We start from the raw sequence: 56,777 nt of genomic DNA, 5'->3' as shown, positions 1-56,777 counted from the left end.
TGACCGAATCGGTGTGACCTGCGTCCGAAGCGAACGGAGTCGCGGCCCGGCCGGACGGGTGAGTTGGTCGGCGAGGCGGTTTTCTTGGGAAACTACCGGCATCATGATCGACGAGAAGCTTAAGTCCGTATACCACGACATCGTTTCCCGCAACCCGGCGCAACAGGAGTTCCACCAGGCGACCCGGGAGGTGCTCGAGTCGCTGGGTCCGGTGGTGGCCAAGCACCCCGAGTATCTGCACGCCAAGGTCATCCAGATGTTGGCCGAGCCCGAACGTCAGATCATCTTCCGGGTGCCCTGGGCCGACGATCAGGGACAGGTCCACATCAACCGGGGCTTTCGCATCGAGTTCAACAGCGCCTTGGGGCCATTCAAGGGCGGCCTGCGCTTTCACCCGTCGGTCAACCTGGGCATCGTCAAGTTTCTCGGCTTCGAGCAGGTGTTCAAGAACGCGTTGACCGGGCTGCCGATCGGTGGCGGCAAGGGCGGTTCCGACTTCGACCCCAAGGGCCGCTCGGACGCCGAGGTGATGCGCTTTTGTCAGAGCTTCATGACCGAGCTGTATCGCCACCTGGGCGAGTACACCGACGTGCCCGCCGGCGACATCGGCGTGGGCACCCGCGAGATCGGCTACCTGTTCGGCCAGTACAAGCGGATCACGAACCGCTACGAGTCGGCGGTGATCACCGGCAAGAGCACGGAATGGGGCGGCTCCCAGGTGCGCACCGAGGCCACCGGCTACGGCGCGGTGTTCTTCGCCAAGGAGATGCTCGAAGCGCAGAACGGCTCGATCGAGGGCAAGCGCTGCATCGTCTCCGGCTCGGGCAACGTCGCCATCTACGCGATTGAAAAGCTGCATCAGCTGGGCGCGATCGTCGTCGCCTGCTCGGACTCCGACGGCTTCATTCACGACCCGGCGGGAATCGACCTCGACCTCCTCAAGCAGGTGAAGTCGGTCGAGCGCCAGCGGCTGACCACCTACGCCGAGCGGCGCGGCGGCGTCACCCACCATCCGGCGGGCAGCGTCTGGTCGATCCCGGCCGAGGTGGTGTTTCCGTGCGCCACCCAGAACGAATTGTCCGGTCGCGATGCGGCGAGCCTGGCCAAGAACGGCTGCATCGCCGTGGTCGAGGGTGCCAACATGCCTTGTACCGCAGCCGCCATCGACGTCTTCCGGGAGAACGGCATCCTCTTCGGCCCGGCCAAGGCCGCCAACGCCGGCGGCGTTGCCACCTCGGCGCTCGAGATGCAACAGAACGCCAGTCGCGACTCCTGGGAGTTCCACTACACCGAGGATCGGCTGGCCAAGATCATGTCGAACATCCACGACACCTGCCTGAGCACCGCGGATGAGTTCGGCCGCCCCGGCGACTACGTCACCGGCGCCAACGTGGCCGGGTTCAAGCGGGTGGCTGCCGCGATGATGGCATTTGGTCTGGTGTAACGCCCTTGGACCACGACGACCACGCGGCGATGTTTCGCCAGAAGGTGCTGGTCAGCGCGCTGCTGACCGTGCCGGCGGTGATCTACAGCTCGATGCTTCAGGACCTCCTCGGCTACACCGCCCCGGAGTTCCCCGGGTCCAACTGGGTGGCGGCTGTGTTTGCGACGGCGGTGTTTGCGTACGGCGGGCCGGTGTTTCTGCGCGGTGGGGTGTCGGAGATCAAGGCCCGCCAGCCGGGCATGATGCTGTTGATCTCGCTGGGCCTGATCGTGGCGTTCGTGGCATCGGTGGCGACCCAGTTCGGACTGATCGACGTCGACCTGTGGTTCGAGCTGGCGACGCTCGTCACCGTGATGCTGGTCGGCCACTGGCTGGAGATGCGAGCGGTCGGGCGGGCCCAGGGTGCGCTGGCAGCGCTGGCCGAGCTGTTGCCCGACGATGCCGAACGGCTCGACGCTGACGGCGAGCCGACAACGGTCGCCATCGCGGAGCTGGCCGAGGACGACATCGTGCTCGTGCGGGCCGGCGGCCGGGTGCCGGTCGACGGGACGATCACCGACGGCGCTGCCGAACTGGACGAGTCGATGATCACCGGCGAGTCCCGGCCGGTGGCCAAAAAGGTGGACGACGCGGTCGTCGCCGGCACGGTGTCGACCGACTCGTCGATTCGCATCCGGGTCGACGCCACCGGAGACGACACTGCGTTGGCCGGCATCCAGCGCCTGGTCGAGGAGGCCCAGTCGTCCCACTCGCGAGCCCAGGCGATGGCCGACCGCTTTGCCGGCTGGCTGTTTTACGCCGCGATCGGGTCCGGGTTGCTCACCTTCGTGGTCTGGATGGCACTCGGCGAGCCGGCCAATGCGGTCGAGCGGACGGTGACCGTGCTGGTGATCGCGTGCCCCCACGCCCTCGGCCTGGCCATTCCGCTGACGATCGCCGTGTCGACCAGCGTCGCGGCCTCGTCGGGCATCCTGATCAAGGACCGCCTGGCGCTCGAGGGGATGCGCCGGGTCGACGTTGTGTTGTTCGATAAGACCGGCACGCTGACCGCCGGGGAGCACGAGGTGACCGACCTGGCCGTCGCCGGGGTGGACGAGCACCGGTTGTTGACGCTGGCCTCCGCAGTGGAGGCCGAGAGCGAACATCCCCTGGCCAGGGCGATCATCGCCCGGGCCGGCCAGGACGACGCTGTCGGTCGGGGCAGCGACCACCGCAGCCTGGCCGGCAGGGGCGTGACCGCCACGGTCGATGGGGTCGAGACGGCGGTCGGCGGCCCGGCGTTGCTCGAGGACCGGGGCGTCGAGGTGCCCGAAGCGCTGGCCGAGACCACCGAGCAATGGCGCGAGCGGGGCGCGTCGGTGCTTCACGTCATCGCGGACGGCGAGGTGGTGGGCGCCTTTGCCATGGAGGACGCCATCCGCCCGGAGTCGGCCGACGCCGTTCGAGCGCTTGCGGATGTGGGGATTCAAACGGCGATGATCACCGGCGACGCCCAACAGGTGGCCGACTCGGTCGCCGATGCGCTGGGCATCGACGAGGTGTTCGCCGAGGTGCTGCCCGAGGACAAGGACTCCAAAGTGACCGAGCTCCAGGGTCGGGGCCGGCGCGTGGCGATGGTCGGCGACGGCGTCAACGACGCGCCGGCCCTGGCCCGCGCCGACGTCGGCATCGCCATCGGGGCGGGCACCGACGTGGCGATGGAGTCGGCCGGGGTGGTGCTGGCCTCGTCGGACCCCCGCAGCGTGCTCGGGGTGCTCAAGCTGTCCAAAGCGAGCTACACCAAGATGATTCAGAACCTAACATGGGGTGCTGGCTACAACCTGATCGCCATCCCGTTGGCCGCCGGGGTGCTCGCGTTTGCGGGTATCACCCTGTCGCCGGCGGTCGGAGCGATCATCATGTCGGCCTCCACCGTGATCGTGGCGGCCAACGCCCAGCTGTTGCGCCGGGTCGATCTCGATCGGGACCGCCTGTGCGGCCAGGGGTAGTCCCTGACACCTGGCGCCCCAGGCCCCGTATGCGGGCGCGTCGTCCCGTCGTTGCTCGCCGGACCGTTGGGGCTGAGCGGCGAGCTGTTCCGGGGCCTTCGAGAAAGCGGTTTCCAACCGGAGGGCCGGCGTGATTGGATGGTTGGACCGAGGAAAGGAGGTGGTCCACATCAACGACAGTTCTTATGGGACTTCGGAGGTGGCTGGCCGCTAAAGCGGCTCGCTGGATCTCTTTGGCGAATCCCCGCCAGACACCCGGCGGATCGATGATCGGGAACAGTCCCGCTCGATGCAACACGCGTCGATCCGTCGTTCACAACCAGTAACGCAATGAGGGAGGCGCTCCGAAGCCGGGGCGTCTCCCTCCGCGTCCGGACCAGCACGTCACCGCATCCGTAGGTGTCAATGGCCGAGCGTTGCCACATGATGACCCAATTGCACGTACCCGGACGATCGCCCAGCGACCGGCCGGAGGATCGTCGAGGGGTATCTGCGAATGCCGCAGCACCAACCCGATGGCTGGGCCGATCTCGACCGACTCGCTGACGCCTCGACCCGAGGGATCTTGCAACGCCTCGATCAGGAAGAATCCGAAGCGGGATTACCGCCGCGGTTGCGCGCGGTGAGGTGTGGCGGTGAGGTGTGGCCCTACGAACACCCCGACGCGGGGCGGCGACCGCACCTGGTGCTGACCCAGCGTGTGAGGAGCCTTCAGTCTGAGCGCACGTCGGAGGTGTGCGCCGCACTCGGTGCCGCCACCGATTGCCCGGGGCCCGGCTGACCGTACGGGCCGGCGAGGAACTCGTTCAGCTTGGCCTCGGCCTCGTCGCCGAAAAGGATGTCGCACACCTCGCGCAGGCCCTCGGTGTCGCCAAGGTCGGCGTTGGGCACCACCTGTTCGATCTTCGAGCGGCGGCGCATGAAGTCCTCCAGGCGGGTCACCATCTCGGTGCTGGCGGCCAGGTACAGCTCGACGCGCAGGTAGTCGGTGCCCCCGAAGATGTCTTCGCCCATCGACGGGTCGGAGCGGATCGCCTCCAACATGGCGAACGCCCGACGTCCGTAGCGCCGCCAGAGGCGGTCCGACAGCGGCTCCACGTCGGGTCGCACTCGCAGGTCGTCCAGGCGCATCAGGCGGGCCTGACGGTAGAACACGTCGCGGGTTTCGCTGGTCGGCTCGCCGTACCAGGTGCCGGTGTCCTTCTCGAGGGGCAGCCCCAGGTCCTCGACAGCGTCGGCCACCTCCTCGCCGACGTTGAGGCAGTCGGTCAGCTTGCCGCCGAAGATGGAGATCACGCTGCGGGCGCGGTCCACCTCGATCTCGTGCTTACGGCTGAGCGACGTCCAATCGACGTCGGTGCGGTCGCCACCCGAGTTGGGCACGACCAGGGGTCGAACGCCGCAGCGCTCGGCGATGACATCATCGGTGGTCAGGGGTTTGGGTAGATCGAGGCGTTTGTTGATCTGATCCAACAGGAACGCCCGGTCGTCGTCGGTGACGCCGGCACGGGGGTCGTCGGTGCGGGTGTCGGTGGTGCCGATCACCGAGCGGATACCCATGGGGATCACGTAGAACAGCCGCCCACTGTCATCGAAGAAGGCGAGCACCCGCTGGTGTTCGGTGGTCGTCAGCCGGGGGACGATCAGGTGGATGCCCTTGGAATAGACGATGCGATGCTCGGTCGTCACGCCCCAGGCGGAGTTGAGCCCGTCGACGTAGGGGCCGGCGGCGTTGACGATCGTGCGGGCCTTCAGCTCGAGGCGTTCGCCGGACTCCAGGTCGGCAAGGCCGAGCTGCCAGTGACCATCGCTGCGCTGGGCATCGACCAGGTCGACGTAGTTGGCCACCGCCGCCCCGGCCTCGATCGCCGAGCGGACGAACCCGAAGACGAAGCGGGCGTCGTTGTCGCGCAGGTAGGCGTCCCGGTACTCGATGCCGCCCCGGACGCCGTCCGTATCGATGACCGGTTCGGTCTTTTTGATCGCCTCGGCGCTGTGCAGCTTGGGTGGCCGGGTGCGGAACTTGCCGATGCCCCAGTAGGCGGTGGCGCCGAGGGCAGCGAACCATGGCGGGTAGGGCGAGCTGTCGTCCAGTGCGGCCAGAAACGACAGCTCGGCCACGTTGTCGGGGTAGGCCTTCATCAGCCGGTTGCGGCTCTCACACAGCTTGTACACCAGCGGCAGCTCGTAGTTCTCCAGGTACTTGAACCCGCCCCACACCAGGTTGGAGCTCTCCTGGCTGGTCTCGGAGCCGAAGTCGGCTCGGTCGATCAGGGCGACCGAGGCACCCCGCCCGGCCAGCGAGGCGGCCGTGACCGCCCCGTTGATTCCGCCGCCCACGATGGCCACGTCGACCATCCCGTCGCGCAGTCGGTCGATGTTGGTGTCTCGCAATGCCATGGGTGAACGGTACCAATCGGGGGCGGCCAGGCCCGATCCGTGGCGGTCGCCCCGGCGCGAGCGTCAGCCGTCGCCTCGTGTCTGGGACCGCGCACCCCAGGGGGTGGCGATCGATCGGGCGGCCAGCGTCAGCTCGGAGACGGCGAACGTGTGGGCCTGGCCGATCAGCCGTTCCCCGCCGTCGGCCCAGTCCTCGATCAGCGTCTGTGCCCAGTCGAGCGAGACCGCCGAGCAGTCGACGCGTCGGGTGCCCTCGCCGTCGACGAGGATCAGGTGCTCGGCGCCGGGCCGCCCGGCCGGGTCGATGTTGGCCCGCACCTCGAGGGTTCCCTCGGTGCCGACGATCGACAGGCGCACGTCGCCCCAGGTGCCCAGCCCGGCGGGGGACAACAGGTCGACGCGGTGATCGCCGACCACCGGGCCACCGTCGGCACTCGCCACCAAGCAAAGCGTGCCGATGTCGGCGAATCCGGGGTGCTCGGGGTGGGTGAGGTTGCCCTCTGAGCCGGCGGTCACCGCGGCGTCGAGATCACCGGTGATCGCCAGAAACTGATCGACCTGGTGCGAGGCGAGGTCGACCAGGATGCCCCCCGAGGTGGCCGCGTCGAAGAACCAGGCGGGTCGCTCGTCGGCGTTGAGGGTGTGGGGCCCCGAGCCGATCACGTGGGCGACTTGGCCGACGGCGCCGCTGCGGGCCAGTCGGATCGCCTCGGAGGTGGCGCGGTTGGTGAACCGCTCGGTGAACAGCACGCTCCAGCGACGCCCGGAGGTGGCCACCGCCCGGCGAACGCGTTGCAGGTCCGGGGCGGTGGTCACCCCGGGCTTGGCGCTCAGGACGTGTTTGCCCGCCGAGAGCGCGGCGACGGCCACGTCGGCCCGCTGCGAGGGGATGCCTGCGGTCACCACGACGTCGATGCGGTCGTCGGCGAGCAGTTCGGCCGGGTGGACGGCCACGGAGTCCGGTCGCCAGCCCTCGTACAGTTCGAGGAACTCCCCGTCGGCGACGTGGGTCGCGGCGTTGGCGCCGGCGTCGAGCAGTCCCTGCACCAGTTCGAAAACGTGCAGGTGATCGAGGCCGATCACGCCCAGGCGAAGGCTCACCCTGATGCACCCCTTTCCCCGACCGACGATGCACCGGACGGTATCTCAGGGAATCTTGCGGGGCGATGCACCGTGGCCACCGTCGGTGACTACGGTCACCGACGCGAGCTTGTGACGAGGGAGAGCTTGCACCTCATTCACCCACCGGCATGAGTTGATCATGCTTCGTGAAAGGCATCAAGAATGTATAGGAAGCTCTCCCTGGGCCTCGCAGGTCTCGGATTGGTCGCGCTCGGTTGCGCTCGGTTGCGCGCCCGCCCCACCGGCGCCGCCCAAGCCGACAGAGTTCACGGTGAACACCACCGCCGACACCTCCGACTTCAAGGCGGGAGATGGCTTGTGCGCCGACGCCACATTGAAGTGTTCGCTTCGGGCGGCGGTCACCGAAGCCAACGCTCAGAACCGGCCGACCACGATCCACCTCGGACGCGCCACCTATTCGCTGAACCTGGAGGGCGGATCGTCGGACAGCCCGACGAAGGGCGACCTGGATGTTGTTGGCGAGGTGATCATCGATGGCCGGGGCGCAACGGTCGATGCGTCCGGTCTGGGCGATCGCATCTTTGACGTCGCCCAGGAGGGGTCACTGGATGCGAGGAACCTCCGCTTGGTCGGTGCCTCGGCGGTGCCGACCGAGTCGGGTGGCGCCGTGCGCAGCAAGGGCAACCTGTTGCTTCACCGGGTGACCGCAACCGGTAACCGGGTGACCGGAGCCGGGGCCTCCGGAGGCGCACTGCTCAATGAGGGTGGCACCGTGATGGTGACCAACTCCAACCTGTCGAACAACTCAGCCGTTCGCGCCGGGGGAGCGATCGAGGCCAGCGGCGGACGAACTCAGGTCGACGACACCACGATGAGCGGCAACGTCGCCGGACCGGTGCCCGGTAACGGCGGTGCGCTGCACCTGACCGGCGTCGGCAACGTGACGGTCAACCGCTCGGTCGTGACCGACAACACGGCCGGCTCCGAGGGTGGCGGCCTGTGGAACTCGGGCGGAGGCACGATGACGGTGGCGGGCACGACGCTGACCGGCAACATCGCCAACGGCGTCGACCCCGACAACGGTGGTGGTGCCCTGTTCAACGACGGCGGCAGCCTCACCGTGAATACGTCCACCGTGTCGGACAACTCGGCCGTTCAGGGCTCGGGTTCGGGTGGCGGCGTGTTCAACAACGCCGGCACGTTGACCGTCCGCAACAGCACGTTCGGCCAGAACTCGGCCGCCCGTGCGGGTGGCGCAGTTGAAACCGCCGGTGGCAACGTCGCCGATGCGGGCTCCGGCTCGGGCGGCGGCATCCTCAGCGAGCACGGTGCCACCACGGTGACCAACTCGACCGTCTCGGACAACGTCTCGGCTCGTGCCGGTGGCGGCATCGAGGTGGCCGGCGGTAGCGCCGACCTGGCCGATGTGGAGTTGAACCGCAACTCGACCGGCAACGCGCCCGGCAACGGCGGGGGCATGCATCTCGGCGGAGCCAGCGTGGTGACCGTGGACGCCAGCCAGGTGTTGGCCAACCACGCCTCCAACGAGGGCGGCGGTCTGTGGAACTCGCCCGGCGGAACGCTGACGGTGTCCAACACCAGCGTCACCTCCAACACGGTTGGCAACGCGCCCAACGGGCCCAACGTGTTTCAGAAGGGTCCGCTCGTCGGCGGCGTGTTCACCGTGAACGGAGCCCCGATCGCTGAGGGCCCCAACGCCCTGGCCTTCGGCTGATCACCCGCGGTTGGGGCCACGGCCCAAACCGTAAGCGGTCCTCCCGCAGGGGGAACAGCGGACGTCGTGCCTCAGCGGCCGGCGTCCGCTGTCGCGTCCGGGTGGATGCCCAGCAAGGGCGTGCACCCGGGCTCGGTCACGATGCGCCGGGTTCGGCCTCCAGCGTCACGGGAATCTCGTCGGTCCACGGCTGACGACACACCATGTCGGCCACGGCCACCGTGCCCCGTTCGAACTCGCCGGTGGCCGCATCGACCAGGCGGTAGCGCTGGTGGGGCGTGCCCATTTGCTGGGACTCCAACATGATCACCCGCACCTCGCCCGGCTCGAACGCGCAGCGCTCCTGCAGGGCATCGAGCAGCTGCTGGTGGTGCAGGTGTCCCTCGCCGAAGTTCCAACCCAGCGCCGCGCCGGCGACGAACTCGCCGTCGACGGACACGTGCCGGGTTCCGCCGTCGCCGCCCAGCGCCCGGGGCAGCAGGCCAAACAGCGCCCGGCCGTGGGAGTGCATCGACCGGAAGGCATATCCCTTGAAGGCGAGCGATTCGGCGACCTCGCTGCCGTAGAGGCGCTCGAGCTGGGCCGCCGGCATGGTTGCTGACTTGACGACGTGGTGCTCGAAGCGCTCGGTGGCCTCCGGGGTGAAGGACCACAGCGAGGTGGCCCAGTTGCCCGCGTACTAGCGCATGGCGACGAGAAACGAGAACCGTTCGGGCAGGTAGTTGCCCGCTGCGACCAACACCACCAGCGACGCGATCAGCGCCCACACCAGCGGGTTGGACACATCGCCCACGCCCCAGGCTGCGTCGTGGACGAACAGCACACAGGTCCCGTAGATCATGAAGACGTTCCATTCGAGCGGCACGCCGAGCGGAAGCGAACTGATGATGAAGAGGTGGAAGCCGATCATGGCTGCGGCTGCCGCTGTGGTGAGCGCACCGCCGGTGGAGAACAGCAGTACGGCGGGCACCACGAACTCGAACACGGTGCCACCGTGGGCGAGCGCGGCCGAGAGGCGCGACGGGGTGAGGTCGTCCGGGTGGGACCGAAAGAACCGACGCTTGAGCGCCTTGTTGCGCAGCAGCGGGCTGTTGGACAGCATCACCGACACGACGAACGGGAAGTGGGCGTTGAGCTTGGAGGTGGCTGCCCCCCACCAGATCGCCACCATCACCAGCTTGAGCGCCACGATCATGTCGACGCCACCGAACAGGAAGGCCACGCACATGACGAGGTAGACTTCGCTGCGCGCCGCCAGAAAGATGGTTTTGTCCCGCAGCCCGAGCAGCGGCACGACGACCAGCAGCGGCAGCACCCGGCCGACGGCAAGCGTGCCGAGCGCGCCCGACTCGGGAGCGAGCGCCCCGAGGCCCACCTCGGGTGAGCCCGCCAGCGCCCAGATCGCCGCAGCGATCACACCGACGTAGAGCGCCACATCAAGCGGGGTGCGGCGCGTCCCGGCGGTGCCCGGCAGGTGGTTCGGCCAGGGCGGCAGGCGGATGGTGCCCGGGCGCAACCAATACAAGAAGCCGCCGATCGGAGGCAGGAAACGCATCGTCAGAGGGCCGAACCCGCACCCGAGGCCGAGCACTTCGAACAGCAGGGTGAACACGACCACCTTCTGGAAGGCGATCGGCTCGGTCCACCAGGTGGAGATGTTTCCCAGCGTGCCGATCCCCGGCGTGAGCGACACGACCAGCGCCGCACCCAGCGAGTACAGGGCGATCTTGAGGGCGTACAGCACAAGCACGGCGTCGGGGGTGCCAAACCCGGCCTCGGCCCAATCCTGTGCCATCGGCCGGATGCGGTCGGAGCGTCGCCCATCGGCCCACCCCGGTTCGACCTCGGCCAGACGCGGCTTGATGAACCCCACTGCTACGACCTCCCCGTGACACCCCGGACGGACCGTATCCCAACGTCGAGCCCCAGGGTTGGACGCGGCTGCGGACCTCGCCTGCTAGTTGTGACAGTGCTACTTGCACAATGCGGGTCACCGCCTACAGTGATCGGGCGCGGCGTCGTCGTGCATGGAGGGGGGCACATGTCACGACCGTCCAGGTTTGAGGGGCGCATCGGGCGCACCGTTGCAGAGTCCGAGCCGTACTTCGACGAGGGCCCACACCCCGACGACGCCTTCGGCGGTCGGGACTCTGCGGCCAACGACTCTGCGCCCAACGACTCTGCGCCCAACGTTGTGGTCGTGCTGCTCGACGACACCGGCTACGCCCAGTTCGGTTGCTACGGGTCCGACATCGATACCCCCAACATCGATGCGCTGGCGGCCGGGGGATTGCAGTTCACCAACTTCCACGCCACACCGCTGTGCTCGCCCACTCGCGCGTCGCTCTTGACCGGCCGCTCGGCCCACGCGGTCGGCATGCGGGCGATTTCCAACTTTCGCACCGGGTTCCCCAACATGCTGGGGCATATCTCCAACGATGCGGCCACGATGGCGGAGGTGCTCTCGGACGACGGCTACGCCACGTTCTGCGTCGGCAAGTGGCACCTGGCCCGCATGGAGCAGTGCTCGGCCGCCGGGCCCTTCGATCAGTGGCCGCTCGGCCGGGGCTTCGACCGCTTCTACGGTTTCCTCGAGGGCGAGACCGACCAGTTCCACCCCGACCTGGTGTGCGATAACCACCACGTTGAGGCTCCGTCCCCGCTTCGCTCGGACCGTTCGGGCCACGGAGGCCAGGACACGCTCCCGACCGGTTCCGATCATGTGGGCCGTTCGGGTCACGGAGGCCAGGACGGTTCTCCGGTCGGTGGTGACGGCGGGCGCCCCCTCCCGGAGGGCCTGGGCGACCAGGGCCTGGGGGTGATCGCCCGCTCCGGGGGCCTGCGCCCCGACCGTCCGTTCTTCACCTATCTCGCCTTCGGCGCGACCCACGCCCCGCACCAGGCCCCCGAGGCCTACCTGGAGAAGTACCGGGGTCGCTACGACGAGGGCTGGGACGTGGTGCGCCGGCGCTGGTTCGAGCGTCAGCTTGCCTTGGGGGTGATCCCCGAGGGAACCGAGCTGGCGCCCCGCAACCCCGGGGTCGAGCCGTGGGAGGACCTGCCGGAGAACCAGCGTCGCCTCGCCGCCCGGCTGCAGGAGGCGTTCGCCGCCTTTCTCGATCACACCGACGACCAGATCGGTCGGCTGGTCGAGGGGCTCGACCGGTTGGGTCAGCTCGACAACACCGTGCTGTGTGTCCTCGCCGACAACGGGGCGTCCCAGGAGGGCGGTCCGTACGGGGTGATGCACGAAATGAAGTTCTTCAACGGCATCCTCGAAACGCCGGACGAGGCGATCGAGCGCATCAACGACATCGGCGGCCCGCACAGCCACACCAACTATCCGTGGGGCTGGGCCCAGTGCGGAAACTCGCCGTTCAAGTGGTACAAGCAGAACACCCACGAGGGCGGGGTGCACGTGCCGATGGTGATCTCCTGGCCCGACGGCCTGGACCCGGCCCAGCGGGGCACCCGCCGCGACCAGTTCGTCAACGTCGCCGACATCGCCCCGACGCTCTACGAGCTGGTCGGCGTCGAGGCGCCGGGCACCTATCGGGGCATCGAGCAGCTGCCGGTGACCGGGCACAGCTTCGCATCGGTGCTCCAAGCAGCCGATGCGCCGGCGACCAACACCCTGCAGTACTTCGAGATGGGCGGCAGCAGGGCGCTGGTTGCGGGGGAGTGGAAGGCGGTGTGCAAGCACACCCCCGGGGCCGACTACGACGCCGAGGCCTGGGAGCTGTACCACCTGGCCGAGGACCGCTCGGAGTGCGACGACCTGGCCGAGGCGCAGCCCGACAAGCTGGCCGAGCTGGTGGCGCTGTGGTGGGTCGAGGCCGACCGCCACGGCGTGTTGCCCCTCGATGACCGCACGTTCGAGCTGTTCGGCGCCCGCTTCCGCGACCGGTCCCCACACCCGGTCGATCGCCGCTACCGGTACCGACCGCCGATGTCGCCCATGCCCGCCCAGGCCTCGGCACCGATCGGTGGCCGCAGCTTCACGCTGACCGCCCGGGTCACGCGCAGCGCCGACGACGGCGGCGTGCTGTTCTCGACCGGCACCGAGAACTCGGGGATTGCACTGTTCGTGCAGGACGGTCGCCTGGTGCTCGACTACAACGCCTTCGACGACCACACCGTGATCGAATCCGATGTGGAGGTGCCGGCTCGAGACGCCGAGCTGGTGTTGCGCTGCACCCGCGGCGACGGGATGAGCGGATCGGCCGAGCTGCTCATCGACGGGGTGCCCGCCGGCTCGGCCAAGCTGCCGCTGTACCTGCGCGTGATCTCCTCGGTGGGCTCCAGCATCGGCTACGGCGGCGGGTCGGCCGTGTCGCCGCGCTACCAGGGGGCATTTCCCTTCTCCGGAACCCTTCACGAGGTGGAGATCCAGCTGCACGGCCACGCCCCGGGCGCCGACCGCGCCACCGCCCGAGCCGAGATGGCCCGCCAGTGACCCGTCCGCGCCGACCGCAGTCCAACCGAAGGCGGCCCAACCGGCCGATCGAGGAGCAGCGATGACCGATCCGATCACTGCCACCACGGCGTTGACGATCACCCTGCTTGGAACCGGCACCCCGCTGCCAGATGCCGACCGGGCGGGCCCGGCCACGCTGATCGAGGGCGGCGGCCAGAGCTTTCTGGTCGATGCGGGTCGGGGCGTGCTGATGCGCCTCACCGCCGCCGGCGTCCAGGCGGCCAACCTGACAGCGGTGCTGGTGACCCACCTGCATTCCGACCACATCACCGACCTGGGCGACCTGATCACCGCCGTGTGGATCGGCACCTTCGAGCCGACCCCCCTCAACATCGTGGGCCCTCCGGGCATCGCGGCGGTGGTTGAGGCCATTCTGGCGTCGCTCGGGTCGGACATCTGCTATCGCATGGCCCACCACGACGACCTGCCCGAGCGGCCGATGGTCTCGGTCACCGAGGTGACCAACGGCCCGGTGCCGCTGCCCGGCCCGGTGCGCGTCAGCTGCGCCCCAACCGACCACCGCCCGGCCGACCCGAGCATCGGCTTCCGCTTCGATCACGAGGGTGCCGCCGTGGTGACGGCGGGCGACACCGTGCCTTGCGCCGGCCTCGACGGGCTCTGCCAGGGCGCCCAGGCGCTGGTGCACACCGCGATCCGCAAGGATGTGATCGCCGAGATCCCCATTCCTCGCCTGCTCGACGTCCTCGACTACCACTCGTCGCCCGAGGAGGCCGCCCAGACCGCGCAGCGGGCGGCCATGGACACCCTCGTGCTCACCCACTACATGCCGGCGTTTCCCTCCGGCGGCGGCGAGGACTGGCGGGCCCGGGCCGCCGAGCACTTCGACGGCACGATCGAGCTGGGCGACGATCTGCATCGGGTCGAGGTGCCGGCACCGGAATGACGCTTGGCCCTCGAACGCCGGTCCCCGGACCCGAGCCGCAGTGGGTCAAGGTCACCCGCCGAGGAACGCCTCGATCCGGTCGGCTGCGGTCGCCACCCCGTCCTCGCCTTCGAGCAGCACACCGAGCCGCTGTGCCTCGATCGCCAACGACTCATCGCCGTCGAGTCTGGCGATCGCCGAGCCAAGATCACCCGTGCCCTTGGCGTGGACCCCGGTGCCCAACTCCACCTGCCGCTTGGCGTGCCAAACCTGATCGAAGATCGACGGGATGACCACCGACGGTTGGCCGGCCGCCAGCGTCATCGAGTTCGTGCCGTGCGACCCCGAATGCACCACCCCGCGGACCCGGGGAAGCACCTGTGCCAGCGGCGCAAAACGCCAGACGCCGTGCTGTGACGGATCGAACCGTCGACTCAGCTCGTCGACCGTGCTGTTGAGGGAGCAGAGGGACACGGTCCGCCCGCCGAGCGCGTCCGCAGCCCTGACCGCGGCCTCGAATCGCTCCGGATGGCTCGACGCCGCCAACGTGCCCAACGTGATCAGCAGCGGCGGATCGTCGGCCGCCAAAAACTCGTCGAGACCCTCGGGCAACCCGGCGTGGTCGTTGTCCCAGTGGGTAAACCCGGTCAGCGAGTAGTTCGATGGCCAGTCGGGGGCCGGCGCCACATAGTGGTGCGAGGCCATGCCCAGGTTGAGGTGGGGAGAGATGCGCAGATCCAGCGGGCTCCGCAGCGTGTCGTCCAGCCCCTTGCCGCGCCGAAAGTCGGCGAAGTCCCGAGAGAACGTCAGCGAGTTGGGTCGGGGGCTTCGTGCGATCCGCCAGCTCAGGCGGTTCAACCTGGGGCCCAGGGTCGACACCGGCGGCAGCGGATTCTGGGTCTCGGTCGGCACCAGCATCGGGAAGAGGTCGCCGCCGATCCACGGCAGTCCTCGTTGCTCGGCGGCCATCGCCCCGACGATGCACGCCGCTGGGTGCCCGAACAAGACGTCGGCGCCATCGAGAGCGTCGTAGACGGCCCGGTACTGCGCCTCGAGATGTGGAACCGTGTACTTGCCGAAGTAGAGCTGAAGCAACCGGGTGCCGCCGAGGCGCATGCCCCATTTTGCGATCCACTCGCCCTCGGTGTTGAGGGCGTTGGGCCCAAGATCCGATCCGCTGTGGACGCACGTGAACGGCTCGGCGGCCAGCTCCTGGTGGAACTCTCGTGGCACCACGAACGTGACCTGGTGGCCGCGTCGGCAGAGCTCGGTCGCCACTGGCACGTACGGGTAGACGTCGCCCCGGTACGCCATCGACAGAACCACGAGCTTCGACATGGTTGGACCGTACCCGTCGATGCCACATGGCGGGGGTTGCGGTGGGACCTCCGGCAGCGTGCGGCGGGACGCGCCGCTAGCTTGCCCGCATGGACTTTGGGATCGTCTTCGCCAATACCGGACCATTTGTCGACCCGGAGGCGGCGGCCGCCTTCGCCATCAAGGCCGAGGAGGTGGGGTTCGAGTCGCTGTGGACCGTCGAGCACGTCGTCGTTCCGGCGGGGTACGAGTCGACCTACCCCTACGACCCATCGGGTCGGATGCCCGGCAACGACGACGCACCCATCCCCGACCCGCTGATCTGGCTGTCGTACCTGGCGGCGGTCACCTCCCGCATCAAGCTGGCCACCGGCATTTTGATCGTGCCCCAGCGCAACCCGCTGGTGCTCGCCAAGCAGCTGGCCACGCTCGATGCCATGTCCGGCGGGCGCATGGAGTTTGGCATCGGCGTCGGCTGGCTCGAGGAGGAGTTCGACGCGCTCGGCGTGCCCTTCGACGATCGCGGCCGACGCACCGACGACTACATCGCTGCCATGCGGGCGTTGTGGGCGGACGACCGGGCCACGCACCACGGCGAGTTCGCCAGCTTCGACGACTGCGTGATGCGGCCCCAGCCGGCGCGCGGCGCCATCCCGGTCCACGTCGGCGGTCATTCCGATGCGGCGGCGCGTCGGGCCGGTCGTCTGGGCGACGGGTTCTTCCCGGGCAAGGGCGACCACGCCGAGCTCGCCCGCCTCTTCGACGTGGCCCGAGCGGCGGCCACCGAGGCCGGCAACGACCCCGACCAGCTTGTGTTGACAAGCGGGGGTAACGGGGCGGTCGGCTCGCGTGCGCTCGACGAGGTGAAGGCGCTCGCCGAGATGGGGGTCGGCCGCGTGGTCTTGCCGTCCTTCCTGTTCTGGCAGGACACCGTGGAGTCCTTGGAGCGCTACGGCGCCGAGGTGATCGCCGAGGCCCCGTAGCCCACCGCGGTGGCCTTGTTTGCCACCTGCCCGAAGTGGGAATCCAGTGCCGATGGAATCGTCGACCGACCCCCCGTCCGACGATCGTGCCTCGTCGGAACTGACCCCTGAGGAACGGGAGCGGTTGGACGGCCGGGCCGAGCAGGCCCGCCAGGACGACGCCGTCGAGGAGAGCGCCGACATCCAACTGTCGCGCGCCTTCCACCGGTCGTTGATCTCCGGGGAGGAGCGGCTGCATCGCAGCCTGCCCAACATGTCGGCCACCGGCGTGGTGGGTGGCATGGATGTCGGTATCGGCGTGCTGGCGTTGCTGGTGGTCAAGGAGGCCACCGGCAGCCAGATGTTGGCCTCGCTGGCATTCGCCAGCGGCTTCATCATCCTCACGTTGGCCCGCAGCGAACTGTTCACCGAAAACTTCATGATGCCGGTGACGGTGGTGCTGACCGAACGGCGCGATGGACTGGCGCTCCTGCGGCTGTGGGCTACCACGCTGGTGAGCAACTGGCTGGGCGGGGCGCTGCTGGTCGGCCTGGTGATGACCTCGATCCAGGGACTCGACGCAACCGCCATCGAGGTTGGGCGCCACTATCCGGAGATGGGTATCGGATGGGTGAGCTTTGCCGGCGGCATCCTGGGAGGCGTCGTCATCACGTTGATGACCTGGATCCAGCGGGCCAACCGAGACATGCTCGCCCAGCTGGCGATCGCCGTGGTGACGGCGTTCCTGCTGGCTGCGCCCCCGCTGAACCATTCGGTGGTCGGGTCGCTCGAGATGATGGGTGCCCTGTTTACCGGCCACGCACCCTTCGGGTGGATCGACGCGCTTGGCGCGGTCGCGTGGGCGGTGCTCGGCAACATCGTGGGCGGCGTCGGGCTGGTCACCGTGCTGAGGCTGGTGCAGGTTGGTCCCGACACCATTCGCTCCGAACAGCACCATGCGGATCGTGCCCATGAGATCCGCCAGGGGTGACGCGCGGTTTGTGTCACACCGGGTACTGTCGCACCCGGTCTGGTCAACAACGGCCAGCGTGGTGAGGAGTTTGCGATGAGCAACAAGGCAGTGGTCAACCTGAACACCGGTCTGGACGACCCCGAGACGGTGGCCATCGCGCTGTTGGTGGCGGTCGCCGCCGCGGAAGCGGGTCGCCCCTCCCTGATGTTTCTCACCAAGGAAGCGGTGCTGTTGGCGCTCGAGGGCGGCGCGGCGGGTTCGGACTGCGACGGTTTCCCCTCGATCGAAGGGTTGCTCGACCGCTACGTCGCCGCGTCCGGCAAGGTGCTGGTCTGTCCGGCCTGCTTCGCCGCCCGCCAGCTTGACGAGGGTGCGCTGATCGGCGGCGCCACCATCGGCGGCACGGTGCCTATGTGGGAGTGGATCGGCGACGAGGGCGCCACAACGTTCAGCTACTGACCTGGTTGGTGCACTGCTCGCTCAGCGGCTTGGCTTCGGTCGGACCTCGGCGAGGCGACCGCCGCCGATGCTGAACGTCCGGTCCTCCTCGAGCTGATCCGGCGCGTGGGTGACGACGACGGTGGCGATGCCCATCGACGTCGCGTTCTCGGTCAGCAGGTCCATGATGGCGACGCCGCGTTCGGCGTCGAGCGCGGCGGTGGGTTCGTCGGCGAGCAGCACCGACGGGGAGCCCATCAGCGCACGGGCGATGCCGACACGTTGGCGTTCGCCGCCGGACAGCTCGGCGGGTCGGGCGTCGGCCCGGTCGGTCAACCCGACCCGTTCCAACAGTTCGTCGGCGCGTTTTTTGGTCGTGTCGTTGAGGTTGCCGGAGATGTGGGCGACCAGGCGCACCTGTTCGCGAGCGGTGAGCGACGGAAACAGGCTGGCCGCCTGGTAGACGATGCCGATGTGATCACGGCGCAGCCGGGTGCGTTCGGCGTCGGACAGGTCGGTGGCCTCGACGCCCGCCACGGTCACCTTTCCGGAGTCGGGACGCAACAGCAGGGCGGCGACGGCGAGCAGGGTGGACTTACCCGAACCGGAGGCGCCGGTGAGCGCCACAACCTCGCCGGGTTCGACGCTCAGTGATATCTCGTCGCAGATCGTCCGGGTGTCGCGCCCGTCGGGCACGGTCACGGTGACCGAATCGAGGTGCAGGTTCATGCCATCCGTCCTTGGTGGTGGCGGGCGCGATTCACGGCTGGCTCCGCAACGCCATGATCGGGTCGACCGAGGTGATCCGTCTGACGGCGATCAGACAGCCGATCATGCCGAAGAGGATGAGCAGGCCGATCGTGGAAAGGATGGGGCCGGCTGCCAGCCGGAACGGGGCGTTGGTGCTGACGAGCGAGCCGATGGCGACCGCCAGGAGCGACCCGAGCACCGCGGTGGACACCAGGACGATCGCCATCTGCCCGAGGGCGTCGCGCAGCACGTAGGACCTTGAGGCACCCAGTGCCCTGAGCAGCGCGATCTGGGAGGCACGCTGCACGGTCCAGACCGTGAAGAACGCCCCAACGATCAGGGCCGAGATCACCAACAGGAAGTTCTGGATCAGGCTCATCGTGGACGTTTCACCGGTGTAGCCGGGCGAGCCGGCGTAGGCGGCGTCCTTGGTCTCCGCCTCGGTGTCCGATGCCTGCTCGGCGGCGGCAACGTCGGTCCCGTCGTCGGCCTTCAGGGCGATGGCGGAGAAGCGACCTTTGGCGTTGTCGCCGTACAGCAGGTCCTGCCAGGTCTCGAGCGACGTAAAGGCGATCGGCACGTGCCCGTACGACCCGGAGTAGGTGAACCCGAGCACCGGCAGTTCCTCGTCGATGCCGACGACGGTCAGCAGGTCGCCCACCTTGATGCCGTCGGTTTGAAACTCGTCGCTGAGCACCAGACCGGGTCGTCCCGCAAGCGCCTGTCGGGCTTCACCCCGGGGTGCAAGAAAGCTGTCCTCCGGGATGCCAAACAGTGCCATGTCGATCGTCGAGCCGTTGGCGCGCTTGGCGTTGAAGAACGACACGCCCAGCGCCGATGCCTCCACGCCGTCGAGCTTCTCGTACGGCTCGACGTTTACATCGGTCAGGGTCGAGCGACTGAACGTGCTGTCCGCACCGGGCTGGAAGGCCAGGTGCGTCAGGGGCAGCGCTCGCAACCCGGAGATGCCGTCGTCGACCAGCCCGTTGGCCAGGCCGGACAGCAGCGTGGCCATCAAAGCGACCAACCCGATCACCAGGCCGACCAAGGCGAAGCGGCCCCGGGCAAACTTCAGGTCTCGTAGGGCGAGGAACACCGGGCCTCCTCGGCAGGTGGGGGAATGAGTGGGGAGCCGGAGGTCGATCTGGCTCTGGCCGACGGCAACGCGACGAGGAGACCCTAACGATCTCGATCGCCCGGGTAGCCACGCGCCGTTCGAGCACCGTGCGGCGTTCGCTGGTTACCCTGCGGCAATGCGCCCAACCAAGTGGTTCGTTCCGTTCGTCGCTCTGCTGATGGTTGTCGCCGGGTGTTCCGACTCGGACGAGGCGGCGCCAGACAGCGCGAACTCCGGGGAAGGGGCTTCGACGACCAGCGCAGCGGACGTTGGCGCCGACGCGGCCTACGCCGAGCGTGGTCCGAACGAGGTGGGTACCATCGCATTCAAGCTGGACGACGGCCGCCGAGTGCAGGCCTGGTACCCGGCAGACGACAGCGCCGCCGACCTTCCGCTGGAGTCGTTCGACCTGGCCGGGCTGCTCAACCCCGGGCTGCAGGCCCAGATCCCCAAGGACAAGCGCCCGCTGTACGAGATCGCCGCCCATCCCGACGCCGATGCCGGCGCAGACGGCCCCTACCCGGTCGTCCTGTTCAGCCACGGCTTCGCAGGCTTTCCCGAGCAGTCCGCCGACCTGGTGACCCACCTGGCGTCGTGGGGCTTCGTCGTCGTTGCGCCCGATCACGTCGAGCGCAGCCTCAGCGGACAGCTCGGCACCGCAGCGCAAGGCGTGACACCGCGAGAGGATCCCGAGGTGCTGACGGCGTCGCTCGACGCAGCGCTGGTGCTGAAGGACTCGCCCCTCACCGGCCTGCTCGACGAGGACATGGTGACCGTGGCCGGCCACTCGGCGGGTGCCGGCGCCGCCTACCGGGAGGCGAGCGCCGACCCTCGCATCAAGGCGTTCATCGCCTACTCGATCGGCGAACGCACGGTCGACGGTGAGGCACCGCCGCCCGTGCCCGACGTGCCGGGCATGGTGATGGCCGGCACCAAGGACAACATCATCCCCTTTAGCGCCAGTGAAGAGGTGTACGACGGAATGCGGCCGCCCAAATACTTCGTCAAGATCGAAGGTGCGGGGCACCTGGTGTTCTCCGACATCTGCCTGATCGGCAAGGAGCAGGGAGGGCTGGTCGGGCTGGTCGGCGAGATCGGCTTGGACCTGCCCGCAAACCTGCTGGCCCTGGCCTCCGACGGCTGCGAGGACGATCAGCTCGACCCCGCCAAGGCGTTCGAGGCGATCGACCACTTCAGCGTGGCCTTCCTGCGCTACAGCCTGGGCATCGATCCCGAGCCGGTCGGCCTCGACCCGGCGGTCACCAAGAACTTCACCGACGCCACCATCACCCTGACCGCCGACCTCGGGTAGAGGGGATCCACAACGACAGAGCGGCCCGGCCGACGAATCGACCGGGCCGCTTCATGGTCTTGGATTGCTCGTTCCGTTCGGCAACGGACGGAACGGCCTTGGGTCAGCTGGCTGGTTCTGAGACCGTACCGACCAGGAAGCTCAGGTTGACCGAGTTGTCCGGTCCGCCGAGCAGGTCACCGAAGATGCCACCCAGTCCACCGCAGTCCGTCTCGGCAGGGGGGTTGACACCAAAGCCGTCCCGGCCCACGTCGAGCATTCCGGTGTCGGGGTCGATCTGTCCGCCGAGCGACATGCCGAATTCCAGGTCACACGGTTGAGAGATCGGGCCCAGAGCGTCGACCTCGTCGACGGTGAAGACGATGCTCGTGTCAAAGCCGCCAATGCCCGTTTGCGGTTGGAACTGACCGTACCCGGTGGCAACGTTGTTGATGCTGTAGGTGACCGTCAGGGTTCCGAGGCCCGGGACCTCCAGCGGGAACGAACCGCCGTCGAGCGCAAGTTCCACGTCGAAAAAGCCTGTGTCCGCTTGGTCCCAAGCGCCGGTTGCCTGGCCGGTGACAGGGATGTCGACGGGAATGATCTCATCTGCGGTCGGCGGCTCGGCGTCCGGATCGCCCGGCACAGTTACGTCGATGTGGATATTCCCGGAAACGGCGGAGTCGAACCCCGGTGCCGGCGCCGGTGCACACGCTGCGGCAATGAGCGTCAACAGTGCCAGTACGGTCACCGCCAAGCCGGTTCGCGTGGACGTAAGCCTTCGTTGTTTCATGTGGTCTCCCCTGATGGGCCGGCGAGCACATCCCGCTCGCACAACGATCGCTCTGACCGTTGTCCGACGATCAGAGTGATCGTTGGACAGCACGGGCGACCATAGGAATGGAGGTACTGGGTGTCAAACGACCCGATCGGCCAGGGTGAGGATTAGCCGACGAGGAAGCTGACGGTGACCGAGTTGTCCGGTGCGCCGAACAGTAGGGCGACGAGCCTCTGGAGTTCGCCGCAGTCCGACGGACCCGGGGGCGTGACGTCGAAGCCGTTCTGGCTTGCGTTCAGCATGCCGGTATTCGGATCGATCTGGCCGTCGAGCGACATGTCGTAGGTCAGGTCGCATGGCGGTCGGATCACGCCGCTCAACGCGGTGAGATCGGTGACGGTGAAGACGATGCTGGTATCAAAGCCGCCGGTGCCCGTTTGCGGATCGAAGGTTCCCGTCCCGGTTGCGGCGGCGGCGATGCGGTAATGGAACCACAAGGTTGGGGGGAGCGGAGCGTAGATCGGGAACGCGCCATCGTCCATCGCCAGGTTCACATCGAACTGGCCGGTGTCCCCCGTGTTCCAGCTGCCCATCGCTTGGCCGGTCAACGGGATGTCGAAGTGGAGCGGCTGATCGGCGGTCGGGGGATTGGCGTTCGGGTTGCCGGGCACCGTCACATCGATGTGGATGTTCATGGTGACGGCGGAGTCGAACGTCGCCGGCGGTGCCGGTGCACACGCTGTGGCGACGAGTGTGAGCACCGCCAGCACGGCCACTGCCATCCCGCTTCGCGTCGAAGCCAGCCTTCGCTTGCTCATGCCATTTCCCCCTGTTTGGCTGTCACGGAAGCCCCCGCTTGCTCAACGAACCCCCCCCGATCGTCAAGCAGCAATCGAGATCGCTGGGCAGCGTCTCTGACAGTAGGAAGAGACCTCAAGAATGTCAACGGCCCGATCGGACCGCCGAAGCACACGGCCGAACTCGCACAGGTGTCGCCCCCATGACGAAGCGGCCCGGCCGACGAATCGACCGGGCCGCTTCATGACAGTGGTTTTCCTGGTTCCATTCGACAACGGATGGAACGACCTCGGGTCAGCTCCCTGGTTCCAAGACCGGACCAACCTGGAAGCTGAGGGTGACCGAGTTGTCCGGTCCGCCGAGCAGGTCACCGAAGATGCCACCCAGTCCACCGCAGTCCGTCTCGGCAGGGGGCGTGACAGCAAAGCCGTCCTGGCCCACGCCGAGCATCCCGGTGCCGGGGTCGATCATTCCGTTGAGCGACATGCCGAATGCCAGGTCGCACGGTGGAGGGATCGGGCCCAGAAGGTCGACCGAGTCGACGGTGAAGACGATGCTGGTGTCAAAGCCGCCGATGCCCGTTTGTGGATCAAAGCTCCCCGACCCGGTTGCGACGTCGTTGATGCTGTAGGTGATCGTCAGGATGCCGATGCCCGGGACGTCAAGCGGGAACGAGCCGCTGTCGAGCGCCAGGTCCACATCGAACTGGCCGGTGTCTCCCGTGTCCCAGGTGCCCGATGCCACGCCGGTGAGCGGGATGTCGACGGGGAGCGTCTGATCCTGGGTCGGTGGATCGGCGTCCGGGTCGCCCGGCACCGTCACGTTGATACGGATGCTACCTAACGCATCCGAGGAGAAGGCGGTCGCCGCTGTAGGTGCCGGCGCACACGCTGCGGCAATCAGTGTGAGCAACGCAAGAACGGTCACCGCCATACCGGTTCGCGTCGAAGTAGGCCTTTGCTTGTTCATGTATTCCCCCTTGTTGTGCTGGTGCGCAAGCCCCGCTTGCGCAACGATCGCTGTGATCGTTGAACAACAACCTTTTTGGTCGTCGCACAGCGCGACTGACATTAGGAATCACTTTCAGGTCTGTCAAATGAGACACGACGGCACTCGGGGCGGCCCGGGTCACGACAGGTCGGCGAGGTCGACGGTGCGGGTGATCTCGATCGCCTCCAGAAACCGGCGGTCGTGCGTGATCAGCAGCAGCGTCCCATCCCACGACTCCAGCGCCGACTCGAACTGTTCGATGGCGGGCAGGTCCAAGTGGTTGGTCGGCTCATCGAGCACCAGGCAGTTCACCTGTCGGGCCATCAACAGCGCCAGCGCCGCCCTGGTTCGTTCACCCGGCGATAGCTCGACGGAGCGTCGCTCGACGTCGCCCGCACCGAGGTCAAACTTGGCCAGCAACGACCGAGCCTCGGAGATCGCCAGGCCCGAGGCATTGATGAAGCCGTCGAGCAGCGTGGCGGGGCTACTGCTGTTGGTCTCCCCCTCGTCGTCGTCGTCGCCGCCGAACTGATCGCGCGCCTGGTTCAGCTCGCCGACCACGACCGAGCGCCCCAGCCGGGACTCGCCGGATTCGAGCGGAAGCCGCCCGAGAAGCGCGTTCAACAGGGTGGTCTTGCCCGATCCGTTGGGCCCCACGATCGCCACCCGTTCGGCCCAGGAGACTTCGAGGTCAACCGGTCCAAGCACGAAGTCGCCGCGACGGATCGTGGCGTGGCTCAGCATGGCCACCATGTCGCCGCTGCGAGCGGTCGACGTCAGGTTCATCCGCAGGTCCCAGCCCTCCCACGGCTTGTCGACGACATCGAGACGCTCAAGGGCCCGGTCCAGCCGGGCCGCCTTCCCAGCCAACTTCTCGCTCTGGGCCAGGTTGTGGGCCTTGATGAACTTGTCGCCGTCGCGGGGGTTGCGCCCGGCGCGACGGGCGCCGTCGGTGGCCCAGTCGCGTGTGCGTTGGGCACGCTGCACCAGGTCGGCACGGGTGGCGTCGTAGGTGGAAAACGCCTGCTCCGCATGGCGCCGCCCGACGGCGCGTTCGGCGAGGTAACCGGCCCACCCGCCGGCGAAATACGAGCCGGTGTGGGCATGCTCGTCCAGTTCGAGCACGCCGGTGATCGTCCGCTCCAGAAATGAGCGATCGTGGCTGACGATCACGATGGCGCTGTCGCTGCCTTCGACGTAGGCCTCAAGAAAGTCCAAACCATCGAAGTCGAGGTCGTTGGTCGGTTCGTCGAGCAGGACAACGTCGGCGCGCGTGAGCAGGATCGACGCCAGCGCTGCCCGACCGGCTTGGCCACCCGACAACGTCGAAGTCGCCTGATCGAGGAGCGCTGCGCTTTGGCCGAGCCTGGCCCAGGTCTCTTCGCAGCGGGTCGGAAAGTCTGCGGCGCCCACCTCCATCCAACGGTCGTAGGCCGCCTGGTAGGCGTCGTCCGCGCCGGGCCTCCCTTCGGCGAGGAGGGCGGTGGCCGCCTGAAACCTCGCCTCGGCTTCGGCGGTGCCCGAACGCCGGGCCAGCATCGCCCGCACGGTTTCGCCCGTTCGTCGCTCCCGTTCCTGGGCGAGCAGCGCGATGCTGGCGTTGGGCGGAGTCAGCGTCACGGAGCCGGAATCGGGGCGCAAGGAGCCCGACAGTGCGGCGAGCAGCGTCGATTTGCCCACACCGTTGGGTCCGACGATGCCGAGGCGGTCGCCGGTCGAGACGCTCAGATCGATCGCGTCGAGCACGGCGATGCCGCCACGTTCGACCGACAGGTTCCGCGCCGTGAGGGTGACATGGCGAATTGGGGGATGAACAGGCATGAAGCGGCTTTCGACGAGTGGTACCGGGAGGGGCATCGGCCCGGAGGAACCGGGCATGGGTCGTTGCGCTGCTCACTTCACGTGGGCGAACCTACCCCACCACGCTGGGTCGGGCGAGCGAATTTGTCGGCCCGCCGCCGGAGGCAGCGGTCGCTCTCAGCGGGTGGCCGACCGGTAGCGGAACGACTCGGCGATGCGGTCGGCCAGTGCCTCGGGGTTGTCCCACAGCGCATCATCGACCGCCAATATGGCGACGTGGTCGTCGACCGACGGGCCGCCGGTCGCTTCCGGCGGGGCCTCACCGGACTCGACAATGGTGAGGACGCCGTTCGTGCGGTCCGGGTGTTGGACGGCCAGCCTGGCTACCAGCAGGGCGCTCCGTCCGGCGCCGACGTACGACGCCCACGGCAGCTCCAAGTGCCGCAGCAGCGCAAACACGTCCCCGGTCGTCAGCGCACGCGTGAAGTCATCTGCGGTCCAAGCGGTGATCGCCCGGAAGCCGTCGAATGCAAGCGCCGCCAACACGTTGCGCCATTCGACGTCTCGGCCCGGGGGCGTGCCCAACAGGACGACCGCGTCGCGATCGAACGGGCCGCGCTCCTGGTAACCCACTGCGCCGTCGTTGTGCTCGATCGTCCCGCCGGTCGCCGGGTACAGGTCGTCGAGGTTGGCCTCGAACCCGGTCACGGTGGCCCCGCCGACGGCGACGGGGGAGAAGTCGGCGCGGTCCTCTTCCGGCGCCGCAGCACGGATGAACATCCGCGCGACGGCGAAGAGTCCGGCGGTGCTGTAGGCGACGGCCATCGAGACGAACAGTGCTCCCGGGCCCACCCGGCCCACCAACGCCGCACCGACAACCGGCCCGGCAATCGCTCCGACGCCCTGCAACAGCACCATGCGGGCGCCGGCGGCAACGGTGAGGTGATCGTCCAAGTAGTCGTTCGCGTGGGCCAGCGTCAGGGAGTACAGCGAGAAGGTGGCGCCGCCGGCCACGGTGGTGAGGGCGATGATGATCAACCGGTGGGTCGGCCCCACTACGGCCACAGCCAGGCTCGCAGCGGCCCCACCCGCCGTCGCGACGGCGATCACCAGGCGGCGGTCGACCCGGTCCGACCATCGGCCCAACGGCACCTGAAGGGCCACGCCACCCAGGAGCGCGGCTCCGATGAACGCACCGGTGGCCTGGCGGTCCAGCCCCGCTTCGGCGGCGTACACCACCCCGCCGCTCAGCATGGCCGCGACAACAAATCCCGAGGCGATCGCGCCAACCGGGGCAAGCGGGGCTACCTCGATGAGGTGGCCCCAAGGCATGCGGCTCGGCTCCGGCGCCTCGGGGGCTTTGAAGCTGGCCAACGACACGGGAACCACGGCCAACGACACCAGCACCGATGCCATCACGAACGCGCCCACCCCGGCGGGATCGGACGCTGCGTAGAGCATCTGCCCGGAAAACACCCCGGCGCCAACCACCGCCATGTAGGTGGCGAGCAACGTGCCACGCGACTCGTTGGTCGCTGCGCCGTTCAGCCAGGTCTCGGACACGACATACAGGCCGGCGATGCACAACCCCGAGACGGCACGGAGCGCAAACCACGTGACGGCGTCCGGGGTGACCAGGTGAATCAGCAGTGCCCCCGAACCCAGCGACGCCAGGCCGGCGAACACTCGGACGTGCCCCACCCGCTCGATGGCGCCGGGGGTGGCCATCGAGCCAACCACGAAGCCGACGTAGTAGCCGGACAGCACGATGCCGATGACGGTCGGGGAGAAGCCGATCAGTCCGGCCCGGGTGCCGAGGAGGGTTGAGCTGAGCCCGTTGCCCACCATCAGCAGGGCCACGCCGATCAGAAGCGGGGCGGCGTTTCGCAGTGCGGCGTTCGTGCCCGTCGGGCTGGTGGTGGCGATGGCGGTCACGGCCTGATCCTGGCACTCGCCGTCGCAGCGGGTCGATTGGCCCAATTCGGCTGTGGCGCCCGACCAAACCCGGCGCTGACCGGCCCGTACGTTGGTCCGATGTCACGCTCCCGGTTCAGATTCCTCGGTCTGTTTGTTCTCGTTGCGCTCGTCGGCGCGGCCTGCGGCGACTCGGGCGACGACGCTTCTGGTGGCGGCTCCGGTGACAGCGCCAACGGCGGTGCGGCCGCAACCAGCGGCGAGCGGATCGACACGGGCGCCGGCGAGGCAGTCCTCTGGGGCGACGGCAGCTACGGGGTGGTGCTGGCCCACGGTGCGGCGTTCGACGCTGCAAGCTGGGAGGACCAGGCCACGGCGATCGCCGACCAGGACGCCACCGTTGTTGCGGTCGAGGACATCAGCCCCGAGGGCATCGAGGCTGCGGTCACCTACCTCAACGAGGAGCGCAACATCGCCGACGTGGCGCTGATCGGAGCGAGCGCCGGGGCCGGTGGAACGATGGAACTCGTTTCTCAGCAGCCCGACCTGCCCGATCAGATCATCTTGTTGTCGCCCAACTCGGTGGTCGACGGGCTGGGCGCCTCCCCGAAGTTGTTCATCGCCAGCGAGGACGAGCCGGTGGCCGACGTGTCCACCCAGATGGCAGACACCGCCGAGGGCGACGACAACGAGGCGATCATTCTGCCCGGGTCTGCTCACGCCCAGAACATCTTCGATACCGACCAGGCCGAGCCCACCATGAAGGCCATCCTCGACCGGCTGAACGAGTTCGCCAACTGACCCCCTCCACCGTTCGGTGACGCTCGCCACCTCGGGTGCGCTGCCAACTCCGGAAGCACTGCCAACTCGGGAGTGCAGGTGACCGTCAGACCGCGCTTTGGGCTCCCCGGTTCGGGCAGGGTGGGGGTGCTGCCGGCAACTCGGGAGTGCAGGTGACCGTCAGAGCGCGTTTTGGGCTCCCCGGTTCGGGCAGGGTGGGGGTGCTGCCGGCAACTCGGGAGTGCAGGTGACCGTCTGGGCGCGTTTTGGGCTCCCCGGTTCGGGCGGGGTGGGGGTGCTGCCGGCAACTCAGGAGTGCAGGTGACCGTCAGACCGCGCTGTGGGCTCCCCGGTTCGGGGGTGTTGGTGAACTCGGACGGTCCCCGTTACGAGCCCAGCGCTCGGTCGAGCGCGCCGACGATCTCGTCGCTAGGCACGCCGATGGAGCGGGCGCCGTCGACGTAGGTGCGAACCAGTTCTTCGAGGCGCTGCGTTCGGGCGTCGGGCACCACGTCGGTCGCTTGGTCGCGCACGAACGTGCCTCGCCGACCCCGGGACTCGAGCACGCCGTCGGCCAGTAGCTCTCGGTAGGCCCGGGCAACGGTGTTATTTGCCAGCCCCAGGTCGCCTGCCAGCTGACGGATCGTCGGCAGCCGGGTGCCGGGTTGCAGCGCACCGGTGGCTATCGCGTCGAGTAACTGGCTGCGCACCTGGGCATAGGGCGGAATCTCCGCTGCCGCATCGACGGTGATGATCATGCGCCGACCGATTTCGTGGTCGGATCCGGGTGGGTTTTCGGTGTGAGCTGTAGCGGCCGTCGCCACGTCGGTGCCCACGGTTGTTGAGTGATGATCGCGGCGAAGACGATGTAGGTGAGTCCTCCGACGATCACCATCGCCGGCAACCCCACCCAGGCCCGTTGCCCTGAACCCAATGAGACTCGAATCGCCGAACCGAGCGTGATGAGCGACATCATGATGGCCGAGGCGACGGCTGCCGTGGCGCCGGTGGACCGCAGCGCGTCGTCGGCCGCCCTCCTGGTGGCGCTGCCGGTCATTTGGGGTTGGCGACCGATCACCCGGAGCGCCACCTCGGCCAGCGCGGCGACCACCACCGCTGCCAACAGTTGGGGGACCTGCGCCCGCACCGACAACGCATACTTGGGCGGAAACGCTTTGGCCAGCCCGAAGAGGATGATGGCAGTGGACAGCGCGAGCCACGGAGCCAGCCGGGCTCGGGGTTGGGCGTATCGGGACGGTAAACGGGGTGATAGCTCGGCGGCACGGACGTTGCCTGGCTGTTCCGGCCTTGAGACGGCGGCCAACATGGAGCCGAGCACGTACCCCGTGAGCGGAATCCAGGCGGCGCCGTCAATCCAACTGGGAAGGGGCTTCGTCATGATCGCGGGAAGGGCGAAGAACCACCAGAAGGGGAGGCTGACCAGGGACCGGTAGCGACGCGCTCGACCGAGTCGGTCCCGGATCATGTCGTCGTTGTGCGTGGTGATCGTGACCTGCGCCTGCGTGGCCCAGCGGGTCATCTGCTTCCAGGTCGGGCTTCGAAACGCCAGGACGAGCAGGACTCCGGGCACCAGGATGCCGGGAACTGCGAACCAGAACAGGGAGGCAACGTCGGTGTCCATCGTGCTCCTTCGCTGGTCCCTTAGGGTTGTTCGCTCAATGTATCAAATGTGGCGATACAAACAAGACGACATATCGGTCGGCCGGACCAGCGCCAGCATGCGTCCCCGGCAACTGGGGAGTGCGGGTGACCGTCTGGGCGCGCTTTGGGCTCCCCGGTTCGGGCGGGGTGGGGGTGCTGCCGGCAACTCGGGAGTGCAGGTGACCGTCAGACCGCGCTTTGGGCTCCCGACTTCGGGGGTGGGGGGTGGGGGGGGGTGGTAGTGAGGGTGTTTTAGGGCTCGATGATGTTGGCGGTCTGGAAGACGTCGAGGGCCGAAAGGAACTCGGCGGCGACGGCGGTGTCGCCGGACTCGACCGTGATCGTGCCGTCGTCGACCAGCGGGCCGAAGCGCTCGGCCTCATCGGTGATCGTCACCATCGTCGCCCGGTCGAGGCTGACGACCACGTCCACCGTCGGGATGTCGTCGGTCGCAGTCTGGCCGTCGGTTGGGGCGCCGTCGTCGCCGGGCTCGGCATCGAGGGGGAGACGCCGCTGCGAGATGGCGTGGTTGCTGACCTCCACCAGCTGGGCCTCGTCCAGGTCGGTCAGCCGCCACAGGATGGTGGCCCGGTCCCGGAACCTGGCCGGGTTGAAGCGCACGCCCATCGCGTCGATCAGCAGCTCGCCGGTCATGGCCCTGGCCATCGCCGGCTGGCGGGCCCGGCCCAGCTGGAGCGAGCCGTGGCGCAGCTCGAACGCACCCATCAGGTAGGCGTTGCGCCAGGTGGCCGACTCGGACTGGTAGCCCAGCTGCTCCATCGCATCGGCGGACAGCCGGCGCGCCTCGGTGTTGGTGGGATCGTCGAAGATCACGTGGTTGAGCACCTGGGCCACCCAGCGATAGTCGCCTTGGTCATAGGCCAGCCGGGCACCCGCGATCACATTGGCGGCACCGCCCATCGCCTCGACGTAGCGACCAGCGGCCTCGACCGGGGGCAGCGGGTGCAGGTTGGCCGGGTTGCCGTCGTACCAACCCAGGTAGCGGTTGTACACCGAGCGGACGTTGTGGCTGACCGTGCCGTAGTAGCCCTGCACGTGGCTCTGGTGGGAGAAGCACTCGGGCAGGCTGAGTTCGTCGGCGATCTCGTCGGGGGTGTGGCCGTGGTTGGCCAAGCGCAGCGTCTGGTCGTGCATCCAGCGGTAGACGTCGCGTTGCATGGCGATGAACGCCTTGGCGTCCTCCCGCCCGAAGCGGGGCCAGTGGTGGCTGGCGAAACAGATGTCGGTGTGGTCGCCCCACATCACCAGCGCCTCCTGGAGGTATTTGCTCCAGGCGAGCGCGTCTCGGGTTTGGGCGCCGCGGATCGGATACAGGTTGTGCAGGTTGTGGGTGCAATTCTCGGCCAGGCACAAGAGCGACTTGTCGGGGAAGAAGAAGTTCATTTCCGCCGGCGCCTCGGCATCGGGGGTGTTCTGGAACACGATGCGGATGCCGTCGACGTTGAGCTCCTCGCCGGTGGCGGCGATCGTCTCGGTGGGGGCCAGCAGGTTGGAGGCCCCGAGGGGGAGCGCCTGACCCAACCCGGCGTCCACCTGGCCCCGGGGGCCCGGGGCCAGTAGCGGACCGAACTGGTACAGCGCCCGGCGGGACATGATCGGCCCGGCGTGGCCGTTCTCCTTCACCGCCTCCTCGAGGAACCCGTCCGGGGCGATGATGCGCACGTCGCCGGCCGTGACCGCCTGCTCGGAGGTCACGCCGAGCACGCCGCCGAAGTGGTCGACGTGGCTGTGGGTGTAGATCACAGCGGTCACCGGTCGCTCGCCCAGGGTGTCGTTGGCGAGGGCCAGGCAGGCGGCGGCGGTCGCCTCGGTGGTGAGCGGGTCGATTATCAGCCAGCCGGAGTCGGCCGCCATGAAGGTGATGTTGGAGATGTCGTAGCCGCGGGCCTGCCACACGCCGTCGGCCACCTCGAACAGGCCGTGGTTGGAGTTGAGGCGGCCCTGGCGCCACAGGCCGGGGTGCACCGACGGGGGCGGCGCCTCGTCGGTGCGCAGAAAGTCGTGGCTGGCCACGTCCCACACCGCATTGCCGTCCTGCTCGACCCGGCCGCCCGGCAGCTGGACGACCAGGCCACGCCGAGCCGCTGCGAAGTCGACCTCGTCGTCGAAGTTGACGACGGCGGCGGAGTTGGCCGCCTCGGTGAACCCGGTGGCCGGGCGCGGATCGAGATCGCTCACGTGATGTCCCCCTTGGTGGTACCCCGAGGGGAGGGTAGCGGCCCGGGCGCTCGCTTAGCGGCGGGTTTTGGTGCGCCCCGGAGCGACCGACTTGGTGTCGGCCGCCTTCCTGGCGTTGATGGCCTGCCAGATGGCAGTGACGATCAGGGCGCCAACGAGCGAACCGATCAGCCCGCTGATCTGAAACGTGATTCCCTTGCCGCGAATCAGGTTGATCAGGAGCCCGCCGATAAACGATCCGGCGATGCCGGCGACGAATGCCATCGTCCAGTCGACCTGGCCGCCCTCGCGACCGAGGATGAACTGCGCAGCTGCGCCGACGACCATGCCGGTAATGATGATTCCAATGATGAGCACGACACGACGTTACCGGGTGATCCCTTCTTCGCTGCGATCGGGGAACTCCGTCGCACCGCCGAACCAGGGCAGTCGTTCAGCTCAGGATCAGATCGACCGCAACCGCCACGCTGACGGCGGTGAACGCAACCGTGGTCCACCCGACCGCTCGGGCCGCACCCGGGTGGACCACTCGGTCCCCGCCGTGTTCGATCGGGCCGTGCAGGTGGCGGTAATGGAACCCGGCCCAGACGAGCACCGCCGAACCGATCACGGTCTGAACCAGCCCGGCCAGAGCGATCGCCCAGTGCCCGCCCTTCGATCCGGCTCGTGCCAGCACAACGCCGAGCAGCAGCATCGAGATGGCGGTGCGCTCCCAGGCCAGGGCGTTCCGCTCGGGCTGAAGCCCCGGCTTGTCCAGTTCGGGGGCGAGCCGCGGTTTCTGGCTCACAGCTTGCCCACGATGACGAGCACGCTGGCAGCGATCGCCACCAGCGCCGTGCCGATCGTCATCACCTGGGGGAGGATCGATGGGGGCAGCGGCCGCTCGAGGCGAATCGATCGTTCGTTGGCCGACCAGCGCCGATACGAGGTGGCGGCGGTGATGAAGCTGAGGCCGAGCAACATGAGGCCCAATAACTCCTGGCCGTAGAATGTATCGATCACCGTGATCGTTCCCAGCCCGCCGGCCGCCAGTGCGAGGGCCGTGCGGATCCAGGCGAGGTACGTGCGCTCGTTGGCCAGCGTGAACCTGTAGTCGGGTTCGGATCCCACCAGCCTGGGGTCGGTTCCGAAGCTGTTGGTGATCGCCTGGCGGGTGGGTCCGACCCGCCGGCGAGGCCGGGATGGTGCTGGGGTCGTCATTGCGCCCGACGCTACCCGGCCACGTCGTAGGTTGGTGTTTATGGGGACCTCCGAGTTCGATGGCGGCGGCGGCGGCGACGCCGACGACGCTGCGCCCAGCCGCGATGACCGTGACCTTGGAGGGGACACGGCGCGCCGAGATGGCGCAGCGCCCCGAGATGGCGCGGAGCCCCCGGATGCGATGGCGGCTCGGCGCAACGCGATGGTGCAGCGCCAACTGGTGGATCGAGGGCTCGTCGACCAGCGCGTGCTCAAAGCGATGGGTGAGGTGCCCCGGGAGCGCTTCGTGCCGAGGAACCTGCGCCGCCGGTCCTACGACGACGGTCCGCTGCCGATCGCCGAGGGCCAGACGATCTCTCAGCCCTTCATCGTGGCGGCGATGACCGAGAGCGCCCAGGTGGCCCCGTCCGATCGTGCCCTGGAGATCGGCACCGGCTCGGGGTACGGGGCCGCGGTGCTCAGCCGGGTGGCCGCCGACGTGGTGAGCGTCGAGCGCCATGGCCTGCTGGCGAAGAGCGCTGCGGACCTACTGGCTTCGCTCGGCTACGACAACGTCACGGTGGTGACCGACGACGGGTCACTCGGGTACGCCGACGGGGCGCCCTACGACGTCATCATCGTCACGGCGGCCGGACCGAGCGTGCCCGACGCCCTCCTCGAGCAGCTGGCCGACGGCGGCCGGCTGGTGATGCCGGTCGAGCGGGAGCCTGGCGACCAGCGGCTGGTGCAGGTCACCCGACACGGCGATGAGTTGGTGGAGGCAGACCTGGGGGCGGTGCGCTTCGTGCCGTTGATCGGTGATCAGGGGTGGCCCGACCAGGGTGGTCAGCGCTGATCGGCGCCGGGATGTGCCGGGACACGTTCCTCCGGGGCCGAAGCGGACGAGGGGGTTCCTCACCCGCATCGCTCGAACCGTGCAACGCATCGGTGACGAGGGCCGCATTCTCCATTGTCGATCTGTAGAACGAACACATCCGAGCGTCCTCACAGCGATGGGCGCGGCAGCGCCGGCGTTTAACCTGTCCTGATGGCGGGCATTGGGCAGGAACCGATGGCGGCCGAAGCCGACCAGCGAGGCATGAAGGAATGACATGAGCGAACACAAGAAGACCTCACCACTTGATCCGGCCGCTGTGCTGGGTGAACACGACGATCGGGTGTTCGGGATTATCGATAACCCCGACGTCGACGTTCCCGAGCTGATGTCCAAACTGGCCGACCTCGACGTCGACCCCGAACTGGTTCACGTCTATCAAGGACAAAAGGGACTGGAACAGTTGTCTCCCGGCTTTGACGGCGCTGACGGTGGCGTTGGTGTTGGTGGTGGCGGTGGCGTGCTGCGGGGCATCAAGCGCGCCATCCAGAGCCTCGGCGAGGAAGGTCGGTACGTCGAACGGATTCAGGAGGAACTGAAGGCGGGCCATGGTCTGGTCACGGTCTCGGTTGGCGAGAACAACCGGTCTCGGGTCATCGCAGCGATGAAGGAGCAGGGCGCTCACCACATGTACCGATACGGCAAACTGACGATCATCGATCTCTGAGAACGGACGCAACTATGAACGCATGGGCCTGGGTCATCGTCGCCGTGGTGGTCGCCATCATTTTGATCATTGCGGTGCTGATGATCCTCCGTTCGCGCCGACGGGGTTCGGTGTTGGCCGCCTCCGCAAGCAAGGGGGAACGGCGATGACGCACCTGCTGAGGGCGGGCGATCTGATCGGACTCCCGGTGGTGTCGATCGCCACCGGCGAGGACCTCGCCGAAGTTCGAGACGTCATCTACGACGGCAGCGAACACCGGCTGCTCGGGTTCACGCTGAACAAGCGAGGAATGTTTGCGGGACGCCTCAAGGAGGTGCTCACCGCCGAGTCGGTCACCGGCATCGGTGCCGATGCGCTGATGATCGATGACACGACGGCGATCGACGAGGCGGCAGCCGACGAGGAGTCGCTTCGCCATCTCAAGGCGGCCAAGCCGGTCGTCGGCAACCGGGTGGTGTCCTCCGACGGCAATGCCCTGGGCGAGGTCGTCGGTGTGGTGTTGAGCACCGGGCGCCGGCCGGAGGCGGTGGGCTACGAGGTGAGCGCACCCGACTTGGACGGCACCGCCTTCGTGCCGATCAGCGACCAGATGGCGCTGTCGGGCGACAACCTGTTGGTCCCGGTGGAATCGACCGAGTTCATACGCAACGACCTGGCCGGCTTCGGGGCGGCGGTGACGGAGTATCGAGAGCGGATGATGAACGCATCGCCCGTCACCGAACGTCCCACCGACGAGGGAGGCCCTCAGTGATCGATACCTTCAACGCGGCGGACAAGCGCACGGTGGTTGCCGGAGACTCGGCCGACAACATCGGCAAGATCCGTGGCTTCATCATCGACCCGGGTGCTAACCGGGTCGAAGCGGTGCACATCTCCGGTCGAGGAAAGAACGCCGACATCGTCGAGTGGGGTCGGCTTCGCTTCGGTGGCGACGCGGTGATCGTCGACTCCGAGGATGCCGTCGAGCGGGTGGATGAGGAACGCGAGGTGCTTGCGGTCAAGGGCAAGCTGGCGATCCGGGGCAGCCGGGTGCTGGACACGGCCGGTTTCGAGCTGGGCACCGTCGAGGATGTGAGCTTCGACAGCGACACCGGCCAGCTGATGACCGTGCGGACAACCACCGGCGAGGTGGATGCTGCGCGCCTGTGCTCCCTGGGCTCCTACGCGCTTGTGGTCGACGCCGAGGAGTAGTCCGACGGCCGACCGTGGCCAGGAAGCTTGCCGCCGACACGGCGACAAGCATCCAGCCGCTCACACCTTGTCGCTCACACGCTGGCGGTCGCGCCCGGGTTGACGAGCACGCAGCGGGTACCCGAGTAGATCGTCGGCAGACACTTGTTGCAGTGAACGCACAGGCCGTTGTGATGTTTGGGCTCGTCCCGCATCAGGTTGGGCAGGTCGGGCTGGCGCAGCAGCGCCCGGGCCATCGCCGTCATCTCGAACCCCTCGTCGAGCGCGTTCTCGATCGTGTCGCGCCGGTTGATGCCACCGAGCAGCACCAGCGGCATCGACAGGGCCTCACGGAACTGCCGGGCGAACGGCAGGAAGAAGGCTTCCTCGAAGGGCAGCTCGGGAAAGATCCTGCTGCCGAGCACCCGCAGACCCAGGCCGACCACCTTGGACTGGGTGGCGATGAACTCCTCCATCGGCACGTCACCCCGGAAGAAGTACATGCCGTTGAGCAGCGAGCTGCCGCCGGTGAGAACGAGTGCGTCGAGCTGACCGTCCTCCTCGAGCATCGATGCGAACTGCAGGGACTCCTCCAGCCACAGGCCCCTTTCGACGCCGTCGGCCATGTTGAACTTGGCGATCACCGCCACGCGGTCGTCGACAGCACCGCGCACGGCATCGATGATCTGGCGGATGAAGCGCAGCCGGTTCTCCAGGCTGCCGCCGTACCGGTCGGTGCGCTTGTTGAGGTTGGGGCTGAGGAAGGACGACGGCAGGTAATTGTGGCCGAGGTGGATCTCGACGGCGTCGAAGCCGGCGTTCTCGGCGACGGTGGCGGCGGCAGCGAACTGCGCTGTCACCTCGTCCAGCTGGGCCACGGTTGCGCCCTTGACGATGCTCATTGCCGGGTTGCTCCAGCGGGTGGAGGGGGCCAGGCTGTGGGCGCGGTTGGAGTGAACGTTGGCCACCATGCCGGCGTGACCGAGCTGAGCGGAGACGGCGGCCCCCTCTTCGTGCACAGCGTTGGTGAGCCGCTCGAGGTCGGCGGTGACCTCGGGGCGCATCACCAACGTGTTGCGATGCACCCGGCCGCCCATCGAGACCGAGCAGTACGCCACCGTCGACATGGCGGCGCCGCCGGCGGCCACCTGACGATGGAACTCGATCAGCTCGTCGGTCACGGCCCCACGGGGCATGACCCCCTCGAAGGTGGCCGCCTTGATGATGCGGTTGCGCAGGCGGATCGGCCCGAGCTGGTAGGGATCGAACGGGCTCGGCGTCGGATCGGGCGCAGTGCCGGTGGTCGAGGGTGCGGTCGAGGGTGATGTCATCGGCTCAGCCTTCCAGGTGGACTCGGTCGCCTACTGCGATCGTGCCAGGGTTGACGACCTGAAGGTACAGGCCGAGGTGGTTGGGATGGTCGGGGTTGAGTTCGTTCATGGCGGCGAACAGCCCCGGTTGACGGGCCAACCCATCGGGTTGGGCCCGCAGCGGCATGGCACAGCGTACGGTTGGTGACCCGACCGACAACACCGCGGTGCCCACCCTCAGGCGGCGGTTCAGCCAGGCCTGTTCCCCAAAGGGCTCGATGTGGTCGGCGACGTCGACGACCAGGTTGGGGCGGAACCGCCGCACGTCCCAGTTGAGGTCGGGCCGGGCTTCGGCGCAGCCGGCCAGGGTGGCCGAGCTGATCAGGTGGACGGCTGCCAGGTCGAGGAACGTCCCCGGCGGGGTGGGGATCTCAAAATATTCGGCGTCGTCGTCGGGGGGATCGAAGGTCATCTCGTAGCCGGTGTCGGGTACCTCCCCGGCCCGGCACAGCTCGACCGGTCGGCCCAGCCAGTCCGACAGCACCCGGGAGGCATCCGGGGCGCCGATGTCAACCTGCCGTCCGTCGTCGAGGGTGATCGTATTGTCATCTGCGCTGGCAGTGAGCAGGCGGCTGTACCGCTTGGCAGTCATCAGCTTGCCGGAGTCGCGATCGATGAGGCCCCAGGTGCGGTCACCGACCGCAGCATCGACGGTGAACTCGAGGGAGTCCACCTCGAGGCCCTGCATCGACTTGACCGGGGCCCGAAAGCAGGAGGTGACGGTGGCGACGACGTCGGTCATCGTCCGAGTTCATCACATGGGGCGGGCCGAGGGGGATGCGGCGGTAGCGCTCCCGGATGCGAAACGATCACTTGGACGGGTGCCCTGCGGCCCGGGTGGGTACCGTGCCCGAGATGGACGCTCAGCAACCTTTGACCCCGGTCGTCACCCGTTTGCGCGAGGCCGGGTGGTGGTCGTGGTTGGCAACGGCGGTCGTGTTTGGCGCTGCGGGCGGACGTCGGGGACGGCGGGCCGCACTGCGGGGGCTGCTCGCCGTCGCCGGCTCACGGGGCATGGTCCGGGCCATCACGGTCCTGACCCACCGGGGCGAATGCGCCGGGGACGCACGCTCGATGGGGGCGCGTTCGGCCCTGGCGCTGCTCCCCGGTGGACGCTTGGCCGCAGCCGCTTCGAGGCAACCCTCCGCCGAAGCGGCGTCCGCCGCCGCCTTCGTCACCGCTGCCGCGCTGGAATCGGCTCCGTGGACCGCCGTCGCCTCGGTGGTTGGCCTGGCGGGCACGTGGGACCTGCCGGATCGCCAGGGCGCGCGCTCGGTCACCCTCGGCGCAGCGGTCGGAGCGGCTGCGGCGGTCGCCACGCTGCGCTGGTGGCCCCGCATCGACACGTCGCCGGCCGAGGCGCCCCCGGCGCCGGAGCGTTTTGCGGGCCAACTGGGGCCGGAGGGTGAAGGGCTTGCCATCGTCGTCAACCCGGGTTCGGGCGGAGGTGGCGACGAGGCCGAGGGCCAGATCGAGGAGATTCGCCAGGGACTGCCCGGGGCCACCATCGTCAGGTTCGAGGATGGCGACGACCTGTTGGAGCTGCTCAACGGGGCGGCTGAGACGGCCAAGGCGCTGGGTGTGCTCGGTGGCGACGGCAGCATCAACGCGGCGACCGAGGCGGCGTTGGCCCATCGGGTTGCGCTGGCGGTGTTTCCCGGCGGAACCCTCAATCACTTCGCACGGGACCTGGGGGTCGACACCATCGCCGAGGCGGTTGACGCGGTGCTCGAAGGCACGGTTGTCGAGGTGGACACAGCGACGATCGCCGACCGTCCGTTTCTCAACACCGCCAGCCTGGGCAGCTACTCGGAGCTGGTGGTGGCCCGGGAGAAGCTGGAGGATCGCATCGGCAAATGGCCGGCCATGCTCGTGGCGATGGTGAAGGTGCTCCGGCACTCCACCCCGACGAAAATCGTCATGGACGGCAAGCCCCGCCGGGTGTGGATGATCTTTCTCGGCAACTGTGCCTACGACCCGCCCGGTTTCGCGCCGGCCACCCGGGCCCGCCTCGACGACGGCCTGATCGACCTGCGGCTGGTCGACGGCTCGGCCCCGGCGGCGCGGCTGCGCCTGATGCTGGCGCTGCTCACCGGAACCCTCGGCAAAAGCCGTGTCTACCGCCGCCGGCTGGTGAAGCGTCTCAACATCGCCTCCGAGGAGCAGAACCCGATGCTCGCCGTCGACGGCGAGGTGTTTGAGGGGCCATCCAACTTCGTGGTGGCCACGCGCCCCGGCTCGCTGCGGGTCTATGCACCGACCCGCTGATCGCGGACCGTTGCCGGTGTCGGGTCGGCAATGGCTGACCGCAGTGGCTGGCGTGTACGCGCTAGGGCTGGCGCTGGCGGCCGTCATCACCCGAGGTGCAGTCGATCGATTCGACGACCGAACGACGGCGGAGCTGCGCCGCTGGGTGGCGTCGCACCCGGCCGTCGGCGAGGTGGCGGCGAAGCTGACCATGATCGGCTCGCCGGTCGTGCTGGTTGCGGTCGTGCTTGCGGGCGCCGCCTGGCTGGAAGGACGGGGTGATCGGCGCGCTGCGATCACCCTGGTGCTGATCGGTGGGCTGGGCGCCATGGTGGAGACGGCGCTCAAGGTGACGATCGCCCGTGCCCGTCCCGAACTGGACGCCCTGGTCTTCGCCCGCGGGTCCAGCTTTCCCTCCGGTCATGCGATGAACTCGATGATCGTGTTGGTGGCCACAGCCCGGCTGCTCGCAGGCGGCCCGAGAACGTCGGCCGATGGCGCCGCCCCACGGCGGCGGGTCGGCGTCGCGACGGGCGCCGCGCTGGCGGTGGCGATCCCGATCGGCGTCAGCCGGGTGGCCCTGGGCGTCCATCACCCGGGCGATGTTGTCTCCGGTTGGGTGCTGGCCGCGTTGTGGCTGACGCTCACGCTGGGGGAGGCTCGGCTCCCCTCCGAAGCGTCGCCGCTAGCCGCGGGGGAGCGCCTTGCCGACCGCACGCACGGTGAAGCCGGCCAGCATCAACGTGATGCCGCGGGAGATCGCTGCGATGCCGATCCACAACACCAACAGGACGACCGACCGGCCCGGATAGCGGACGGCCCAGATCGCCACGGCGATCTCGAGCAGGGCGAGCATCAGGGGGAACCACCACAGGTCCATCCCGGCGTTCTTGGATTCGAAGGCGCCGACGATGCCAATGATGCCCCGCAGCAACAGCAGCCAGGCGACCAGCGTGGCGATGACCTCAAAGGTGGCGGCCGGCCAGACGAAGGCGATGATTCCGGCGCCGACTCCGAGCACCCCGAGGACCAAGGCCAGTAGGCGGGTGGAGCCCTTCGAGTCGAAGGCGGTCGCCAGGTCGGCCAGGCCGGTGAGCATGAACCCGATGCCGGCGGCGATCGTGACAGCCCACAGGGTCGTGTAGTTGAACGACAGGACGAGGAACCCGAAGACGATGGCGATCACGCCGCCGACCACCGGGATCCACCAGCCGGCGGTGATGCTCTGCAGTTCGGGACTGCCCGGCCGATCGGGGCTGAGGGTTGACGTGGCGTTCATGGGCACTCCTGATCGTTGGGTGGCACGCGGTTCCGAGGCGACCGGTCGGATGCCCTGGTGCACCCGGCGTTGAACGGGCGACTGTACTCATCTGCACCCTCTGTGCGCCGGGACCGTGTCGCGCGCACCAGACTGGACCGATGAGCACCACGTCACCAAGCGCCGGGTTTCATGCGATGACCGAGGGCACCCAGGAGGACTGGGACCGCATCGTCGCCGCCCAACTCGAGTTCTATCCCCGTCTCGCCGACCGGGTGATGACCCACCTGGGCCTGCTGGCCGGTGACTACGGCGGGTTCGTTGTCGACCGACTGGTGCATTCCACCCAGACCGCCACCCGGGCGATGCGGGCCAACCGCAGCGACGACTACATCGCCTGTGCGCTGCTGCACGACATCGGCGACACGCTGGGCAGCTTCAACCATCCCGACATCGGCGCGGCGATCGTGTGGCCCTTCGTCGACGACGACCTTCACTGGATGGTGCAACAGCACGGCATCTTCCAGGGGTACTACTTCTTCGACTACCTCGGCCTCGATCCCAACCTGCGCGACCGCTTTGAGGGCCATCCCCACTACGACCTGTGCGCCGAGTTCTGCGCCGACTTCGACCAGGCCGCCTTCGATCCCGCCTACCCGACGATGGAGCTCGAGGAGTTCCGGCCGCTGCTCGAGGGGTTCTTCGCCCGCCCGAAGCGGTCGATCTACATGCGGGGCGACCACTCATGATCTGGACCCAGGACGACATTGGCGACCTGAGCGGACGCGTCGCCGTCGTCACCGGCGCCAACGGTGGCCTCGGGCTGGAGACGGCGAAGGCGCTGGCCGGCGCCGGTGCGCACGTCGTGATGGCGGCGCGCGACCAGGCCAAGGCATCGGCGGCTGAGGGTGAGATCCTCGCCGAGTACCCGAAGGCCTCCCTGGAGATCGTCGAGCTCGATCTGGCCGACCTGGCCTCGGTACGCCGCGCAGCCGACAGCGTGCTGGCGGGCCACGCCACCATCGACCTGCTCGTCAACAACGCCGGGCTGATGGCGATGCCCGAGCGGACGACCAGCGATGGCTTCGAGATGCAGTTTGGCGTCAACCACCTGGGCCATTGGGCGCTGACATCGCATCTGCTCGTGCCGCTGCTGCGGGCGCCTGCAGCCCGCGTGGTGACCGTCACCAGCATCGCCCGCCTGCAGGGGCGACCGGTGGACCCGGACAACCCCCACCTGCGGGGCACCTACGCGCCGTGGAAGGCCTACGGCCAGGCGAAGCTGGCCAACTACCACTTCGGCCTGGGGCTCCAACGCCGCTTCGAGCGGGCGGGGGCGAACGCGATCAGCCTGCTGGCCCACCCGGGGCTGTCCAACACCGGGCTTCAGTCCCACACCGCCACCGAGGGCGGCGGCGGCCTGTTGGGCGTGATCGCCCAGCCCCTCACCGCCGTGGTCGGCATGTCGGCGGTCGTGGGCGCTCGGCCGCAGCTACGGGCAGCTACCGACCCGGGCGCGTCCGGCGGTGACATGTACGCGCCGCTGTTCTCGTCCAATGGGCCGGCGTTCAAACGTCCGGTGATCACCCCGCCCGGCACTGACCGGGCGATTGCGACGCTGTGGGAGGTGTCCGAACGCGAGACCGGCGTGGCCCTCGACGTCGCTGCGGCGCTCGTCAAGGCCATCCCGGACGACTGACGGCACCCGGTCCGTCGTCGGGTGCCCGCCGGTGAGCAGGCGCGCAGGTCCAACGGCTGCTCCGGGTCAACGAATACGGAGGGCGAAGGGTGCGCCGGGTTCCCGGGGCGCCGGGTCTAACTGCTGCGCCGAGTTCACGGGCGCGCCGGGTTGACGGGCGCGCCGGGTTGACGGGCGCGCCGGGTTGACGGGTTCGCCAGGTCAACGGGTGCGGAGGGCGAGGGGCAGCACCGGCCCGCTCCCCGCCCCGGTGAGCAGCCAGGTGGCCACGGTGACCGTCCAGCGGCTGTCGACCTCGTCGTCGATCAACAGCACCGGCCCGGATGCGGTGTCGCCCGGTGGCAGCGCCCCGGCGTCGACGGTGAAGCGGTCCCACACGTTCAGCACCTGGTGGGCCGAGTTGGCCTGATCGGCCTGGAAGCCTCTGGCGGCCCCATCTGTGTCACCGGCCGCATCGGTCCGGCCGACCAAGGCTCGGTGCACTGGGAGCTTGCCGAGCGCGCCGAGCCCGTCGGCGACAGCGTCGATCAGGGGCTGGCGACGTCGGGAGGGCACCGGACAGATCCACGTGGGTCGCTGCCCCCAGTCCCAGCGCTTCAAGATGCCGGCCAGCGCCCACAGCAGGTCCTCGGGGAGGACCAGGGGCTGTCCGTCAGCGCCCTCCCCGGCCACGGTTGCCGGGGCCACCGTGCCGCTGTCCGTTGTGCCGCCGCCCACGGTTGCCGGTGCCGCTCCGCCGACGCGCGCCGAGCTGCTGCCCGCCGTGCTCGCGTCCGTCGTGCCGCTGCCCGCCGTGCCGCCATCCACCGTGCCCGCGTCCGCCGTGTGGCTACCCGTGGTCCGACTGCGAGCGTCGGCGTCGGCCCGGGCGACCAGCGCGCCGATCGTCTGGTCCCAGCCGCCGTCGCCCACCCGGGCCAAGGCCCGGCCAGGCCGCGCTTGGCGCTCGGCGGCGATGTGGCCCCTTGGCTCGCCCAGGCCGCTGGGCCATTGCTTGCGGGGCGCCAGGATCAGGTCGCCGCCGCGCAGCAAGGTCTGGGCCCGCTGGACGACCGCTTGGTCGGGGTCGCGCTGCCAGGTGGAGCCGGTGCAGTTGTCGCAGCGGCCGCAGTCGTCCGCCTCCGGGTCATCGAGCGCCTCACGCAGGTCGCGCAACCGGCATGTGTCGAGGTCGGCCCAGGCGAGCATGTGGCAGGACTCCGTCCGGCGCAGCTGCGACAGCGTCGACGCCAGCTCGTGGTTGTAGGCCCAGTCGGCCCGGGTGCGGATCCAGCCGCCACCCACCCGTTCGACCGCCCCGTCCACCTCCAGGATGTTCATCAGGGTGCCCAGGCGGTTGCGTCCCAGGTTGACGCTGTGCTCGAGCAAGGCGATCGAGGTGGGCTCGTCGTAGTCGAGCTGATCGAGAGCGCTGCGGCACACCTCCTCGGAGGGCAGGGACACCGATTCGAACCAGCGCCAGACGGCGGCGTCCTCCACCGGGCGGGGCAGCGCGATCACCTCGGCGACCTCGAGCGACCGGCCGGCGCGTCCGATCTGCTGGTAGTAGGCCACCGGCGACGGTGGCAGGCCGAGGTGGACGCAGAAGGCCAGGTCGCCCTTGTCGAAGCCCATGCCGAGGGCAGAGGTGGCCACCAGCGCCTTGAGCTCGTTGGCCCGCAGCGCCGTCTCAAGCCGAAGTCGTTCGTCGGGATCGACCGAGCCGGTGTAGGCGGCGGCGTCGTGGCCCTCCTCGCGCAGCCACCGGGCAGTCGTCTCGGCCTGGTCGACCGTGAGGCAGTAGACGATCCCCGAGCCGGGCAGCTCCTCAAACACTTCGCTCAGCCAGGCCAGGCGATGGGCGTCGTCGGGCAGGTCGACCACCGACAAACGCAGCGACTCGCGGTCGAGCGACGTGCGCAGCACCAGGGTGTCGTTGCCGAGTTGGGCGGCGACGTCGTCGGTGACCCGGGCGTTGGCGGTGGCGGTGGTCGCCAGCACCGGGGTCCACGGCGGCAGCTCGGCGAGCAGCGTGCCCAAGCGGCGGTAGTCGGGGCGGAAGTCATGGCCCCAGTCGGAGATGCAGTGGGCCTCGTCGCACACCAGGGTGAAGGCGCGGGACCGCAGCGAGTCGAACACCCGGCGGCGGAAGCCGCGGTTGGCCAGACGCTCGGGGGCAATCAACAACAGATCGACCTCGTCGGCGGCGATCCGGGCCTCCAGGTCGTCCCAGGCGTCGACGTTGGAGGAGTTGATCGTCACCGCAGCCAGACCGAGCCGTTCGGCGGCGGCCACCTGGTCGCGCATCAGGGCGAGCAGTGGGGAGATGACGACGGTGGGCCCCCAGCCCCGGTCGCGCAGCATGCGGGTGGCCGAGAAGTACACCGCCGACTTGCCGAAGCCGGTGCGGGCGACCAGCAGGGTGCGCTGTCGCCCGGCGACGACTGCGGTCACCGCGTCGAGTTGCTCGGGGCGGGGGTTGGCGTCGGGCCCGGCGAGCGCCCGAACGTGGGCGGTGAGCTCGTCGGCGACCTCGGCGGGGGAGGGGCGGGGCGGTTCGGTGAGCGTGGTCACCTCAGCACCGTACCGATGCCGGGTGACAGCCGGGCTGGCGGTCGATGACGCCCGGTGGTGACGCGTGGTGGCGATGCGCGGTTTCGGCGATGCGTGCTGACGTCCGGTGGCGACGCCCGGTGGTGACGCGTGGTGGCGATGCGCGGTTTCGGCGATGTTCGTCGGCGGGGCCCGGTTTCGCGGCGACGGTCCCTCAGCGTCCACACCCCTCACTTCTGCTCCCCTGTGGCCCTACCTCCAGGGTCGAGGGGCGAACTCTGCCGCTATCGCGTCGTATACAACGCGATAGCGGCAGAGTTCGGCGTTCCCCGGCGTTTCGGTCCTTGTCGCCGGTGCTTGGTGTCGGGCTTGGGCTTGGGCTCGGGGCTCAGGCTTGGTGCGGAGCCGACCGGCTCAGGCCGGGGTGGCCGCTTTGCTGTCCGATTCGCCGTCAGCTCCGGTATCCAGGTCGCCGTCGGCCCAGCTGCGCAGGGCGGCACGGGTGAGGCGGGCGGCGTGCTGTTGGATCACGTTGCCGTTGGTCTGGTCGCCGCGTGGGAAGCCGCGAAAGCGGGCGTTGGTTGCGTCGTCCACCTCGATCAGCACGGTCGCCAGCCCCGCCTCCCGCAGCTGGGTTAGCTCGGTGTCCAAGCGACGGCGGGCCTGCATCCGGGTGGCCCGCAGTCCGGGACGGCTCTGCACGCTGACCAGGACCACCAGGTCGGTCGGCGTTTCCAGGGCCAGCTCGGCGTGGTTGGGCGACAACAACCCGCCGTCGACGTAACGCTCGCCGTCGATCTCGACCGGCGCAAACGCCCCGGGGATGGCCTGGCTGGCCTGGGCGGCTTGGGCGAGCGGAACCTCGAGGTCGTCACGACCGAACACGACGAGGGCGCCGTCGTCGAGACGGGTGGCGGTGATCCACAGCGAGGGCGGCCAAGGGTGGTTGGCGTGGATCGACGCAGCGCGGGACAACCCGACGGTGGGGATCCTGCCGGCGGGTAACAGGCCGGAACCGGCCAGCAAGGGGTTGCGAAGAACTTGCGACGCCAGGCGGGGCGCCACCGGCATCAGCCGCTCCAACCCGCGGTCCCGGTTGGCCTCCCTGGCCTCGACGAACTCGGTGCGCTCTTCACCGGAGGGGGGCGACATCAGAATGTCACCGGTGTCCTCCAGGCTGGTGCCGGTGAGCACCGCCGCTGCGACGCCGGCCCCGGCCGAGGTGGCGATCACCCGTTGGGCGTCGACGAGGTTGAAGTCGGCCTCCGCCCGAAGCGCCCGGAGCGCCCCGAGGTGGAACATCCAACCACCGGCACCGCCCGAGCCGAGCACGACGGTGACACGGGGTGGAAGTTCGATCATGGGCGACACCAGTCGGGGGGGCAGGGGCACGAGGCACGGGCGGTAGGTAGAGCAGCCGGGGTTGACGTGCTCGATTGGCGCCGTCGGATCGCTCGAACCAGGAGGTCAGGATACGAGGTATGCGTCAACTCGATGCGTCGGCCATGATCGGGCAGACTCGAACGGCTTGACCGGACCCGCTTGCGAGCCCGTCTCCACCGGCCGGTCGACAGCGCGAACCAACGGGTGGCTTCGGGCTCAGCTGCTGAGCCGGAGGGACCCAATCGAGGGAGGGGACTGATGAGCGAGGACACCGCCGCCGGTGCGTACCGCAACTTCGAGGGGAGGGCGGGCCGAACGGTGGCCGGGTCCGACCCCTGGTGGCCGGGCGAGGCCACCGCGCCCGAGGGCGCCCCCAACGTGATCGTGATCATGGCCGACGACCTGGGGTACTCCGACCTGGGTTGCTACGGCTCGGAGATCGCCACCCCCAACCTGGATGCGCTGGCCACCGGCGCGCTGCGGTTCTCCAACTACCACGCCACCCCGATGTGCTCGCCGACCAGGGCGGCGCTGCTCACCGGCGTCAACTCGCACCTGGCCGGGGTCGGTCACGTGGCCCACTCCGATTCCGGGTTTCCCGGCTACGCCATGGAGCTGGCCAACGACGTGGCCACGGCCGCCGAAGTCTTCTCCGACGCGGGATACTTCACCGCCATGGTGGGCAAGTGGCACCTGACCAAGGACAGCCACTGCTCCGACGCCGGGCCGTTCGACTCCTGGCCGACCCAGCGCGGGTTCGATCGCTTCTACGGGATCCTCGATGGTTTCACCAACCTGCACCAGCCTCATCGCCTGATCGACGGCAACTCCCCGGTGAGCGTCGACAGCTACCCGGACGGCTACTACTTCACCGACGACATCACCGACTGGGCGATTGAGATGGTGCGGGGATCGAAGGCGTCCAACCCGGCCAAGCCGTTCTTCATGTACTTCAGCCACGGCTCGGTGCACGCGCCCCTGCACGCCAAGGCGGCCGACATCGAGGCCCAGCGGGGCCGCTACGACGCCGGTTGGGATGTGCTGCGGGAGGAGCGGTTCGCCCGGATGAAGGCGCTCGGGTTGGTCGACGAGTCGATCGAGCTGCCGCCACGCAACGCCGAACCGGGCCAGGAGGTGGCGCCGTGGGATTCGTTGAGCTCCGACGAGCAGGCGCTGTTTGCCCGCTACATGGAGGTGTACGCCGCCATGGTCACCTCGATCGATGACAGCTTCGGTCGCCTGCGCACCGCGTTGGACGAGATGGGGGAGCTCGATAACACGATCATCGTGTTCACCTCGGACAACGGCGCCTCACGAGAGGGCGAGGCCGAGGGGACGACGGCGTACTTCGTGCACCTGCTCGGGGCGACCGACACCGCCGCCGACCTGGCCCGCATCGACGAGATCGGCGGCCCGAGGTCGATGCCGCACTACCCGCGCGGCTGGGCGGCGTGCGGCAACACGCCCTTTCGCCTGTACAAGATCAACACCCATGCCGGCGGCCACCAGGTGCCGATGATCATGGCCGGGCCGGGCGTGGCGGGTGACACTGCTGGGCCGGTGGTGGCGGGGAGCACTGCCGGGCGGGGCGTGGCGGCAGATGCGGCCGGGCCGGGGGAGTGGCGCGACCAGTACGTGCACGTCATCGACCTGTTGCCGACGCTGCTGGAGCTGACCGGGGTGAAGGCGCCCGATCACCGCAACGGGCGGCGGTTGCTGCCGATGCAGGGGCTGAGCTTTGCGCCGGTGCTCGCCGATGCGGCAGCACCCTCGTTGCGCACCGAGCAGTACTACGAGATGCTCGGCCACCGGGGGTACTACCGCGACGGCTGGGAGGTGGTCACGCTGCACTACCCGCTCACCGAGTTTTCCGACGAGGAGTGGGAGCTGTACGACCTGACGAGCGACCCGACCGAGTCCCGCAACCTGGCCGGCGCGCACCCCGACCTGGTCGCCGAGCTGTCGGAGGCCTGGGATGCGGCGGCCCGGGACAACCAGGTGTACCCCCTCGACGAGGGCAGCGGGCTGAAATACCTGCAACGACCCCCGTGGAACGAGGTGTACGAGCGGCCGGTCACGCTGCTGCCGGGCACACCGACGCTCGAGCGGTGGCGTTCGTTGCAGCTGATGATGATCCGCAGCTTCACCGTCACCGCTCGGATGCGGATCGACCCAGAGGACGAAGGCATCATCGTGGCCCACGGCGACCAGGGCGGCGGCTACGTGATGTGGCTGGACGCCGCCGGGGTGCACCTGGGCTACAACGACGGTCGCGGCACGCTGGCCACGATCGACGGGCCACGGCCGGCGGCGGGCGAGCACACGATCGTCGCCGACTTCGATGCGCCCGGGGGCAACGTGTGGAACACCACCGTGGCGCTCGACGGCGTCGAGGTCGGCTCGGCCCAGGGGTGGACCTGCCTGTTCCCGATGGCGCCCTTCGAAGGCATCGACGTGGGCCTCGACCGGCGTTCGCCGGTGCACTGGGGGCTCTACGAGGCTCACGGCGCCTACCCGTTCACCGGCAGGATCGACGGTGTCGACTACCGGCCGGGCCCTGCCCCCGCCGACTCGCCCAACTCGCTGATCGAGGTGCTGCGCCAGATGGGGTCCAAGTTCGAGTAGCCCAACTGCGGGCGTACAAGCGTGCTGTCCTACCATCGACCCATGGCCGAAGTGTCCACCTCAAAACGAGAAGAGAAGAAGCAGGCCACCCACCGGGCGATCACCGACGCCGCTTGGGACCTGTTCGCCCGCAACGGCTACGACGACACGACCGTCGACGACATCGCCGCTGCCGCCGACGTCTCGCAACGCACCTTCTTTCGCTACTTCGATTCCAAGGAGGCGGTGCTCTTCGGCGCCTGGCGCGACGAGTTTGACGAGCTGGCCCGGCGCATGCGGGAACGTCCGGCCGACGAATCGCCGATGGCCGCCATGCTCGGTGCGCTGATCAGCCTGGCCGGGTATTACAAACGCCAGCGGGCAGTGCGCATTGAACGGGCCCGCCTGGTGGCGACCTCACCCAACGTGGGGCGCTACCAGCAGGTGACGATCTCGCCGGCGTTTCAGGCGATGCTGACCGATGCCCTCGCCGACCGCCTGGGCGTCGATCCCGCCGACGACATGCGCCCGGCCCTGTACGCCGCGGTGGGCATGGCGGTCACCCGCACCGCCACCGACCGCTGGTTGGAGGATCCCGATCGGATCGATCTGGCCGAACTGGTGCGCGCCGGGTTTGCGGCGCTGCCCGGCCCGACCAGCTGACCGCACCACAGCATCCAGCGAAACGCAACGCCCGCAGGTGGGCCGTCATCCAGAACGGCGTTGGGCGACGAACGAACACCATGATGAAGCAGCTGATCGACCGAGCCGAAACCGGGCGGTTGCCCGCCCAGGCGGTGCGGCTGGGCATCCGGGCCCGCATCGCCCGCCGGGTGGCCATGCTGAACGAGGGCACGATCGAGGAGTTCTCCCAGCGACAGCGGGCGTTGATCGCCGAGCGAGCCGAGGGCCCGATCACCACCCACACTGCGGAGGCCAACGAGCAGCACTATGAGGTGCCCACCGAGTACTTCCGGGCCGTGCTCGGCCCCCGGCTGAAGTACTCCTCGGCTTACTGGCCCGACGGCGTCGAGTCGTTGGCCGGTGCCGAGGAGGCGATGCTGGCGCTCACCTGCGAGCGGGCGCAGCTGGCCGACGGCCAGCGGATCCTCGAGCTGGGCTGCGGGTGGGGTTCGCTCACCTTGTGGATGGCCGAGCGCTACCCCCACGCCGAGATCGTGGCCGTGTCCAACTCGGCCACCCAGCGGGACCACATCCTCGTCGAGGCACAGCGCCTGAGGCTCGGCAACGTCACCGTGCACACCGCCGACGTGGCCGACTTCGAACCCGACGGGCGCTTCGACCGGGTGGTGTCGGTCGAGATGTTCGAACACGTCAACAATCATCGGGCGCTGATGGAACGCATCGCCCGTTGGTTGGCGCCGGACGGCCTGGCGTTCGTCCACATCTTCACCAACCGCAGCGGATCGTGGCCCTTCGAGGCCACGTCCGAACAGGATTGGATGGGCCGGTTCTTCTTCTCGGGTGGGGTGATGCCGGCCGATGACCTTTTGTTGCACGAGCAGCGCCACCTGGTGGCGCTCGATCACTGGCGCCTCGACGGCACCCACTACGCCAAGACGCTGGCCGCATGGCGGGAGACCCACGAGGCCAAACGCTCCGAGATCATCGAGATGTTCTCGGCGCCGGAGGCCTACGGCGGATCCTCCTCCGCGGACGAGGCCGAGCGCTGGTACTGGCGCTGGTGGCTGTTCCACCTGGCCTGCGAGGAACTGTTCGCTTTCCGGGGTGGCTCGGAATTTTGGGTGTCGCATTACCTGTTTGCGCCCCGTGACCTCGGTCGGCCCGAGCCCGCTCCGGGCTGAGTTCGGCCGACTGGCCGGCGATCGACGGGGCGCTGTGGCGTTAGGGCCGAGCGGACGCGAACGACCCCCGGCCACTGATCGGCGCCGGGGGTCGTGTCTCGTGGTGGTGCGAGGCTCCGCTGGAGCTCACCCCGCCCGAAGGGCCGTCAACGCACTCAGACGGGCCGAACGTTGAGGGCCTCGGGGCCCTTGCGGCCGGGGCCGATCTCGAAGTCGACGACCTGACCCTCTTCGAGGGACTTGTAGCCCGCGACGTCGATGTTGGAGTAGTGGACGAACACGTCTTCGCCGTCTTCGCGGGAGATGAAGCCATATCCCTTGTCGGCGTTGAAGAACTTGACGGTGCCTTGGGGCATTCGTTTGCCTTTCTTGTTGCGTTGAACCGTCCGCTCAGAGGGCGGGTACTGGATGATGCGAGCGGCCGTTGTGGACATCTGAACGACGCCGAGATTCACCATACCCGCCTGACGCGCGGTCGTGTGTCACATCTGGCGCATCTCGACATGGCACGATGTGGCTCGTCGCCGGCGCACGATCCCGCCGGTGCGCGCGGAACGATCGGAGAACTCATGGAGAAGCTGGTCTACCTGGGCTGGGACGCCAGTGGAGGCGACGGGGATGCGCTGCGCGCCCGGCTGCTCGGCGAGCTGGCGCCTGCGTTGAGCGCCGGCGGCGCCGTCGCCGTGCAGGTGGCGGTCGCCGACGGTGCGGTCGGCGGAGAGGGTGTGTTTGCCTTTTCCTCGGAGGGGAGCCCCAAGGACGCCGTCGTGTCGTTCTGGTTGGAGGTGTCGGCCGATCGCGCCTGGGCCGAGGCGCTGCTGGCCGAGGCCTTCGCCACGATGCACGGCTACCTGGTATGCGAGTCCCGACCGATCGTCGCCCCCGGCCCGGCCCGGCCCGGCGACCGCAGCGCGGGCGCCAGCCAGATCACCTGCATCGCCGCTCGCGACGACCTGACCCACGCCGAGTTCGTCGCCCGTTGGCAGGGCGAGTTCTGCGCGGCGGCCATCGAGTGCCAGGACACCATGGCCTACGTCCGCAACGAGGTGGTTCGCCCGCTCACCGATGACGCCCCCGACTGGCGGGCGATCGTCGAGGAGACCTTTCCCCTGGCGGCGCTGACCGATCCGGAGGTGTTCTACGACGCCGTCGGCGACCCCGAGCGGCTGGCCGCCAACCAGGCCCGCCTGTTCGAGGCGGTCGGCGAGCTGATCGACCTGTCCCGCGTCGACGCCCGCTTCTATTCCGAGTACCGGTTCGACATCGACGACCGTCGGGTTCCTCGCTGAACTCGACGAATCGCTTCGACGCCGACGACCGTCGGGTTCCTCGCTGAACTCGACGTCCCGCTTCGACACCGACAACCGTCGGGTTCGTCGCTGAACTCGATGATGTCCTGCCGTCGGGTGCACCGGACGGTGCCCAGCTGACGGGATCGAGCCGGCTCGCAACGATCGGTGTTGGTGCTGGTGCTTACCCAGCGGAGGCGGTGGTGGCCTCGTGGACGATGCGGGCACGGATGAACTCGCCCAGCGACTTGGCCTGGGTGTCCTGGCGGGAATTTTGGGCGACCCCCCGGCCGAGCAGCCCGACGATGACGAAGTTGAGCGCCCGCAGGTTGTCGAGGCGGTAGCGGTGCACGATCAGGCCGTCGGTCTCGGCCGGGGCGAGCTGGCGCAGCCGGTCGGTGGTCAGCCAGGCCTGCAGCCACTGCCAGGCCTCGTCGCTGCGGGCGAAGACCCCGACGTTGGCCGACCCGCCCTTGTCGCCGGAGCGGGCGCCGATCAGCGACGCCAGGCCGTCGGGCAGGTTGGGCAGGTTGGGGAGGGCCGGATCCGCCGGATCGTCGCCGGTGAGATCGTCGGTGAGATCGGCGACGTGATCGACGGTGATGCCGCTCGGACCGACGGAAGCGTGGGCGTCCATCGCGTCGAGGTCACTCGCATCGGTGTGCTGATCGAGCGCCGCCTGGTCCTCGGGGTCGACGGCACCGGGCATGGGCACGTCCCAGGTGCGGTCGCCCAGCGTCACCCGCTGGGTGATGAGCGAGGCGGGGATCAGCGCCGGCCAGTAGACGCCGTAGGCGGAGGCCGAACCCGGCGGGGTGGAGGCGTAAAAGCCGGGGATCGAGGACAACGCCAGCTCGGTGGCCGCTCCGGAGAACGCCCGCCCCGCCCGCTTTTCGTCGTCGTCCCACACGGTCACGCGCAGCCAGGCGGTGGCGGCCTCGTTGCCGGTGGCGTCGGGCGAGTCGGTTCGCACCAGCCGGGTTTCGGTCTCGTCGAAGGCGTCCCGTCCGCCGGCGACGGTGGCCCACAGCTGGTTGGTCACCACCTCGGCCTTGGCCTCGATGTCCAGGCCGCACAGGCCGACCGCCATCGAGTTACGCCAGCCGCCCGCATAGTTGATCGCCACCTTGGTCGTCGCCGGTGCGGGCAGCCCGACCGTGCCCGAGATGCGCACCCGATCGGGGCCCTCCTCGGTGACGGTCGTCGTGTCGAAGCGGCTCATCACGTCGGGGTTGGCGTAGGTGGGTTCGCCGATCTCGTACAGCAGCTGGCTGGTGACCGTGCCGACGGTGACGCCACCGGCGGTGCCGTCGTGCTTGGAGATCACCGACGAGCCGTCGGCTGCGATCTCGGCCCAGGGGAAGCCGGGCAGGCGGCCCTCGGCCAGGCCGGGCAGCTCACCGAAGAAGCTGTAGTTGCCGCCGGTGGCCTGGGCGCCGCATTCGATGACGTGTCCGGCGGCGACCGCACCGGCCAGGGCGTCCCAGTCGTCGCGGGCCCATCCGTGGTGCCAGGCGGCGGGGCCCATGACGACGGCGGCGTCGGTCACCCGACCGGTCACGACGACGTCGGCGCCGGCCTCGAGGGCCTCGACGATGCCCCAGCAACCCAGGTAGGCGTTGGCGGTGACGACGCGGTCGACCACGTCGCCCAGGGGTTCGCCGGTGTCGATGTTGGACAGCGAATGCCCGGCGGCGGTCAGCACCTCCAGGCGGTCGATCAGGTCGTCGCCGTCGACGACGGCCACCGACACCTCACGGCCCGCGGCCCGGGCCACCTCTCGCACCGCTTCGGCGCAGCCGTGGGGGTCGAGTCCGCCGGCGTTGGACACCACCTTGATGCCACGGTCCAGGCAGGTGGTGAGCACCTGGCTCATCTGGTAGACGAACGTGCGGGCGTAGCCGCCGTCGGCGCGTCGTTGCCTGGTGCGGCTGAGCACGTACATCGTCAGCTCGGCCAGCCAGTCGCCGGTGAGTACATCGATCGGCCCGCCCTCGACCATCTCCCGGGCGCCGTCGAGGCGGTCGCCGTAGAAGCCGGAGCAGTTGGCAATACGAATTGGCCCCGAGGGCGTACGAACGGTCTGGCCTGGCGATGCGGTCATCACCCGATCATCTCAGATGTGCCCGGTGGTCGGCCTACCCGTTCGCTCCGGCGCCGGTCGCCGGGCCATCCACACCCGGTGGCGCCCGTTCAGTCCTTCTGAAGGCTCGTGTCGCTGAACAGGTACTTCTTCAGTTGCTCGTCGAAGATCGGGTCGCGGCGGCGGATCCACTCGAGCACCATGGCGGCGTGCTCTTTCTCCTCGTCGCGGTTGTGGACGAGCAGGCCCTTGAGCTCGTCGTCGGTGGTCACCTGGATCCGCTGGTTGTACCAGTCGACCGCCTCGAGCTCTTCCATCAACGACTCGATCGCCCGGTGCATGTCCCGGGTCTCGGCGGTGAGTTCCTCGTACGGCTCGTGGTAGCTCTCGCTGCTCATGGTTCCAACGGTAACCTCGCCCCGACAAGTTCTCGAACCCGTCCGCCGGTGCCACCGTCGGGCGGTCACCACGCGACGAGGTTGCCGTGTCCGAAACGATCACCGACCGGAAGACCGGCGCCTCACGACCCCACGCGGTCGAACCGTCCGACGACCGCGGTGCGGATCTGGGTTACCGCCCCTTCGATGCCGATAACCACTACTACGAGGCGATCGACGCGTTCACCCGCCATCTCGACCCCCGGCTGGGGTCCCGGGTGTTTCAGTGGGCGACGATCGACGGTCGCCAGTACCCGGTGATCGGCGGTCAGGTGTTTCGCGGCGTGAGCAACGCCACGTTCGACCCGGTGTCCAAGCCGGGCGTGCTCGCCGACTACTTCCGGGGTAATCCCAACGACGACGACCCGGTGGCCCTGCTGCGCGACCACGAGCCGATCCGGGCCGAGTACCGCAACAGCGACGCCCGGCTGGCGACGATGGACGCCCATGGGCTGGCGGCGGTGTGGATGTTTCCCACGCTGGGCATGCTCTACGAGGAGGCGCTGAAGCACGACCCCGAGGCGGTCACGATCATGTTTCGGGCCTTCAACCGGTGGCTGGTGGAGGACTGGGGTTTCGCCCGCGAGGACCGGATCTTCTCGGCGCCCTACCTCACCCTCGCCGACGTCGACTGGGCGTGCGAGGAGCTGGATTGGGCGCTGGCCCAGGGCGCCCGCAGCATCGTGATGCGGGCGGCCGCACCGACGACGGCATCGGGCCAGGTGGCCCCCGGGCATCCATCCAACGATCGCTTCTGGGCCCGGGTGGCCGAGGCGCACGTCACCTGCGTCGTCCACGCCGGCGACGCCGGGTACACGTCGCACGGCTACGCCAACGACGGGTTTACGACCGACTTCGCAGGAGTGCCCCAGCCGATCCGCATGCTGCAGCTCGAGCGTCCGATCGAGGACTTCCTGTCGTCGCTGGTGTGCGACCACCTGTTCGTGCGCCACCCCAACCTGCGCATCGCCTCCGTCGAGAACGGCTCGAAGTTTCTCGGAGGTCTGTTCGACAAGCTTCGGATCACCGCCAGGAAGATGGAGGGGTGGTGGGCCGAGGACCCGGTGGAGACGTTCCGTCGCCACATCTGGATCAACCCGTTCTGGGAGGACGACGTCGACGATGTGATCGAGCTGATGGGTGCCGACCGGGTGATCTTCGGTTCGGACTGGCCCCACATCGAGGCGCTGCCCCGGCCGCTGGACTACCTGGCCGACGTTGCCCACCTCGACGAGGTCACCCGCCGCAAGGTGCTGCTCGACAATGTGACCGAACTGAACACTCCGTGACCGAGCTGAACACTCCGTGACCGAATCGAACGATCAGTGACCGAGTTCATCCGCCAGTGGCCGAGCTGAACGCCCGGTGACCGTGCTGAACATCCAGTGGGCGAGTTGACGTGTGGGTGAGCGGGCTGGGCGCGTGCGGGTAGGCCGGTGGGGGCGCCGCGGCGCGCCCGTCGCCGGACGCCTCGTCGATCGGCGGGCGCTGCCGGCGTTGGCGCTCGGTGCGGTTGCGTTGTTGGCGCTCGGCGTCATCGTCGTGACGAACTCCACCGGCGCAGCCACAACGCCCGGTGTGATCGATGGGGGCCCGAGGCTGATCGCCGACAGCTTTCGCGCCCCCGGGGTGCTCAATCCGGGCGGCGCCTTCCAATGGGCGACCGAGCGGGGCAGCTGGTCGCTGAGCGGCACCGCCCTAGTGGCCGACGAGGCACCGGCCCGACTTGTTTCGAAACGGGAGCTGCCCCGCAGCTACCGCCTCGGTGTCATCTGGGAGGAGGACGCCGAGGGCGGCCGGGTCGACCTGCGCTGGGACGAGGGCGAATCCTGGGTGTTTCGCCTCACCGCCGAGGGATACGAGTTCGTTCATGCGGTCGACGGCCGCGAGTCGGTGATCGCCAGCGGGGCTCTTTCGGCAACCTCTGGGGCCGGTCCCTCGGTGCTGCTGACCCGAACGTCGGGTTCGGTTTCGGTCGACCTGACCGGAGCAAACCTCGAGGACCGGCGGCGGGTGGCATCGGTCGATCACCTCGAGTCGCCGACGACCACCGGCTTCTCGATTGGCTCCGAGCGGGCCGGAGTTCGCTTCGCCCGCATCGAGCTGGAGCTGCCCTCGTGAGGTGGCCCTGGGCGCCCGGAAAGGTCGTCGGCGTGGTGACCCTGGCGTGCTTCCTCGCCGTCGCCGTGCTGGCTCGCGTCGACGCTGCTCGACATCCCGAACGGGAGTGGAAGCCGTCGCTGGCCGAGCTGCCCAACCCGTCGGCGGTGCGCCTGCCCAAGCTGGTCACCTCGGCGGGTCCCGTCGAGGCGGGCGGCGCTTCGCTCCGCACCTAGCTTTGGGCCCGGGCGGGCCCGCC

49 protein-coding genes and 2 pseudogenes are annotated in these 56,777 nt (G+C 68.7%); 26 read left to right on the top strand and 25 right to left on the bottom strand.

What is annotated here, in order from left to right:
* The first annotated feature begins 103 nt into the window (after positions 1-103).
* Together gdhA and PKD89_RS10270 are read left to right on the top strand one after the other, a co-directional pair.
* Positions 104-1,444 carry an NADP-specific glutamate dehydrogenase gene (gene gdhA, locus PKD89_RS10275; RefSeq protein WP_287374704.1) on the top strand — a complete coding sequence of 447 codons (1,341 nt, stop codon included), beginning with the start codon at positions 104-106 and terminating at the stop codon, positions 1,442-1,444.
* The gene (locus tag PKD89_RS10270; RefSeq protein WP_425591243.1) at positions 1,429-3,432 is read left to right on the top strand and encodes a copper-translocating P-type ATPase; all 2,004 of its coding nucleotides are present in this window, start codon (positions 1,429-1,431) and stop codon (positions 3,430-3,432) included. Before gdhA ends, PKD89_RS10270 begins: the two co-directional genes overlap by 16 nt.
* A 711-nt stretch (positions 3,433-4,143) precedes the next feature.
* Here the strand turns inward: PKD89_RS10270 and PKD89_RS10265 are convergent.
* Entirely contained in the window at positions 4,144-5,832 is a 1,689-nt protein-coding gene (locus PKD89_RS10265) for a glycerol-3-phosphate dehydrogenase/oxidase (protein WP_287374699.1), read from the bottom strand.
* 63 nt (positions 5,833-5,895) lie between these two features.
* On the bottom strand, positions 5,896-6,933 hold the full coding sequence (locus PKD89_RS10260; protein ID WP_287374697.1) for a Gfo/Idh/MocA family oxidoreductase: 1,038 nt from the start codon (positions 6,931-6,933) through the stop codon (positions 5,896-5,898).
* Between the two features lie 292 nt (positions 6,934-7,225).
* Here PKD89_RS10260 and PKD89_RS10255 point away from each other — a divergent pair, with 292 nt between their 5' ends.
* Positions 7,226-8,650, top strand: coding sequence for a right-handed parallel beta-helix repeat-containing protein (locus PKD89_RS10255; RefSeq protein WP_289010092.1), 1,425 nt, complete (start codon positions 7,226-7,228; stop codon positions 8,648-8,650).
* A gap of 136 nt (positions 8,651-8,786) precedes the next feature.
* On the opposite strand, the pseudogene PKD89_RS10250 reads toward PKD89_RS10255, so the two are convergent.
* A pseudogene (locus tag PKD89_RS10250) lies at positions 8,787-10,523 on the bottom strand (DUF3556 domain-containing protein).
* Positions 10,524-10,691: 168 nt separating this feature from the next.
* Between PKD89_RS10250 and PKD89_RS10245 the strand changes: the two are divergent.
* Positions 10,692-13,106: an arylsulfatase gene (locus PKD89_RS10245; protein ID WP_324332426.1), complete on the top strand. Its 2,415-nt coding sequence runs from the start codon at positions 10,692-10,694 to the stop codon at positions 13,104-13,106.
* A 61-nt stretch (positions 13,107-13,167) separates the two neighbouring features.
* Entirely contained in the window at positions 13,168-14,031 is an 864-nt protein-coding gene (locus PKD89_RS10240) for a ribonuclease Z (protein ID WP_289010090.1), read from the top strand.
* Between the two features lie 51 nt (positions 14,032-14,082).
* Here the strand turns inward: PKD89_RS10240 and PKD89_RS10235 are convergent, their stop codons facing one another.
* Positions 14,083-15,348, bottom strand: a complete 1,266-nt coding sequence (locus tag PKD89_RS10235; protein ID WP_289010089.1) for a glycosyltransferase — start codon at positions 15,346-15,348, stop codon at positions 14,083-14,085.
* Positions 15,349-15,437: 89 nt separating this feature from the next.
* Here PKD89_RS10235 and PKD89_RS10230 point away from each other — a divergent pair, with 89 nt between their 5' ends.
* The 3 genes from PKD89_RS10230 (at position 15,438) to PKD89_RS10220 (ending at position 17,721) form a co-directional block, all read left to right on the top strand.
* Complete coding sequence (locus PKD89_RS10230; RefSeq protein WP_289010088.1) at positions 15,438-16,310, top strand: LLM class F420-dependent oxidoreductase; 873 nt, start codon at positions 15,438-15,440, stop codon at positions 16,308-16,310.
* A gap of 52 nt (positions 16,311-16,362) precedes the next feature.
* Complete coding sequence (locus PKD89_RS10225; RefSeq protein WP_289010087.1) at positions 16,363-17,280, top strand: formate/nitrite transporter family protein; 918 nt, start codon at positions 16,363-16,365, stop codon at positions 17,278-17,280.
* Positions 17,281-17,355: 75 nt separating this feature from the next.
* Entirely contained in the window at positions 17,356-17,721 is a 366-nt protein-coding gene (locus PKD89_RS10220; RefSeq protein WP_289010086.1) for a DsrE family protein, read from the top strand.
* A gap of 21 nt (positions 17,722-17,742) precedes the next feature.
* On the opposite strand, the gene PKD89_RS10215 is transcribed toward PKD89_RS10220, so the two are convergent.
* Both PKD89_RS10215 and PKD89_RS10210 read right to left on the bottom strand, forming a co-directional pair.
* Entirely contained in the window at positions 17,743-18,429 is a 687-nt protein-coding gene (locus tag PKD89_RS10215; protein ID WP_287374674.1) for an ABC transporter ATP-binding protein, read from the bottom strand.
* A 31-nt stretch (positions 18,430-18,460) separates the two neighbouring features.
* Complete coding sequence (locus tag PKD89_RS10210; RefSeq protein ID WP_289010085.1) at positions 18,461-19,546, bottom strand: ABC transporter permease; 1,086 nt, start codon at positions 19,544-19,546, stop codon at positions 18,461-18,463.
* A 157-nt stretch (positions 19,547-19,703) separates the two neighbouring features.
* On the opposite strand from PKD89_RS10210, the gene PKD89_RS10205 reads away from it, so the two are divergent.
* Positions 19,704-20,879 (top strand): alpha/beta hydrolase family protein, encoded by a 1,176-nt coding sequence (locus PKD89_RS10205; RefSeq protein WP_324332424.1) that lies wholly within the window; start codon positions 19,704-19,706, stop codon positions 20,877-20,879.
* Positions 20,880-20,982: 103 nt separating this feature from the next.
* Here the strand turns inward: PKD89_RS10205 and PKD89_RS10200 are convergent, their stop codons facing one another.
* From PKD89_RS10200 to PKD89_RS10180, 5 genes are all read right to left on the bottom strand, one after another.
* The gene (locus tag PKD89_RS10200; RefSeq protein ID WP_289010083.1) at positions 20,983-21,651 is read right to left on the bottom strand and encodes a hypothetical protein; all 669 of its coding nucleotides are present in this window, start codon (positions 21,649-21,651) and stop codon (positions 20,983-20,985) included.
* A gap of 152 nt (positions 21,652-21,803) precedes the next feature.
* Positions 21,804-22,313, bottom strand: coding sequence for a hypothetical protein (locus PKD89_RS10195; protein ID WP_324332423.1), 510 nt, complete (start codon positions 22,311-22,313; stop codon positions 21,804-21,806).
* A 415-nt stretch (positions 22,314-22,728) separates the two neighbouring features.
* Positions 22,729-23,346, bottom strand: coding sequence for a hypothetical protein (locus PKD89_RS10190; RefSeq protein WP_289010081.1), 618 nt, complete (start codon positions 23,344-23,346; stop codon positions 22,729-22,731).
* 216 nt (positions 23,347-23,562) lie between these two features.
* The gene (locus PKD89_RS10185) at positions 23,563-25,245 is read right to left on the bottom strand and encodes an ABC-F family ATP-binding cassette domain-containing protein (protein WP_289010080.1); all 1,683 of its coding nucleotides are present in this window, start codon (positions 25,243-25,245) and stop codon (positions 23,563-23,565) included.
* Positions 25,246-25,401: 156 nt separating this feature from the next.
* A complete protein-coding gene (locus PKD89_RS10180; RefSeq protein ID WP_289010079.1) occupies positions 25,402-27,159 on the bottom strand; it encodes an MFS transporter in 1,758 nt (585 codons plus the stop codon).
* 99 nt (positions 27,160-27,258) lie between these two features.
* On the opposite strand from PKD89_RS10180, the gene PKD89_RS10175 reads away from it, so the two are divergent.
* The gene (locus tag PKD89_RS10175) at positions 27,259-27,939 is read left to right on the top strand and encodes an alpha/beta hydrolase (protein WP_289010078.1); all 681 of its coding nucleotides are present in this window, start codon (positions 27,259-27,261) and stop codon (positions 27,937-27,939) included.
* A 365-nt stretch (positions 27,940-28,304) separates the two neighbouring features.
* Here the strand turns inward: PKD89_RS10175 and PKD89_RS10170 are convergent, their stop codons facing one another.
* The 6 genes from PKD89_RS10170 to PKD89_RS10145 all read right to left on the bottom strand — a co-directional run bounded on the left by PKD89_RS10170 (position 28,305) and on the right by PKD89_RS10145 (position 32,979).
* Positions 28,305-28,676: a GntR family transcriptional regulator gene (locus PKD89_RS10170; protein WP_320415443.1), complete on the bottom strand. Its 372-nt coding sequence runs from the start codon at positions 28,674-28,676 to the stop codon at positions 28,305-28,307.
* Entirely contained in the window at positions 28,673-29,560 is an 888-nt protein-coding gene (locus PKD89_RS10165) for a hypothetical protein (protein WP_289010077.1), read from the bottom strand. Before PKD89_RS10165 ends, PKD89_RS10170 begins: the two co-directional genes overlap by 4 nt.
* A gap of 272 nt (positions 29,561-29,832) precedes the next feature.
* Complete coding sequence (locus PKD89_RS10160; protein WP_289010076.1) at positions 29,833-31,779, bottom strand: alkyl/aryl-sulfatase; 1,947 nt, start codon at positions 31,777-31,779, stop codon at positions 29,833-29,835.
* A 54-nt stretch (positions 31,780-31,833) separates the two neighbouring features.
* Positions 31,834-32,136, bottom strand: coding sequence for a GlsB/YeaQ/YmgE family stress response membrane protein (locus PKD89_RS10155; protein WP_289010075.1), 303 nt, complete (start codon positions 32,134-32,136; stop codon positions 31,834-31,836).
* A gap of 76 nt (positions 32,137-32,212) precedes the next feature.
* Positions 32,213-32,566, bottom strand: coding sequence for a DUF202 domain-containing protein (locus PKD89_RS10150; protein ID WP_289010074.1), 354 nt, complete (start codon positions 32,564-32,566; stop codon positions 32,213-32,215).
* Positions 32,563-32,979, bottom strand: coding sequence for a YidH family protein (locus PKD89_RS10145; protein WP_287374627.1), 417 nt, complete (start codon positions 32,977-32,979; stop codon positions 32,563-32,565). Before PKD89_RS10145 ends, PKD89_RS10150 begins: the two co-directional genes overlap by 4 nt.
* A 40-nt stretch (positions 32,980-33,019) precedes the next feature.
* Here PKD89_RS10145 and PKD89_RS10140 point away from each other — a divergent pair, with 40 nt between their 5' ends.
* From PKD89_RS10140 to PKD89_RS10120, 5 genes are all read left to right on the top strand, one after another.
* Positions 33,020-33,814, top strand: a complete 795-nt coding sequence (locus PKD89_RS10140) for a protein-L-isoaspartate(D-aspartate) O-methyltransferase (protein ID WP_289010073.1) — start codon at positions 33,020-33,022, stop codon at positions 33,812-33,814.
* A 256-nt stretch (positions 33,815-34,070) separates the two neighbouring features.
* A complete protein-coding gene (locus tag PKD89_RS10135) occupies positions 34,071-34,520 on the top strand; it encodes a hypothetical protein (protein WP_289010072.1) in 450 nt (149 codons plus the stop codon).
* A gap of 14 nt (positions 34,521-34,534) precedes the next feature.
* Positions 34,535-34,669: a hypothetical protein gene (locus PKD89_RS10130; RefSeq protein WP_287374618.1), complete on the top strand. Its 135-nt coding sequence runs from the start codon at positions 34,535-34,537 to the stop codon at positions 34,667-34,669.
* Positions 34,666-35,271, top strand: a complete 606-nt coding sequence (locus PKD89_RS10125; RefSeq protein WP_287393801.1) for a PRC-barrel domain-containing protein — start codon at positions 34,666-34,668, stop codon at positions 35,269-35,271. Before PKD89_RS10130 ends, PKD89_RS10125 begins: the two co-directional genes overlap by 4 nt.
* Positions 35,268-35,711, top strand: coding sequence for a PRC-barrel domain-containing protein (locus tag PKD89_RS10120; protein WP_287374614.1), 444 nt, complete (start codon positions 35,268-35,270; stop codon positions 35,709-35,711). The genes PKD89_RS10125 and PKD89_RS10120 overlap by 4 nt, the downstream gene beginning before the upstream one ends.
* A 74-nt stretch (positions 35,712-35,785) precedes the next feature.
* Here PKD89_RS10120 and PKD89_RS10115 read toward each other — a convergent pair whose 3' ends face one another.
* Together PKD89_RS10115 and PKD89_RS10110 are read right to left on the bottom strand one after the other, a co-directional pair.
* Entirely contained in the window at positions 35,786-37,021 is a 1,236-nt protein-coding gene (locus PKD89_RS10115; protein ID WP_287374612.1) for an NADH:flavin oxidoreductase, read from the bottom strand.
* A gap of 4 nt (positions 37,022-37,025) precedes the next feature.
* A complete protein-coding gene (locus PKD89_RS10110; RefSeq protein ID WP_289010071.1) occupies positions 37,026-37,802 on the bottom strand; it encodes an MOSC domain-containing protein in 777 nt (258 codons plus the stop codon).
* 113 nt (positions 37,803-37,915) lie between these two features.
* Here PKD89_RS10110 and PKD89_RS10105 point away from each other — a divergent pair, with 113 nt between their 5' ends.
* Both PKD89_RS10105 and PKD89_RS19950 read left to right on the top strand, forming a co-directional pair.
* The gene (locus PKD89_RS10105; protein WP_289010070.1) at positions 37,916-39,328 is read left to right on the top strand and encodes a diacylglycerol/lipid kinase family protein; all 1,413 of its coding nucleotides are present in this window, start codon (positions 37,916-37,918) and stop codon (positions 39,326-39,328) included.
* A pseudogene (locus PKD89_RS19950) lies at positions 39,312-39,896 on the top strand (phosphatase PAP2 family protein); the annotation flags it as partial. The gene PKD89_RS10105 and the pseudogene PKD89_RS19950, both read left to right, overlap by 17 nt.
* A gap of 96 nt (positions 39,897-39,992) precedes the next feature.
* Here PKD89_RS19950 and PKD89_RS10095 read toward each other — a convergent pair.
* Positions 39,993-40,586 carry an HdeD family acid-resistance protein gene (locus tag PKD89_RS10095; protein ID WP_289010068.1) on the bottom strand — a complete coding sequence of 198 codons (594 nt, stop codon included), beginning with the start codon at positions 40,584-40,586 and terminating at the stop codon, positions 39,993-39,995.
* 140 nt (positions 40,587-40,726) lie between these two features.
* Between PKD89_RS10095 and PKD89_RS10090 the strand changes: the two genes are divergently transcribed.
* Together PKD89_RS10090 and PKD89_RS10085 are read left to right on the top strand one after the other, a co-directional pair.
* Positions 40,727-41,314 carry an HD domain-containing protein gene (locus PKD89_RS10090; protein ID WP_289010067.1) on the top strand — a complete coding sequence of 196 codons (588 nt, stop codon included), beginning with the start codon at positions 40,727-40,729 and terminating at the stop codon, positions 41,312-41,314.
* Complete coding sequence (locus PKD89_RS10085) at positions 41,311-42,264, top strand: oxidoreductase (protein ID WP_289010066.1); 954 nt, start codon at positions 41,311-41,313, stop codon at positions 42,262-42,264. Before PKD89_RS10090 ends, PKD89_RS10085 begins: the two co-directional genes overlap by 4 nt.
* Positions 42,265-42,465: 201 nt before the next feature.
* Here the strand turns inward: PKD89_RS10085 and PKD89_RS10080 are convergent, their stop codons facing one another.
* Both PKD89_RS10080 and PKD89_RS10075 read right to left on the bottom strand, forming a co-directional pair.
* A complete protein-coding gene (locus PKD89_RS10080) occupies positions 42,466-44,817 on the bottom strand; it encodes a RecQ family ATP-dependent DNA helicase (protein ID WP_289011504.1) in 2,352 nt (783 codons plus the stop codon).
* A 393-nt stretch (positions 44,818-45,210) separates the two neighbouring features.
* Entirely contained in the window at positions 45,211-46,158 is a 948-nt protein-coding gene (locus PKD89_RS10075; protein ID WP_289011503.1) for a patatin-like phospholipase family protein, read from the bottom strand.
* Positions 46,159-46,437: 279 nt separating this feature from the next.
* Here PKD89_RS10075 and PKD89_RS10070 point away from each other — a divergent pair, with 279 nt between their 5' ends.
* The 3 genes from PKD89_RS10070 (at position 46,438) to PKD89_RS10060 (ending at position 50,609) form a co-directional block, all read left to right on the top strand.
* Complete coding sequence (locus PKD89_RS10070) at positions 46,438-48,804, top strand: arylsulfatase (protein WP_289011502.1); 2,367 nt, start codon at positions 46,438-46,440, stop codon at positions 48,802-48,804.
* Between the two features lie 42 nt (positions 48,805-48,846).
* Positions 48,847-49,446, top strand: a complete 600-nt coding sequence (locus PKD89_RS10065; RefSeq protein WP_289011501.1) for a TetR family transcriptional regulator — start codon at positions 48,847-48,849, stop codon at positions 49,444-49,446.
* Between the two features lie 83 nt (positions 49,447-49,529).
* Positions 49,530-50,609, top strand: a complete 1,080-nt coding sequence (locus tag PKD89_RS10060; protein WP_289011500.1) for an SAM-dependent methyltransferase — start codon at positions 49,530-49,532, stop codon at positions 50,607-50,609.
* Positions 50,610-50,764: 155 nt separating this feature from the next.
* Here PKD89_RS10060 and PKD89_RS10055 read toward each other — a convergent pair whose 3' ends face one another.
* On the bottom strand, positions 50,765-50,965 hold the full coding sequence (locus PKD89_RS10055; RefSeq protein WP_012226668.1) for a cold-shock protein: 201 nt from the start codon (positions 50,963-50,965) through the stop codon (positions 50,765-50,767).
* A 213-nt stretch (positions 50,966-51,178) separates the two neighbouring features.
* Between PKD89_RS10055 and PKD89_RS10050 the strand changes: the two genes are divergently transcribed.
* A complete protein-coding gene (locus PKD89_RS10050; protein WP_289011498.1) occupies positions 51,179-51,898 on the top strand; it encodes an EthD domain-containing protein in 720 nt (239 codons plus the stop codon).
* A 184-nt stretch (positions 51,899-52,082) separates the two neighbouring features.
* Here PKD89_RS10050 and PKD89_RS10045 read toward each other — a convergent pair whose 3' ends face one another.
* Together PKD89_RS10045 and PKD89_RS10040 are read right to left on the bottom strand one after the other, a co-directional pair.
* Entirely contained in the window at positions 52,083-54,002 is a 1,920-nt protein-coding gene (locus PKD89_RS10045; protein WP_289011497.1) for an acyclic terpene utilization AtuA family protein, read from the bottom strand.
* An 89-nt stretch (positions 54,003-54,091) separates the two neighbouring features.
* On the bottom strand, positions 54,092-54,379 hold the full coding sequence (locus PKD89_RS10040; protein WP_287374577.1) for an encapsulin-associated ferritin-like protein: 288 nt from the start codon (positions 54,377-54,379) through the stop codon (positions 54,092-54,094).
* An 86-nt stretch (positions 54,380-54,465) separates the two neighbouring features.
* Between PKD89_RS10040 and PKD89_RS10035 the strand changes: the two genes are divergently transcribed.
* The 3 genes from PKD89_RS10035 to PKD89_RS10025 all read left to right on the top strand — a co-directional run bounded on the left by PKD89_RS10035 (position 54,466) and on the right by PKD89_RS10025 (position 56,754).
* A complete protein-coding gene (locus PKD89_RS10035) occupies positions 54,466-55,707 on the top strand; it encodes an amidohydrolase family protein (RefSeq protein WP_289011496.1) in 1,242 nt (413 codons plus the stop codon).
* Positions 55,708-55,840: 133 nt separating this feature from the next.
* Positions 55,841-56,539: a hypothetical protein gene (locus PKD89_RS10030; protein WP_289011495.1), complete on the top strand. Its 699-nt coding sequence runs from the start codon at positions 55,841-55,843 to the stop codon at positions 56,537-56,539.
* Complete coding sequence (locus PKD89_RS10025) at positions 56,536-56,754, top strand: hypothetical protein (protein ID WP_324332421.1); 219 nt, start codon at positions 56,536-56,538, stop codon at positions 56,752-56,754. The genes PKD89_RS10030 and PKD89_RS10025 overlap by 4 nt, the downstream gene beginning before the upstream one ends.
* Positions 56,755-56,777 lie beyond the last annotated feature (23 nt).

Source organism: Candidatus Neomicrothrix sp. (assembly GCF_035329545.1).
Classification (GTDB): Bacteria; Actinomycetota; Acidimicrobiia; order Acidimicrobiales; family Microtrichaceae; genus Microthrix; species Microthrix subdominans.
This window is presented reverse-complemented; position numbering and strand designations above follow the sequence as displayed.

Excerpts from the sequence above, each read along its gene's own strand:
- PKD89_RS10065 (WP_289011501.1), top strand. The coding sequence starts at position 48,847 with ATGGCCGAAGTGTCCACCTCAAAACGAGAAGAGAAGAAGCAGGCCACC.
- PKD89_RS10130 (WP_287374618.1), top strand. The coding sequence starts at position 34,535 with ATGAACGCATGGGCCTGGGTCATCGTCGCCGTGGTGGTCGCCATCATT.
- PKD89_RS10175 (WP_289010078.1), top strand. The coding sequence starts at position 27,259 with ATGTCACGCTCCCGGTTCAGATTCCTCGGTCTGTTTGTTCTCGTTGCG.
- PKD89_RS10040 (WP_287374577.1), bottom strand. The coding sequence starts at position 54,379 with ATGAGCAGCGAGAGCTACCACGAGCCGTACGAGGAACTCACCGCCGAG.
- PKD89_RS10215 (WP_287374674.1), bottom strand. The coding sequence starts at position 18,429 with ATGAACCTGCACCTCGATTCGGTCACCGTGACCGTGCCCGACGGGCGC.
- PKD89_RS10050 (WP_289011498.1), top strand. The coding sequence starts at position 51,179 with ATGGAGAAGCTGGTCTACCTGGGCTGGGACGCCAGTGGAGGCGACGGG.
- PKD89_RS10125 (WP_287393801.1), top strand. The coding sequence starts at position 34,666 with ATGACGCACCTGCTGAGGGCGGGCGATCTGATCGGACTCCCGGTGGTG.
- PKD89_RS10185 (WP_289010080.1), bottom strand. The coding sequence starts at position 25,245 with ATGCCTGTTCATCCCCCAATTCGCCATGTCACCCTCACGGCGCGGAAC.
- PKD89_RS10245 (WP_324332426.1), top strand. The coding sequence starts at position 10,692 with ATGTCACGACCGTCCAGGTTTGAGGGGCGCATCGGGCGCACCGTTGCA.
- PKD89_RS10165 (WP_289010077.1), bottom strand. The coding sequence starts at position 29,560 with ATGGACACCGACGTTGCCTCCCTGTTCTGGTTCGCAGTTCCCGGCATC.
- PKD89_RS10075 (WP_289011503.1), bottom strand. The coding sequence starts at position 46,158 with ATGATCGAACTTCCACCCCGTGTCACCGTCGTGCTCGGCTCGGGCGGT.
- PKD89_RS10110 (WP_289010071.1), bottom strand. The coding sequence starts at position 37,802 with ATGACCGACGTCGTCGCCACCGTCACCTCCTGCTTTCGGGCCCCGGTC.
- PKD89_RS10170 (WP_320415443.1), bottom strand. The coding sequence starts at position 28,676 with ATGATCATCACCGTCGATGCGGCAGCGGAGATTCCGCCCTATGCCCAG.
- PKD89_RS10060 (WP_289011500.1), top strand. The coding sequence starts at position 49,530 with ATGAAGCAGCTGATCGACCGAGCCGAAACCGGGCGGTTGCCCGCCCAG.
- PKD89_RS10105 (WP_289010070.1), top strand. The coding sequence starts at position 37,916 with ATGGACGCTCAGCAACCTTTGACCCCGGTCGTCACCCGTTTGCGCGAG.
- PKD89_RS10070 (WP_289011502.1), top strand. The coding sequence starts at position 46,438 with ATGAGCGAGGACACCGCCGCCGGTGCGTACCGCAACTTCGAGGGGAGG.
- PKD89_RS10230 (WP_289010088.1), top strand. The coding sequence starts at position 15,438 with ATGGACTTTGGGATCGTCTTCGCCAATACCGGACCATTTGTCGACCCG.
- PKD89_RS10045 (WP_289011497.1), bottom strand. The coding sequence starts at position 54,002 with ATGACCGCATCGCCAGGCCAGACCGTTCGTACGCCCTCGGGGCCAATT.
- PKD89_RS10115 (WP_287374612.1), bottom strand. The coding sequence starts at position 37,021 with ATGACATCACCCTCGACCGCACCCTCGACCACCGGCACTGCGCCCGAT.
- PKD89_RS10240 (WP_289010090.1), top strand. The coding sequence starts at position 13,168 with ATGACCGATCCGATCACTGCCACCACGGCGTTGACGATCACCCTGCTT.
- PKD89_RS10090 (WP_289010067.1), top strand. The coding sequence starts at position 40,727 with ATGAGCACCACGTCACCAAGCGCCGGGTTTCATGCGATGACCGAGGGC.
- PKD89_RS10205 (WP_324332424.1), top strand. The coding sequence starts at position 19,704 with ATGCGCCCAACCAAGTGGTTCGTTCCGTTCGTCGCTCTGCTGATGGTT.
- PKD89_RS10145 (WP_287374627.1), bottom strand. The coding sequence starts at position 32,979 with ATGACGACCCCAGCACCATCCCGGCCTCGCCGGCGGGTCGGACCCACC.
- PKD89_RS10265 (WP_287374699.1), bottom strand. The coding sequence starts at position 5,832 with ATGGCATTGCGAGACACCAACATCGACCGACTGCGCGACGGGATGGTC.
- PKD89_RS10085 (WP_289010066.1), top strand. The coding sequence starts at position 41,311 with ATGATCTGGACCCAGGACGACATTGGCGACCTGAGCGGACGCGTCGCC.
- PKD89_RS10135 (WP_289010072.1), top strand. The coding sequence starts at position 34,071 with ATGAGCGAACACAAGAAGACCTCACCACTTGATCCGGCCGCTGTGCTG.
- PKD89_RS10140 (WP_289010073.1), top strand. The coding sequence starts at position 33,020 with ATGGGGACCTCCGAGTTCGATGGCGGCGGCGGCGGCGACGCCGACGAC.
- PKD89_RS10095 (WP_289010068.1), bottom strand. The coding sequence starts at position 40,586 with ATGAACGCCACGTCAACCCTCAGCCCCGATCGGCCGGGCAGTCCCGAA.
- PKD89_RS10235 (WP_289010089.1), bottom strand. The coding sequence starts at position 15,348 with ATGTCGAAGCTCGTGGTTCTGTCGATGGCGTACCGGGGCGACGTCTAC.
- PKD89_RS10220 (WP_289010086.1), top strand. The coding sequence starts at position 17,356 with ATGAGCAACAAGGCAGTGGTCAACCTGAACACCGGTCTGGACGACCCC.
- PKD89_RS10225 (WP_289010087.1), top strand. The coding sequence starts at position 16,363 with ATGGAATCGTCGACCGACCCCCCGTCCGACGATCGTGCCTCGTCGGAA.
- PKD89_RS10200 (WP_289010083.1), bottom strand. The coding sequence starts at position 21,651 with ATGAAACAACGAAGGCTTACGTCCACGCGAACCGGCTTGGCGGTGACC.
- PKD89_RS10055 (WP_012226668.1), bottom strand. The coding sequence starts at position 50,965 with ATGCCCCAAGGCACCGTCAAGTTCTTCAACGCCGACAAGGGATATGGC.
- gdhA (WP_287374704.1), top strand. The coding sequence starts at position 104 with ATGATCGACGAGAAGCTTAAGTCCGTATACCACGACATCGTTTCCCGC.